This is a genomic window from Superficieibacter sp. 1612_C1 (assembly GCF_015234305.1).
In the GTDB taxonomy this organism is placed as follows: Bacteria; Pseudomonadota; Gammaproteobacteria; order Enterobacterales; family Enterobacteriaceae; genus Superficieibacter.
Genome location: NZ_JADGMI010000001.1, coordinates 919047 through 975106 on the forward strand (window position 1 = coordinate 919047; position 56060 = coordinate 975106).

A 56060-nucleotide genomic window follows, 5' to 3' on the forward strand; every position below is an offset into this window, starting at 1 on the left:
GCGGCGATTCATTACGCATCATGGTGCCGTCGGCCAGCCAGTTTACGCCGATGGGACGCATTCCCAGCCAACGCCTGTTTACGGTGATTGGCACCTTTGCCGCCAACAGCGAAGTCGACGGCTATCAGATGCTGGTCAATATTCAGGATGCGTCGCGCCTGATGCGTTACCCGTCCGGGAATATCACCGGCTGGCGTCTGTGGCTTAACGAACCTTTACAGGTGGATACGCTCAGTCAACAGACGCTGCCGCCGGACACCAAATGGCAGGACTGGCGCGAGCGTAAAGGCGAGCTGTTCCAGGCCGTGCGGATGGAAAAAAACATGATGGGCCTGCTGCTCAGTCTGATTGTCGCCGTCGCCGCCTTTAATATCATCACCTCGCTGGGGCTGATGGTGATGGAGAAGCAGGGCGAAGTTGCCATTCTGCAAACCCAGGGCCTGACGCCACGGCAGATCATGGCGGTGTTTATGGTACAGGGGGCCAGCGCCGGCATTATCGGCGCACTGCTCGGTGCTGCGCTGGGGGCGTTGCTCGCCAGCCAGCTCAACAATTTAATGCCGATTATCGGCGCATTTCTTGACGGCGCGGCGCTGCCGGTGGCGATTGAACCGTTGCAGGTGATCGCTATTGCACTGGTGGCGATGGCGATTGCGCTGCTGTCCACGCTTTATCCTTCATGGCGCGCTGCCGCCACTCAACCCGCTGAGGCTTTACGTTATGAATAAGATCCTGTTGCAATGCGACAACCTGTGCAAACGCTATCAGGAAGGCAGTGTGCAAACCGACGTGTTGCACGATGTCAGCTTCAGCGTGGGCGAAGGGGAGATGATGGCAATTGTCGGCAGCTCCGGCTCCGGGAAAAGTACGCTACTGCACCTGCTCGGCGGGCTGGATACGCCGACCTCCGGCGATGTGATTTTCAGCGGCCAGCCGATGAGCAAACTTTCGTCGGCGGCAAAAGCGGAACTGCGTAATCAGAACCTCGGCTTTATCTATCAGTTTCACCACCTTCTGCCTGATTTTACCGCACTTGAGAACGTCGCGATGCCGCTGCTGATCGGCAAAAAGCGTCCGGCCGAGATCAACCAGCGGGCGCGGGAGATGCTGAAAGCCGTAGGGCTTGATCATCGCGCCAGTCACCGTCCCTCTGAGTTATCCGGTGGTGAGCGTCAGCGCGTAGCGATTGCCCGTGCGCTGGTCAATAATCCGCGCCTGGTGCTGGCCGATGAGCCGACCGGTAACCTGGATGCGCGTAACGCCGACAGCATCTTCCAGCTTCTCGGTGAACTGAACCGTGCGCAGGGGACCGCGTTCCTGGTGGTGACCCACGATCTGCAACTGGCGCGGCGGATGTCCCGTCAGCTGGAGATGCGGGATGGTCGTCTGAATACTGAACTGAGCCTGATGGGAGCTGATTAATGGCCTCGCCTTTATCCCTTCTTATCGGGTTGCGTTTTAGCCGTGGCCGTCGCCGTAGCGGCATGGTGTCGCTGATTTCGATTATCTCTACCGTCGGTATTGCGCTCGGTGTCGCGGTGCTGATTATTGGACTGAGCGCAATGAACGGTTTTGAGCGCGAGCTGAACAACCGTATTTTAGCCGTGGTGCCGCACGGCCAGATCGAGCCGGTGAATCAGCCGTGGAACGGCTGGAACGACAAGCTCAGCAAAATTGAGAAAGTGCCCGGTATTGTCGCTGCCGCGCCCTATGTCGATTTCACCGGGCTGGTCGAGAGCGGCGCGAACATCCGCGCCATTCAGGTGAAGGGCGTCGATCCGCAGCAGGAAAGCCGTCTTAGCGCGCTGCCTCAGTATGTTCAGGGCAGTGCCTGGGCGAACTTTAAGGCGGGCGAACAGCAGATCATTATTGGTAAAGGCGTTGCCGACGCGCTGCACGTTAAGCAGGGCGATTCAGTGTCGATTATGATCCCCAACGCCAGTGCCGATCATAAGCTGCTCCAGCCGAAACGTATTCGACTCCACGTTACCGGTATTCTGCAACTCAGCGGTCAGCTCGATCACAGCTTTGCGATGATCCCGATGCAGGATGCACAGCAGTATCTGGAGATGGGCAGCAGCGTGACCGGCATTGCGCTGAAGGTCAACGACGTCTTTAACGCGCCGGCGCTGGTGCGCTCGGCGGGTGAAGTGACCAATGATTACGTCTATATCAAAAGCTGGGTAGGCACCTATGGCTATATGTATCGCGATATTCAGATGATCCGCGCCATTATGTACCTGGCGATGATTCTGGTGATCGGCGTGGCCTGTTTTAACATCGTCTCCACCCTGGTGATGGCGGTAAAAGACAAAAGCAGCGATATCGCGGTACTGCGCACCCTTGGCGCGAAAGACGGACTGATCCGCGCGATTTTCGTCTGGTACGGACTGCTCGCAGGACTATTTGGTAGCCTTATCGGGGTAGTTATCGGCGTGATTGGCGCGCTACAGCTGACGGCGATTATTGAGTTTATCGAAAAGCGGATCGGCCATCAGTTCCTGTCCGGCGATATTTACTTTATTGACTTCCTGCCGTCAGAATTACACTGGCTGGACGTGCTGTATGTTCTGGTGACGGCGCTGCTGCTGAGCCTGCTGGCAAGCTGGTATCCGGCGCGACGCGCGAGTAACATTGATCCTGCAAGGGTATTAAGCGGGCAATAATTTCAAAAGGAGTGGCGATGTATTACGGATTTGATATTGGTGGCAGCAAGATTGCGCTGGGGGTATTTGATACCGAGCGACATATGCAATGGGAAAAGCGCATCGCCACCCCACGAGACAGTTATGAATCCTTTTTACAGGCAGTAACCGGACTGGTTGCCGAGGCCGACGCCCGTTTCGCCTGTAAAGGCACGGTCGGTATTGGTATCCCCGGTATGCCGGAAACCGATGACGGCACGCTGTATGCCGCTAACGTCCCCGCCGCCAGCGGCAAACCGCTGCGCGCCGATCTCAGTCGTTTACTGGACCGCGATGTGCGTCTGGATAACGACGCTAACTGCTTTGCGCTTTCCGAAGCCTGGGACGAAGAGTTTATCCAGTATCCGCTGGTGATGGGTCTGATCCTCGGGACCGGCGTCGGCGGTGGTCTGGTCATCAACGGCAAGCCCATCACCGGGCGCAGCTATATCACCGGTGAGTTTGGTCATATTCGCCTCCCGGTCGATGCATTTACCCTGATGGGCTTAGACTTCCCACTACGGCGCTGCGGTTGCGGTCAGATTGGCTGCATTGAAAATTATCTTTCCGGTCGTGGCTTTGCCTGGCTTTATCAGCATTATTACCACCAGCCGCTCAGCGGCGAGGAGATTGTGCACCTCTGGCAACAGGGCGACGAGAAAGCGCGTCAGCACGTAGAGCGTTATCTCGACCTGCTGGCGGTGTGCCTTGGTAATATCCTGACGATTATCGATCCTGATTTAGTGGTGATCGGCGGTGGATTGTCTAACTTTAGTGCTATAGCTGAAGGACTCGCGGCGCGTTTACCGCGCCATCTGTTACCGGTTGCCAGCGTACCGCGCATTGAGCGCGCGCGGCACGGTGATGCAGGAGGAATGCGCGGCGCGGCGTTCCTTCACCTTACTGATACGCCCCAGAGGTAATTATGCAGTCGCGCCGCCTACATCGATTAAGTCGTTTTCGCCGTAACAAACGCCGACTGCGCGAGCGTCTGCGTCAGCGCATTTTCTTCAGAGACAGGGTGCCAGAAGAGATGGATAAACCAAGAGTCGTGGTTCTGACCGGTGCCGGAATTTCAGCCGAGTCGGGGATCCGCACCTTCCGTGCGGCGGATGGCTTATGGGAAGAGCATCGGGTCGAAGACGTGGCGACGCCGGAAGGTTTCGCCCGTGACCCGGCGCTGGTGCAGGCGTTTTACAACGCCCGGCGTCGGCAGCTCCAGCAGGCTGAAATTGTCCCTAACGCCGCGCATCATGCGCTGGCTAAGCTTGAAGAGGCGCTCGGCGATCGCTTTCTGCTGGTCACGCAGAATATCGATAATCTGCATGAGCGCGCGGGTAATAAACATATCGTGCATATGCACGGCGAACTGCTGAAAGTCCGCTGCTCGTGGAGTGGGCAGGTGCTGGAGTGGACCGGTGACGTCACGCCAGAGGATAAATGCCACTGCTGCCAGTTTCCTGCACCGCTGCGCCCGCACGTGGTATGGTTCGGTGAAATGCCGCTTGGCATGGATGAAATCTACAGCGCGCTGGCAATGGCGGATGTCTTTATCGCCATCGGCACCTCCGGGCATGTTTATCCAGCGGCAGGCTTTGTCCATGAGGCCCGCTTGCACGGCGCACATACGGTGGAGCTGAATCTCGAACCCAGCCAGGTTGGTAGTGAATTTGAAGAGAAGCATTACGGTCTGGCGAGTGAAGTGGTGCCGGAGTTTGTGGAGAAAATGCTGAAAGGTTTGTAAGGCACTTTCCAGGCGGAGCAGCCTGCTCCGCCTGTCTGCTGTTAGCGTCCCGCTTTCAGCTTCTGATAATACTGCTCATAAATCGCGCTGGCGTCGCCGACATCGTTCTGCCACTCGCCTTTGCTGATGGTCTCAGCGTCAGGATAGAGCGACTTATCGTTCGAGACTTCCGGACTCAGCAGCTTGCGTGCGGCGAGGTTAGGCGTCGGGTAACCGATAGTTTCCGCAACCTCTTTCGCCACGTCCGGGCGCAGCAGGAAGTTAATCAGCTTCAGCGCGCCTTCTTTATTTTTTGCGTTAGCCGGAATGGCGAGGCTGTCCATCCAGAAAATACCGCCTTCTTTCGGCCAGACTACCTGCAACGGCGTACCCGCCTGACGGGCGACATAGGCCGAACCATTCCAGACCATCCCCAGGTTCACTTCGCCTTCCATATACGGGTTGGCCGGGTTATCCGAGTTGAATGCCGCAACGTTCGGCATCAGCTTTTGCAGCTCTTTATAGGCCGCTTCGATCTCTTTGGGATCGGTGGTATTGCCGGAATAACCAAGCTTGCGCAGGGCGATCTGGAAGACTTCGCGCGCGTCGTCAGTCAGCAGCAGACTGCTTTTATACTGCGGTTTCCACAGGTCAGCCCAGCTGGTGACGCTTTTCGGATCGATTTCATCGCTGTTAATACCAATCGCGGTTGCGCCCCAGATGTAGGGAATGGAGTAGTCATTATTGGGATCGAAAGGCTTATTCAGCACTTCCGGATCGAGATTTTTAAAGTTGGTCAGCTGGGATTTGTCGATCTTCTGGATCATCCCTTCTTTGCGCATTTTATCGACGAAATAGGTGGACGGGACCACCAGATCGTACGCGCCGTCTTTATAGGTCTTCAGCTTGGCGTACATGGTTTCATTCGACTCGTAGGTCGAATAGATAACCTTGATCCCCGTCTCTTTGGTGAACTGCTCCAGCAGGCCCGGCGGCACATACTCAGTCCAGTTGTAGAAATAGAGCGTTTTGCCGTCGTCGGCATGGGCGGCGCTCATACCGAAGGCCAGTGCGCCCGCGGCCAGCAGGTGGCGTGACCATTTAATCATCTTAACGTCCCCTTGTTTTATCACGTGCAATAAGCTGGCTGGCAATCACCATAACCAGCGACAAAACCAGTAAAATCGTCGCCAGCGCGTTCACTTCAGGTGACACGCCAACTTTGACCATCGAATAAATTTTCAGCGGCAGAATTTCATAGGCCGGACCGGTCACAAACGACGACACCACCACGTCATCCATCGACAGGGTAAAGCTGAGCAGCCAGCCGGCCGCTACGGCGGGCATCGCCAGCGGCAGAATGATTTTACGCAAGATCGTCATCTCGCTGGCACCCAGATCTTTCGCCGCTTCCAGCATCCGCACGTCAAACCCTTTCAGGCGCGAATAGACCGTGACCACCACGAAGGGCAGACAGAAGGTGATATGCGAAAAGAGCAGCGACCAGAATCCCAGTTCGATCCCCAGCATCATAAACAGCACCAGCAGGGAAATCGCCATCACAATATCCGGCGACATCATCACGACAAACAGCATCCCGCTGACGAAGGGTTTGCCGCGAAAACGGTAGCGATAGAGCGCAACGGCGGTCAATGAGCCAATCAGCGTCGCCAGGGTTGCCGAAAATACCGCCATGGTCAGCGAATGCTGTGCCGCCTGTAACAGGCTGTCATTATTCACCAACAGGCTATACCATTTGGTGGTAAAACCCTGCCAGTTAATGCCGAAGCGCGAACTGTTAAAGGAGTTCACGATCAGAATAATGATCGGAATATATAAATAAGCATAGATGGCGGTCATAAAACCGCCGCGCAGCAGTCGGCCGATCATTCCAGTTCCACCTTTTTATTCAGCAGGCGTGAGGCACGCCAGTAAACCAGCAGCATCAGTCCCATCACCACCGTCAGGGTAATGCTGGTGGCTGAACCGAACGGCCAGTCGCGAATATTGAGGAACTGACTCTTAATGACGTTGCCAATCAGCAGGTTTTTCGCGCCGCCCATCAGGTCTGAAACGTAAAACAGCCCCATCGCTGGCAGCATCACCAGCAGACAACCAGCAATAATGCCCGGCATGGTCAGCGGCAGAATGATGCGTACGAAGGTTTGCATCTTGTTAGCGCCCAGATCTTTCGCTGCTTCCAGCAACGGTTTATCCAGCTTCTCAATACTGGAGTACAGCGGCATCACCATAAACGGCAGCAGGATGTACACCAGGCCGATGATCACCGCGCTGGGGGTAAACATAATGCGGATGGGGGTTTCAATGACGCCCAGCCACAGCAAAAATTCGTTCAGATAGCCTTTGGTGCTGAGAAAAATCTTCAGGCCATAGATGCGGATCAGCGAATTGGTCCAGAAAGGAACAATCAGCAAAAAGAGTAGTAGCGGACGCACCTTTTGCGGCAGCCTCGCCAGGAACCAGGCAAACGGATAGCCCAGCGCCAGGCAGGCAACGGTAGCGATCAGCGCCATATTCAACGAGTGCAGCAGCACCTGGAAATAGAGCGGGTCCACCAGCCGGGCATAGTTATCCAGCGTAAAGACCAGCTTGACGAAATTGGCGTCGTCGCGGGTCAGGAAGCTGGTGCCGATGATCATCAGGTTGGGCAGAAAGACAAATAACACAAGCCAACCAACGATAGTGGCGATCACCACATTCTGGAATTTACTTGTGTTCTTCATCAGCCAGTACAACCTCCCAGCTCTCTACCCAGTTAATTGCCATTTTCTGATTCAGCGAGTGATCGAAATCCGGATCGTCTTCGTTAAAGAACTCGCTGACCAGCACCATCTTGCCATTTTCCAGCTCGACCACCGACTCCAGGGTCATGCCTTTGTAGTTACGCTCGCGCACGTAACCCACCAGCCCTTCGGCCTCGCTGCCGTCATTGATCTCTTCAACGCGCAGATCTTCCGGACGCAGCAGGACGTTCAGATTCTGGCCTTTTTCGACGGCAAAGTTGACGTCAATGTTACATTCCCGGCCTTCGACGCTGGCGCGTACGCGGCGTTCGTCGAGACGCTCGATTACCGTGGCGCTGAATATATTAATTTCGCCAATGAAACTGGCGACAAACAGGTTTTTCGGTTCTTCGTAGATCTCGCGCGGCGTGCCGTCCTGCTCAATGCGCCCGTCGCGCATCACCACGATGCGGTCAGACATGGTCAGGGCTTCCTCCTGATCGTGGGTGACAAAGACAAAGGTGATGCCGAGCTTACGCTGAAGCGCTTTGAGTTCATTCTGCATCTGCTTTCGCAGCTTGTAATCCAGCGCGGAAAGCGATTCATCCAGTAACAGCAGGCGAGGTTTGTTGACCACCGCGCGAGCGATGGCGACGCGCTGCTGCTGCCCGCCGGAGAGCTGATGCGGTTTGCGCTGGGCAAATTCTTCGAGTTGCACCATATGCAGCGCTTCGGTGACGCGCGGTGTGATTTCAGCGGCAGGCGTTTTTTGCATCCGCAGGCCAAACGCCACATTTTCAAAAACGGTCATATGCGGGAAAAGCGCGTAGCTTTGAAAGACGGTATTGACGTGACGGTTTTCTGCCGGAACATCGGTAATATCCAGATCTTCCAGACGAATGCGGCCGGTATCGACATTTTCCAGCCCGGCAATCAGGCGAAGAACGGTTGTTTTACCGCAGCCAGAGGGGCCAAGCAGCGTGAGGAATTCACCGTTGTTGATGGTCAGGTTAAAATCTGCGATAACCTTCTTACCGTCAAAACTTTTATTAATTCCCGCCAGTTGCACCAGTGGTGAAAGCGAACGCGGTTGTGTATTCAATTTATGACTCTGTCCCATGTAGACGCATCGGGAAGCTGACCGATACGGGGTTTGTGATTAACCACCTTTGGGTTCTGCACATGATTAAGGGCTGGCATTCTACGGCAAACCATTGAAATCGCCAATCCTTGATACGTAATGGTACGCTACCTTTATTACAAAGGCTGGCGTAACGAAAAATATTCTCGTTTGCCAGCCTAAAAGTGACCTGACGCAATATTTGTGTTTTCGTGCTTATTGATAATGTTGTCACAAAAAGTGAGGGTGACCGCATGGAAAAATTACTTGAGCGTTTTTTACAGTACGTTTCTCTGGATACGCAATCGAAGCCTGGCGTGCGTCAGGTGCCGAGTACCGAAGGACAATGGAAGCTGTTGCATTTGCTCAAAGCCCAGCTTGAGGAGATGGGGCTGGTTAACGTTACCCTTAGCGATAAAGGCACCGTGATGGGCACGCTGCCTGCCAATGTTGATGGCAATATCCCGGCAATCGGATTTATCTCCCACGTTGACACGTCGCCAGATTTTAGCGGCAAAAATGTCAATCCGCAGATCATCGAAGGTTATCGCGGTGGAGATATCGCGTTAGGCATTGGTGACGAAGTATTGTCGCCAGTGATGTTCCCGGTGCTGCATCAGATGCTGGGCCAGACGCTGATTACTACCGACGGTAAAACGCTGCTCGGCGCGGATGACAAAGCGGGGGTGGCTGAGATCATGACCGCGCTGGCGGTGCTGAAGGGCAAAAATATTCCACACGGCGATATCCGCGTGGCCTTTACGCCGGATGAAGAGGTCGGCAAAGGCGCGAAACATTTTGACGTTGAACAGTTTGGCGCGCAGTGGGCCTATACCGTTGACGGCGGCGGCGTGGGTGAACTGGAATTCGAAAACTTCAACGCCGCGTCAGTGACCATCAAAATCGTCGGGAATAACGTGCATCCGGGGACGGCGAAAGGCGTAATGGTCAATGCGCTGTCGCTGGCTTCACGTATTCACGCAGAAGTGCCTGCCGAAGAAAGCCCTGAGCGCACCGAAGGTTACGAGGGGTTCTATCACCTCACCAGCATTAAAGGCACCGTTGATCGTGCTGAAATGCACTACATCGTGCGCGACTTTGACCGTAAGCAGTTTGAAGCCCGCAAGCGCAAGATGATGGAAATCGCCAAAAAAGTCGGCAAGGGGCTGCATCCGGATTGCTACATTGAACTGATCATTGAAGACAGTTATTACAATATGCATGAAAAGGTGGCCGAACATCCGCATATCATTGAAATCGCGAAACAGGCTATGCTTGACTGCCATATCGAACCGGACATGAAACCCATTCGCGGCGGCACCGATGGCTCCCAGCTGTCCTTTATGGGATTACCGTGCCCGAATCTGTTTACCGGCGGCTATAACTATCACGGCAAACACGAGTTTGTATCGCTCGAAGGAATGGAAAAGGCGGTACAGGTGATTGTGCGTATTGCGGAATTAACGACAAAGCACAACGCTAACGTTGCCTGACAGGTTTGTCGGCCAGTGTTGAGGCCGGTGGGTTGAATGTCTGATGGCGCTGCGCTTATCAGGCCTACGTGGGGCTGGCGTTGGGTTGAATGCCTGATGGCGCTGCGCTTATCAGGCCTACGTGGGGCTGGCGTTGGGTTAAATGCCTGATGGCGCTGTGCTTATCAGGCCTACGTCGAGGCTGGACGGTGTATGGACGTTGTAGGCCGGGCAAGCCTGCGCCGCCCGGCATGTTTAAGGAAAGAGGTTAACCTTAATCCTCGAAGAACCAGTATCCGCTATTGACCAGCGCGGCCAGCATCGCGAGGAAAGAGGGATCTTCCAGCGCGTCGCCAAAATGCTCGCCGCTCAGCACGATATGGCTGGAGAGGGCTTCGAGCGCCGGACGGTGAGGGGAGTCGATTTTCTCACCGTTGGCAAACACCTCGTCGCCAATACGCAGCACGCGCAGGCCGCCCTGGCGTACCAGTTTATCTCCCTGCTTCAGCGCATCGTAAATTTCATCCGGCTGATAAGGCGGTTCCGGCGGGGCAATATCCAGCTCGTGACGCGCCTGGGTGATAAACTCGCCAAACCACTGGCTGAAATGCTCCGTCTGATTAATCAGATCCAGCATCATGCCGCGCAGTTTATCCAGCTCTTGCGGCAGAATATCTGCCGGATGGTCGCGTGACGGGATCTCCGGATCGCTGTAGCGGAAACTGCCCAGTTCGCGTTGCAGAACATAATCGGCAAACCCGCTGATCAGCTCCCGCGCGTTTGGCGCATGGAACCCCACTGAGTAATTCATCGAGTTTTCCAGCGAGTAACCCTCATGCGGGAATCCTGGCGGAATATACAGAATATCGCCGGGCTCCAGCTCCTCATCGATAATCGCTTCGAATGGATCGACCTGAAGCAGGTCAGGATGCGGGCAGTGCTGCTTCATTGGCACTTTCTCGCCGACACGCCAGCGGCGGCGTCCGGTACCCTGAATAATAAACACATCATACTGATCGAGATGCGGACCCACGCCGCCGCCCGGCACGGAAAAGGAGATCATCAGATCGTCCACGCGCCAGTCAGGGAGGGCACGGAAAGGACGCATCAGCGCCGCAGTTGGCTCATGCCACTGATTGACGGCCTGCACCAGCAGCGACCAGTCGTTTTCGCCCAGATGATCGTAGCTTTCAAAAGGACCGTGGCTGAGCTGCCATTTGCCATCCTGATGGCTTACCAGACGGCTGTCGACTTCGTTTTCCATCGCCAGACCGGCCAGCTCGTCGGGAGAGATAGGATCCACAAAATTGGCGAAACCCCGTTTCAGCACCACCGGGCGTTTTTGCCAGTAGCGTTCAATGAAATCGGGCCAGTTTAATGCTAATTGATAGTCCATAATAGTTTCCCGCAGGCTCGTAACTGAAGCGATTATAACGGATGCCAGCCAGTTACGATGCAGGAGAAAAAAAGAAAAACGCGGCAGTTAACCGTTTTGATTACCGGGATGCTGTCGGCCAAAGATAATTTCCATTCGCGCGCCGCCGAGCAGACTCTCTTCGGTGACAATTTTACCATCGTATTGTTCGACGATTTCCCGCGCTACAGAAAGCCCCACACCCTGACCAGGACGCAGCGTATCAATGCGCTGCCCGCGATCAAACACCAGTTCGCGTTTACTTTGCGGAATGCCGGGCCCATCATCTTCAATCATAATGTGCAGGTGGTCATCCGTCTGGCGAGCGGAGATTTCCACAAACTCGAGGCAGTATTTACAGGCGTTATCCAGCACATTGCCACAGACTTCCATAAAATCGTTTTTTTCGCCGACGAAACTGATTTCCGGCGAGATATCCAGCGAAATGCTGACGCCTTTGCGTTGATAAACTTTATTCATCGCGGAAGTCAGATTATCCAGCAGCGAGGCTACCGGATGCAATTCGCGGCTCAGCATAATATTGCCACCGCGCATACTGGCACGATGCAAAAAATAGCCAATTTGCTGTGAGATGCGGCTGATTTGATCCAGCATCACCGGCTCAGCCTCGGCAACGCTGATTTTTTCGCTGCGCAAAGATCGCAGCGTACTTTGCAGTACGGCGAGCGGCGTTTTCAAACTGTGTGTGAGATCGGTGAGGGTGGTGCGATATTTTTCGTTACGCTCGCGCTCCGTCTTCAGCAAGCGGTTGAGGTTGCGCACCAGATGGGTAAGCTCGCGCGTGGTTTCAGGATTTAGCGCCTCGCGGTGGTGCTCCTCAAGTTCGCGGACCTCTTTCGCCAGCGCCTCCAGTGGGCGTAAACTCCACCATGCCGCGACCCAGAGCAGCGGGATCACCAGCAGTAAGTTGGCAATCAGCACATAGAAGAACCAGTTCCAGACCATATAAGAGCTTTTCAGCTCAATTGGGATGGTGTCGATGATGACAATGGTTAAGCGTGGCATTCTGGCGGTTGCCGGATAGATATTGACCGCCACAGAGTGCGTCATTTCATCGTCAGGATCGGCTTCGCGGCGAATTTCCTCAAGCTTATCTTTCACGTCACGACCGTCACGCAGCAGGCTGCTACTGAAATCCACGTCCGCTTCGATTTCCTGAAATCCGTTAGTTTTTAGCCACTCCGGGTGGATGCGTTGAATAAGCCAGGGAACGTCGCGCTGCGCCCAGAGCAGTTTGCCGTTATCGTCATAAATCAGCGCGATAGACGGACTTTGCTGCGCCAGGTTTTCCGGCAGGTCAATGCTTAGCGTGCCATTCTCCCACCTGGCGAGGGTATAAAATAAGTTGCTCTCCCCGCGCAGCAGGCGATAGGTAGTTTTATCAAAACTCACGCTATAGCCGACCAGCGCCACCATGCCATAGGCCAGAGACAGAATTAATACGATGGCCGCCGTGGCCAGCAGAAAGCGGATCCGCAGAGAAAGCGGCAAAAAATGCCGTAGCAGACGGTTCATGCCGGCAGTTCGAAACGGTAGCCCTGGCCGCGCACGGTGGTGATAACCTCATGCGGATAGCGGGTCTGAATTTTTTTGCGCAGTCGCCCCATCAGCACATCAATGGTATGGCTCTCACGCAGTTCCGCATCCGGATAAAGCTGGAGCATTAGCGCGTCTTTGCTGACCACTTTACCGTGGTTGCGGATCAGCGTTTCCATAATCGTGTATTCAAAAGCGGTTAGCTTGATGGTTTCGTCGCTGACGGAGAGTTCACGGCGGGAGAGATCGACCTGGAATGGTGGCAGAGAAATCACCTGCGAGGCCAGCCCGCTATTACGCCGTAACAGCGCCTGCATCCTGGCGGCCACTTCTTCGATATGAAAAGGCTTGGTGACGTAGTCATCCGCGCCCGCGCTTAAGACTTCGACCTTATCCTGCCAGCCTTCACGGGCGGTCAGCACCAGCAGCGGGAGGGAGACACCGTGGCTGCGCCAGCGGCGGATTAGCGACAGACCATCTTCATCCGGCAATCCCAAATCGACAATCGCAATGTCAGGAACATGCTCACCGAGGTAATAATCCGCCTCGCGGGCATCTTCGGCAGCATCGACCTGATGGCCCATCTCCTGAAGCTGGACTTTAAGATGATGACGCAGCAGGGGGTTATCTTCTACAACGAGTACGCGCATAACTCTTTCCTCACATAACGATCGGCAACAGTGTAGCGCAAAGAGATAAATAGTGGTTCAACCAGCTGGTAATAACGCCCTCTCTCCTGGCAGAAAGAGGGCGTGGCAGGACATTACTTCAGTTCGTCAACCATGGTGATGGCACGACCAATATAATTGGCCGGAGTCATGGCTTTCAGGCGGATTTTTTCCTCTTCCGGCAGCGCAAGACCGTCGATAAATTGTTTCATACCTTCCGCATCGACGCGTTTGCCGCGCGTCAGCTCTTTCAGTTTCTCATACGGTTTTTCAATGCCGTAACGGCGCATCACGGTCTGGATCGGCTCGGCCAGTACTTCCCAGTTGTGATCCAGTTCATCCAGCAGACGATCGCGGTTCACTTCCAGTTTGCTGACGCCTTTCAGGGTAGATTGATAAGCGATCAGCGCGTAACCCACGCCAACGCCGAGGTTGCGCAGAACGGTGGAGTCGGTCAGATCGCGCTGCCAGCGGGAGACCGGCAGTTTGCTCGCCAGATGCTGCAATACTGCGTTGGACAGGCCCAGGTTGCCTTCGGAGTTTTCGAAGTCAATCGGGTTCACTTTGTGTGGCATGGTGGAGGAGCCGATTTCACCGGCGATGGTTTTCTGCTTGAAGTGATTGAGCGCCACGTAACCCCAGACGTCACGATCAAAATCGATCAGGATAGTGTTGAAGCGCGCGATGCAGTCGAACAGTTCAGCAATATAGTCATGCGGTTCGATCTGGGTGGTATACGGGTTCCACTGAATGCCCAGCGAAGTGACAAACTCCTCGCTAAACTGGTGCCAGTCTACTTCCGGGTAGGCCGCAATATGGGCGTTATAGTTGCCCACCGCACCGTTGATTTTGCCGAGGATCTCGACCTGGCTAAGCTGGCGATATTGACGCTCCATACGGTAGGCGACGTTAGCCATCTCTTTACCCAGCGTAGACGGTGTAGCTGGCTGACCGTGGGTGCGGGAGAGCAGGGGAATATCGCGGTACTGCACGGCAAGATCTTTGACCGCGTCAATCAGTTTGCGCCAGTAAGGCAGGATCACCTCATCGCGCGCGGTTTTCAGCATCAGCGCGTGGGAGAGGTTATTGATATCTTCGGAAGTACAGGCGAAGTGAATAAACTCGGAAACCGCATGCAGCTCGGGCACGCTGGCGACTTTTTCTTTGAGGAAATACTCAACCGCTTTTACATCGTGATTCGTGGTGCGTTCAATCGTTTTGATGCGTGCTGCGTCTTCTTCAGTAAAGTCAGCCACGATTTTATCAAGGTAACCGTTTGCGTCGGCAGCAAATGAAGGAACTTCCTTAATCGCTGCGTGCGCGGCCAATTTTTGCAGCCAGCGTACCTCGACCTGAACGCGGAATTTCAGCAAACCGTATTCGCTGAAAATGCCGCGCAGCGCGCTGACTTTATCGCCATAGCGTCCATCGACGGGGGAAACGGCGGTCAGTGAGGATAATTCCATAGATCACAACTCCGGAGTTAAATGAGCAAGAATGTGTTTGGCCTGAGTTAGCAGGCGCTGACGAGAAAACATGAGTTGCAGGCGGCTACCGCCAACCTGGTGCCAGAGTACAGCTGCACGAATACCGGCCAGTAGTGAGGCGCGAACCTTGGCCTGCACCTGCGCGCTTTGCAGCACGGCAGGGGAGCCAGTGACCTGGATGCGTGGCCCGAGCGGGCTAATGACGTCGACATAAATGCCCGCCATCGCACTCAGTAAGGTCTCAGACTGAAGATCGAAATGGTCGAGCTGGCGCTGTAAACCAGAAATGCTGTTGCCAAGCGTATCCATTGCGCCTTTGGCTTTGGCGAGCTTACGCTCAAGCACCATCAGGCTAAGGGTATAACGAGTGAGTTCAGCGTTCAGGCCCTGACGGCTGCTGGCGTTCAGCACACCAAGTAGCGTTTCAAGACCGAGACGGAGATTGGCTTCGCTGCCACCGAAAACGCCCAGCGTTGAGTCCGGGTTGAGATCGATGATGCTGTTCAGCGAAACATGCAGGGCGTCGCTATCGCAGTGGCCCTGATGGGCCAGTTGTTGCACCAGACGTGCGGACTGGCAGATCCCTGCCAGCGCCAGGGTGATGTCATAATAGTTCTTCGCCACACTCACTCCTTGTTAATCCTGCGTATCCACGATCCGCAGGTAAACATAATCAAAGACGCTTTTATAGCGGCAGCGGCAGACGCTGCTCAATAATACCGCCGCCGAGGCACACTTCGCCGCTGTAGAAGACCGCAGACTGACCCGGCGTGACGGCCGCGACCGGCTCATCGAAATGAACCTCAATGCGATCGTTGTCCAACGCCGTCACCGTACAGGCAATATCACTCTGACGATAGCGGGTTTTCACCGTACAGCGCAGGGTGCCGGTGAACGGCTGACGGTCGACCCAGTGCAGTTGCTGGGCGATCAGCCCGACGGACATCAGACGCGGATGGTCATGCCCCTGCGCCACGATGAGAATATTGTTCTCAACGTCTTTATCCACCACGTACCACGGATCTTCGCTACCCTCTTTGGTCCCGCCAATCCCCAGCCCTTTACGCTGGCCGAGGGTGTGGTACATCAGCCCCTGATGCTGACCAATTTCTTCGCCATCAACGGTAAGGATTTTACCCGGCTGGGCGGGCAGATAGCGACCGAGAAACTCGCGGAATTTACGCTCACCGATAAAGCAGATACCGGTGGAGTCTTTTTTCTTCGCGGTGATCAGATCCAGCTCTTCTGCAATCTTACGCACCTGCGGTTTTTCCAGTTCGCCGACCGGGAACAGGCTCTGAGCGATCTGTTCATGGCCGAGGGTGTACAGGAAGTAGCTCTGATCTTTATTGCCGTCCAGCCCGCGCAGCAGGCGACTTTTACCGTCAACATCCGCACGACGCACGTAATGACCAGTCGCGATATAATCCGCGCCCAGATCTTCGGCGGCAAATTCAAGGAAGGCTTTAAATTTGATTTCTTTGTTGCACAGAATATCCGGGTTCGGCGTGCGGCCTGCTTTATACTCTTCGAGGAAATGCTCAAAGACGTTATCCCAGTATTCTGCGGCAAAGTTAACGGTGTGCAGCTCAATGCCGAGTTTGTCGCAGACTGCCTGCGCGTCGGCCAGATCGGCCGCAGCGGTACAATATTCCTCGCCGTCGTCTTCTTCCCAGTTCTTCATGAACAGGCCTTCTACCTTATAGCCCTGTTGCAGGAGCAAATAAGCAGAAACGGAAGAGTCGACACCGCCGGACATACCGACGATCACTTTTTTTGGGCTTTCAGACATAGGAATACTCACGACATTGAACTTCAAGGCGGCGTATTTTAGCACGCCCCCCCTGACTTGACACCCTCTGTAAACGGCCAGTTAAATTCGCCGATTAGCGCCAGCGGGTATTTCTGACCGTTTTGCCAGCAGCGAATACTCTCCGCTACCAGCGGCGAACGCAGGTTTGCTGCATTGAGGATTTCATCGGCGCTGACCCACAGGCAGCGATCGATATCGCTGTCGTGGGGCTCTGTAGGGCACATTTCGTTAAGCTCTATAGCAAACAGGAAGCGCAGAAACGGGGTTTTATCCGGGGCGATCCAGTGATGCAGGCGGATAAAATGCTGCGGTTCTGCCACGATACCCGTCTCCTCCCACAGCTCGCGCTTTGCTGCCTGCACCAGCGTTTCATCCGCTTCCAGATGGCCTGCGGGCTGGTTCCACAATACTTTGCCGTTAATGGTCTCTTCAACGACAAGAAATTTGTCCTCTGCATGCACGATGCAGGCGACGGTGACGTGCGGTTTAAACATACTCTCTCCTTATTAACTGGCGTCTCGCCATTCACCGCTGGCAAGATTATCCAGCGTATAGTCACCCATCGCGTAGCGGATCAGGCGCAGCGTGGGATAGCCGACATGGGCCGTCATCCGGCGCACCTGACGATTACGGCCTTCATAAAGCGTCACCTTTAGCCAGCTTGTGGGAATTGATTTCCGCTCGCGGATCGGCGGATTGCGCGGCCACAGCCAGTCAGGCTCCGCCACCACCTCAATGCCCGCGGGCAGGGTGGGGCCGTCATTGAGCGTGACACCGTGGCGCAACGCTGCCAGCGCCTCTTCTGAAGGTACTCCCTCAACCTGAACATAATAGATTTTACCGGTGCGTTTACCCGGCTGAGTTAATCGCGCCTGTAGTGCACCGTCGTTCGTCAGGACCAGTAGACCTTCGCTATCGCGATCCAGACGCCCGGCGGCATATACCCCGGTGACCGGGATAAAATCTTTTAAGGTGCTGCGTCCGGCCTCATCGGTGAACTGCGGCAGCACATCATAGGGTTTATTGAACACAATGACCCGCTGCGGCTGGTCTTTACGTTCATTCCTGGTGGCTCGTTGTGAGCTGAATCGCTTAAGGCGGTGATTTGTATAAGAAGTTTTACGCATAGTATTTTCAGACGTTATCAATTGCCGCATTATAGCGTAATGATGAATGCCTTTCATGGAACCAAACTATCAGGTAGTATTGATGGGCTTATTACAAATCATTAACAAAAATCAGTAACAACCAGAAGCGCTCGAAGGAGAGGTGAATGGAAAGCAAAGTAGTTGTTCCGGCGGAAGGTAGTAAAATCACCCTGCAAAACGGCAAGCTGAACGTTCCGCATAACCCGATTATCCCCTTCATTGAAGGTGATGGTATCGGTGTTGACGTCACGCCGGCGATGCTGAAAGTGGTCGATGCCGCCGTGGAAAAAGCCTATAAAGGCGAGCGTAAGATCTCCTGGATGGAGATTTATACCGGTGAAAAATCGACCCACGTTTATGGCCAGGACGTCTGGCTGCCCCCTGAAACACTTGATCTGATCCGTGAATACCGTGTGGCCATTAAAGGTCCTTTGACTACCCCGGTCGGCGGTGGTATTCGCTCTCTGAACGTGGCGCTGCGTCAGGAACTGGACCTTTATGTCTGCCTGCGCCCGGTGCGTTACTACCAGGGTACGCCAAGCCCGGTTAAACACCCTGAACTGACCGATATGGTTATCTTCCGTGAAAACTCCGAAGATATCTACGCCGGGATCGAATGGAAAGCCGACTCTGCCGACGCGGAAAAAGTCATTAAATTCCTGCGCGAAGAGATGGGCGTGAAAAAAATTCGCTTCCCGGAACATTGCGGCATTGGTATCAAACCGTGCTCTGAGGAAGGGACCAAACGTCTGGTGCGTGCGGCGATTGAATACGCTATCACTAACGATCGCGATTCCCTTACCCTGGTACACAAAGGCAACATCATGAAGTTCACCGAAGGCGCGTTCAAAGACTGGGGCTACCAGCTTGCGCGTGACGAATTCGGTGGTGAACTGATTGACGGCGGCCCATGGCTGAAAATCAAAAATCCGAAAACCGGTAAAGATATCATCGTTAAAGATGTGATTGCCGATGCATTCCTCCAGCAGATCCTGCTGCGTCCGGCAGAATATGATGTTATCGCCTGTATGAACCTCAACGGTGACTACATCTCTGACGCCCTGGCGGCACAGGTTGGCGGTATCGGTATTGCGCCGGGTGCAAACATCGGTGACGAATGCGCGCTGTTCGAAGCCACGCACGGTACGGCACCGAAATATGCCGGTCAGGACAAAGTAAACCCGGGCTCAATCATTCTGTCTGCAGAGATGATGCTCCGTCATATGGAATGGTTCGAAGCCGCTGACCTGATCGTGAAAGGCACCGAAGGCGCTATCGCGGCTAAAACCGTGACCTATGACTTTGAGCGTCTGATGGAAGGCGCTAAGCTGCTGAAATGTTCAGAGTTTGGCGACGCGATCATCGAGAATATGTAATTTCTGATGGTGTAAAACCAAAGCGGGAGCATGATTGCTCCCGTTTTTTATTATTCAATTTCGAACGGTTATCAAAAATTTATCAAAATGAGTTATCAAAACCCCTCCTTTCAGATGGACTAAATTGCAACGGTAGTCCAGTCTTTGCCGCGATCATCGTTATATCGATCTGTCTGTTGTTGAGACTTGTGGCCAAGTAATTTGCGAGTATCTATACCTTGCTCTTTATAAAGCCTTTCAGAAAGCGAACGCTGTTCATGAAATGTCGCTGGCGAACCATCACCCCAGTCAATATCCGTTTTATCTCTGGCTTTGCTGAAATTCATCGTCAATGTGTTCGCTTTTACCTGAGCGCCTCTTTCGGCCTGAGACGTGGCCCTGAAAAAGTGAATCAGGTATGGGCTAACCGCATAATCTCTACAGCGTGCGATTACTTCCCTTAAACTCCAGTTAATTGCGTTGAGACGAAGCGAAAGTGGAATAGCTATTTTACTTCCAGTTTTCTCCTGGATTACATGGATGTGATCGTCCCAGATATCGCTAAACTTCATCCTTGAAATATCCCCCAAACGCTGGCCGGTTACCAAAGCCAAGAGCATGGCATTACCTAAATACTTATGGCTCCCATCTGCTATCTCAAAAATCCGCTTCCACTCTTCAAGACTTAGGCGCTGACGTGAAATTCTCCGACGAGGCTGTTTAGTCGCCAGCGCTGGATTATGGCCCGGCGGCACTTCGCCGGCATGTTGTGCCTCTTTAAAAACGTCGATCAATACCGAACGGATCACCTGAGCCATTCTCGGCTGACCAGCACTAATGTAGTCATCCAGAATGCTTGCAATGTCCCGGACATCCACAGAGGATATCAGCTTCATTCCGACGCTTGCTCTGAGAAGAGAAACTGGTTTTGCTTTTTGTTTGTAAGTGTTTTGCTTGATGTCATCTGACTTAAGCCTTTCATCCTGTATTTTCCAGTAACGATCAAGCCAGCTGGCAGTTGTGATTGCTTTGCCCTTGCTGGTGGCTATTTTATCGCTGATGGCTAATATTTGCCGCGTTCGTTGCTCAGCCAGACGGGCATTTGCTTCTGTTGCTATTGCAACAGCTTCTGCCTCATCTGTACCCAAAGCATGAAATTTGCCTGTTAGAGGATGCTTATATCTCCAATAAACTTTGTTCACTTTCCGGCTATAAAGAGGGTATAAGTTAGGAACTGATACGTTATTTTTACGTGGTCTGGCAGCCATCGTTTAAGATCCTTTGCAGCATAGGTGAGTCAGATTTCTTGATTACTGGTACCGTAAGTTCACCAACAAGTTCTGCATCCTCTCTTACGCGCCATAAGCGTCCTTGCTTCATCGCTGGCGGTGAAAACATATTGTACTTGGCATAACGTCTAAGCGTTGAAACGCTTGGCGGATTGCTTCGGTACTTTTCTGCGGCCCATTCTTCAAGAGTTAACATCTGAATCATGCTTAGTTCTCCACTTAGCCCGGCTGCACCCGGGCGTTAATCAATAAGCTTTTTAATCGCAGACGACATCAAACGTGCCTTCTTTGATCGCCATAACAAGGCGGTGCGCAGCAGTTTTTTGTGCCGGAACGCTGGCAATAACAGTAGCCCTATCTTTTTCAGCATTCGCGCAAATACCCGCCCAGGATGAAATCAGGAAGAAGTTTTCCAGCTCCTGCATGGTGGCTTTCGCGACCAACTCCTCAATCATCAGCAGTACCGCATGTAGAGGGTGATGCTTAAGGAGTTCCTGAAGGGCAAATCCGAACGCATTGATCATCACGGCATGGAACTGGATATAATCCCGTTTATATTCGGCTTGTGATACGCCATGCCTTATCCCTTCGATAGCTGTCAGGTTGAGCCATGCCTCCCATATATCGAATACATCACCCTCCGATAAGGGTTGTGCGCCAGAGGTAGAAAATTTTGCAGTTGCATCGCTCAGGGCTTTGAAGCTGATCCATAAATCACTTTTTGCGGGTACTACGTTGTGCTCAAAATCAGTAATTTCCGAGAACACTGCATGAGATGAAAGAAAAGACACCATATTCTGGGCAACCTGGTTCCTGCCGTTATAAGCCATATTGATTGCCGCAGACGGTTTGGAGACATTGTTGTTAATGTCTGAGAAAAACTGTTGCCGTGTCTTCAATGGCAGTTGCAGAGTCATCATCAAAGGCACATGGAGGTTTGAGTCAGAGATTTTGCAAAATTGCGAGATGCCAGCGGCACGGTGCTGCCCATCGAAAAGTTTAATTTCGGCGTCCATTGGAAAGCGAACCACTCCAACGTTAGTATTGCCGAACTCCTCAAACTCAACCTGTGAAGCGCAGTTACCGACAAGTGGCGGGACAATGAATGGCTCTTTGCGTTCATCAGCAGCCACCAGATATTCATAGAATTTTTTAACACGTGATTTGTTAATTTCACGCTGAGAACGCTCAAGTGTGTGACCATAATTATCGGATGCCAGTACACGGGCAAGAGTACGGCCTGGTACACTCATCAGAAGAATTATGTTTCCACCCTGCAACCCCCTTGAGGCGGGGAACTCAAAATAATATTCCATATTTGATTTGCTCATGGCTTCACCTCGTCGCGCAGTTTTTGTACGTAATAATCTCGTAGCGCATTGGCCGCCACAGAAATCAGCGTGTCAAAATCACAGACAACTGTATCGCCGTTGTGCTGTTCTGAATTTGCTATAACCTTCAACGCGCTAATCAGCGGCGCTGCCTCATCAGACTTGATCCCCGGGAGAAAGCGCTCCGTAGCAGGTGTTAGAGGCTGACGCGTGGAGGCGTAGTCAAAGTCTACGCCGTCCTTTACGAAGCAATCTGTGTTAATGAAACTGAGCATGTTAGCGTTCTCGCTTTCAAGCTGGTGGTTCCTTTCCATCGCTTCAGAAAGCGCAACGTAGGTCACATCGAGGCGTGTTGCCACCTCGCGCAGTAAGGCTGCATCGGCATCCTTGAGAACGCGCGCAACCTCGTATGCCCGCGCTATCAGTTCTTTGACGGTCAGGCGCATGCGCGGGCCTCCTCCAGTTCATTGAAGCGGTTCATAAACAGGCCATACGCCTGTCCTGGGCGCAGCGGGATAATCTGGATCAGATCCGATTCTGGAATGCCAGCCAGCATCGGCCACTCGGTACCGTCATCAATATCCAGATCGCGGCGTTCGGTTTTTAGCATGGTCAGGTCTGCATATTTCACTACCTGGCTGATTTCCTCCGGCAGGTTGTATTTATGGCGGATCAGCCTGTCTATACGGGCTGCAATGAACCGGTAATCCGGGACCAGCACTTTCAGCGGTGTGGGCAGATCGCAGCAGTATGCTTCTTCTCCATCATGCAGAAGTGCTTCAAGTGCGAACTCTGGCGGCACGATCTGGCTGCACAGTACCGAGTGCTGCGCCACGCTGTAGAACTCCGGCAGGTGGCCGCCGAAACGGCAGGTATGCGAAAGCGCCGTAGCGATATCCTCGATCACGATATCGTCGGCGGTGGAATTGAGGTAATCAAATTTCTTTCCGGATAATGTCTGAATAAAGCCCACTGTGTTTTCTCCATATAGCTGGCGCTCTGCACCGCGCCTGATTTTGGTTGCACGAATCCCTCGCCGGGTGGCGATAATAAAAAGGATTACGCTTCCATAAATGCCCCCGCAGGGGCACTTGCAGCAGCGAAATTAAGCGTTAAACGTACCGATAAACGTTTCCACGTCGCTGCCCTTAAATTTCTCTACCAGCAGATCACGGAACTCGGCGGCCATTGCTTCCTGCTGGGTTTCCAGCTGCACAATACGCAGAACCAGTACAGGGCGATCGCCGGTAATGATGCTCAGGCGGAGTTTAAAGGGACGTTCTGTCAGTCCTTCAAATGGCACACACTTAAACTCAAACGCCACCGGCATAATGTCTTTGGTTCGCGCTTCCACGGATTCCATTAATGAGCGCTTACCACTGAAGTCATTGTCTTCGAAGTCGGCAGACTGATTAGACTCGATGGTGATTTTGCGCACCGCTGCTGAAGCTTTCTTTGCATCAATTACAGCGCCACCGGCATCAAAACCTATAAGATAATCAGCCCAGTCCTCAAGCCATTCCGCCAGGTCTTTCTGATTGTTGCGATCGCCATTAATGCCCAGCAGCGCGGCGAATGGCGCTGTTTTTTTCAGGGACAGCACAGCCGTGTTATCAGCGTGACCAGGATTATCCAGCGTGCCGAGGTTGAATAAGGCCACCGCGCGCATTTCGTCTGCGTTGATAAAGCACCGGGACCCTGCAGCAGCATAACCAGTAGCGTAGCGGGCAAAGTCTTCAATACTGAAAGTCTGCAATTTTCCACGGAAGCGGTAACGCTCAAGGGAAAAGCGTTCCAGGCTTTCCACGTTGACGTTTTCCGGGACGACCGCCACCGGACAGTCAACAGACGAGAGTTTTTCTTCCAGAAACTGAGAAAGGACCAATTCCTGCACTTTACTGATTGCGCAGGCATCAACGGTATGAGACATGGTTTTTCCTTTTAATTTTATCGGGGGTTTTACTGCTGGGTACGCAGCTTCGCGTCAGTATCGCCGGCGAGACTGAAAAGCTGACCCTGGTCTTCCTGCAGGATTGTGAGCTTACCGCCGCGATTGACATACATCGGCGTTTCGGTGGTGTCTTCTTCAGACGACTTGCCGCGCGGGGTGGGGCGGACAAATGCCAGTTTGTGTTTGATCATCACGCGTTTTTCTTCGACTGAATTACTCATGCGATCGATATCCAGAGTAATGACGACCTTTCCCTTCTGGCCGTTATTGAGGACGCCGAAGGCAACCTCGCTCAGCGCCATCGAGATCTTGTTTTCGAAGACCCCGCCATCCAGTTCACCGATAAAATCCGGCACTACTGTTGCACGTTCATTTGACATAGGTTTTACCCTTTGAAAAGGCGGCTGCCACCGCCGGTTAGTTTCTCCACACAACACAAAAGAGCACCTGTACAAATTACGACTGCAACCGGTTTGTACCCGAAGCGATTGGGTTATGAGCCGTTGCAACGGTGATGCTCTTGTGTGTTGTGTAAAAAGGGCGGTACCAGCGACTTAAAGGGTTAACTCTGGTACCGCCAAGACTACACACAGCAATCACGATCCTAACGTGATGGGTTTGTGATGGCCGGTGCTGATCTCCGGCTTTGATGGTATTTGCCGCCATACTTTCAGGCGCGTCCCAAGTCTCCAATTCCCACCCGACCTGCCATTAAGGCTGCGCATCAGCCTGCGCATTCACCACAATCAAAAAGAGCGACCCTTCCACAGTATCGGTGCGGCCACCGGGGTTGGCCGTGCAAACATCCGGGAGAAGGGATGTGGCACCGTGTCGAATACTTTTTTGAACGCCCGCGCTCTTTGATTGTGGTCCCGGTTGCCTCCGGGGCTGTTTGTTCCAACTATTCCTGCCGTTGGCCACAAGAGCAGCAGCTTCTTTCGCTCGCACAAGGATATTGTTGTGACACCGGGTCGCTAACCCACTTATTTCCCGCCGCTCTGTTTTGGTATTGGCCGCAAGTTACTACGGCTCAGTCGATTTACGGGTCTTTGCGTCGACCGGCGCTGCAATACGCTTGTATACGCCACAACGGTGAGAGCACTGCGTAACCTGGCACCGATCTGGCCGCCGGTCGGTTTGTACTGGATTCTTCCCCAGTCACTGGCCCGGACAACGAAGCTTCTATGTGCGTTCCAACCAATACTCTCGCCTGTTATGTGCCTGTCTTTTCACCACATCAGGCTCGGTGGTATCTTGGTAGCTCTCACACTGCCAAGAGGTTTTTATGCGTATTGCTAATGATAATTTCTACCATCTCATAGAAAGCAAAATTGCCGACCTACACCAGATTCCTGTTAATGGCTTCGTTCAGGAACCTGGCTATTCCCAAGTGAAAAATCGTGCTGCATTGATACTTGCTCTTGAATATGTTCTTGATGCCCATCGTAAGAAATATGCTACTTATTGGAACCCACTTACTGGCAGGGCCGCCCTTCATCATCTTTTGCTTCAAAAATACAAGTGGCCTTTAAAAGAGATTCGATCTCTTGATCTACAGGACTCAATTTTTCTTTTGCAAGAAGAACTAGCCCTTGACGCTTTGCCCGAGGAAGCAAAAGAATCAATCAATTTCTTTGCTGGAGGTACTCGCCCTAATACCCATTTCCCCGAAATTCGCGAGGAAGAATGGGATTCCACGCTTAGCAGCCGTACTCCATTGAAGCGGCGCACTCCAGATTTTTGATTCTTGCGTCAACCTCAGCCAGCGCTTCAAGCAATTCTTGCTTTTCTTGCAGCGCTGAGCGGAGGAACCGAACAGAACGCAACTTCTCTTCCATCCATTTGCATAATTCTTCATCGGTAAAACCATTAGCGATGATTTTTGGTTCGCTCTTCGTCAAAGCTCATCCCTCAGGTGGTTTAGTTAACTTGCGAATCATCCCCATCTTCATACGCCTGGGGCGGCTACTTCGTGGGCGTCCTGCCTGTTCGCTGTGAATGTATTTAATGTACCTTTAGTTACCTTTTCCGTCAAGAGTAAATGTACTTTATGTTACCTTTTCAGATAAAAAAAACCTGCAAGTGTATGCAGGTTCGGTTGCTCCGTTAAATATTTTGAGTTATTTGCACAACTCTACCGATGATTCTACAGTTGCCATCGATCTGTATAGGTTTGAATGAGGGATTCAGAGGCATCAAGTATGCGAAAGGACTGTCCCAGACTAATTTTTTGACTGTAGCCTCAGATGAACCGTCTAGAATGGCGACTACTATTTTCCCGTACAGATCATCTAATTGACCATAGTTTGGTTCTACGATAACTATTGAGCCTTCTGGAATTGAAGGTAGCCCATTGGGGTTTGTCATTGACTCCCCTCGAACCACTAAACCAAAGACCTCCTGTGAAACATCGGCTGTTGTTTGTGTCCAAGTTATCACGTCGGTCAACCTCGACGCTGCAAAGCTTTCCGTCCAATGTCCTGCCTGGACAGCGGAAATAATCGGCACAGCAGTAGGTTGCTTAATGAAGGGTGTGACTTTGGTATCATCCTGCTTTGCATCTCCTTCTCCATAAAGGAGCCATTCCGGCGTAGTGGAAAGTGCCAAAGCAAGTTGATGTAAATTTTCCCCATCTGGTTTGGTGATGCCACTTTCCCATTTTGTTACAGACACGCGGCTTACACCCAGCCTTTTGGCTAGGTTCAATTGCGTTACATCCATCTGTAATCGCCTGGCTCTAATGCGATCTTTCATCTCTGTTCTCATGTAACTAATGTTACATTGATTTCATGTAACTGTTGTTTGCTATTTGATGTACCTTTTGTTACCTTAAAGGTACGTAATCAAGGAGGCCATAATGTTAAAAAAAGTTGTAGTCGAGCATTTCGGTGGCATTTCTAAAACTGCAAATGCCCTCAATATTTCGCATCCAGCCGTTTGCCGTTGGGGCGAAATAATCCCCGAAAAGCAGGCGTTCGTTATAGAGAGGATCACAAAAGGAAAGCTTAAATACGATTCATCTCTATATGAAAAAACTAACGGAACAGCGGCATAAATATAACTACCAAAAGGAAAACATCATGGTAGAGAGCATAAACACAGCAATCCGTCTTATGTGTAAATCACACAAACAAGGTCGTTTAGGGATGGCAAGTGATCTGGGCATGACCATCGACCAGTTTCATAACCATTTGTATCAGAAATGCGGTAGTCGCTTCTTCACGCTTAAAGAACTCGAGTCTATGGAAGATCTGTCCGGCACCAGTTTCTTCACAGAATACGTTGCTGAAAGGCAGGGTAAATTCCTGGTGGATAAGCCGGTACCTGGGCTTGTGGACAACGTCGATCTCTATGACATCGAGCTGAAAGCAGCGGTAGCTGAAGGGGATTTTGCAAGAGCAAAAATTGAAGCAATGGCCGACGGCGTGATTGACAAGAAGGAACGAATGTTTCTTTCGGATTTATTCAACGCGAAATTACGCCATCAGATACATGGGTTTATGGGCTTTTTGGCTTTGTATGGCGTTGGCATTGCAGATCACGCGGTTGACGCATTCGTAATTAATGGCCGGAAGGGTGACGCCCCGAGTGTGCAGCTCGAGGCGTCTGGCGCGCCAGCTTTCTAAGTGGAGAAATTTAACGCATGAACAGTTTAAACCGATACAGGCCTGCTAAGCAATTCAGATGCAAACCGCTGGTGGGCAATGCTCCGTTCGGCTATGAGGAAATCGTACATTCTGCGGACGGCAGCCACAACTACCAGACGCCAGTCGATATGGTAGGCGCATTTTCAGAAATGAATGAAAGAGGGCGTCTTGAGTGGAACTGCTTGACAGGCGTTACATCGACAACCGTGGATTTGAAGTCCATGTCATCGGCTATGACCGGGATAAGCGCCAGGTTATCTACAGGCGCGCCGGTTATCCGCACGACTGCATGCAGCCTGTTGAACGGTTCCGGGAGAAATTCAGAAGGGTGGAAGGATGAGCACTAAGTTAACCGGCTATGTGTGGGACGCCTGCGCTTCGTCGGGTATGAAGCTGACCAGCGTGGCAATTATGGCGCGCCTGGCGGACTTCAGCAGCGACGAGGGCATTTGCTGGCCTTCCATCGACACCATTGCCCGCCAGCTGGGCGCAGGTGCCAGCACCATTCGTACAGCGATCGCTAATCTCGAAAAAGAGGGCTGGCTGGTACGTAAACAGCGCCGCCAGGGTAATCGTAATGCCTCGAACGTCTATCACCTTAACGTTGCAAAGTTACGGGCTGCGGCATTTTCTCACCTGCCAGAATCCGACGCCTCAGAATCTGACCCGTCAAAACCTGATGCGTCAGATTCTGATGCATCAAAATCCGACCCGTCGAAATCTGGCAAAAAAGGCGGTTTTGACCCGTCAGAATCTGGCGGGGATCCGTCAGTAAAATCAACACAAGATCCACAAGTAAAACCTAAACCCTTTTGTCAGGTTGCCGGGCAACCCGACCGGGATGTGATGATCACTGATCAAGCTAAACAGGTTTTAACTCACCTGAACCAGAAAACCGGATCCCGGTACCAGGTCTGTAAATCATCGCTGGAAAACATCCGTGCCCGCCTGGGCGAGGGGTTCAGCCTGGATGAGCTGGTGCTTGTTGTGGACTACAACACCGCGAAGTGGAGCGAAGACCTCAAGATGGCGGAATACCTGCGTCCGACCACGCTGTTTCAGCCGACAAAATTTCCTGCCTACCTCAAAGCCGCTACCAACTGGGATAACGCGGGGCGTCCACTGCGCCAGAACGGGGAGTGGGTGAGCAGCCCGGCGGCGCGTGCATCATTTGACAACGTTGATTATTCACTGCCAGAAAATGCGGGGTTCCGGTCATGAGATATGGATCCGTTTGCAGCGGTATTGAAGCCGCAACAGTTGCCTGGGAGCCGCTGGGTTGGAAAGCTGCATGGTTTGCTGAGATAGAAAAATTCCCGTCGGCCGTCCTGGCAGCCCGTTGGCCTGAAGTGAATAACCTTGGCGATATGACAAAAATCGCCGCCGCTGTGAGGGCCGGAGACGTCGAAGCGCCAGATGTGGTGGTCGGAGGCACACCGTGCCAGGCATTCAGTATCGCTGGTTTACGAAACGGACTCGCCGACGCGCGCGGGCAATTAACTCTTTCATATGTGGAGCTGGCAAATGCCATCGACGACAAACGCACTGAGCGGCAGGAAGAAGAAGCAATCTTCGTCTGGGAAAACGTCCCGGGTGTCCTCTCAGACAAAGATAACGCTTTCGGGCACTTCCTTGCCGGGCTGGCTGGAGAAAATGAAGCAATCGAACCTGGTGAACGACCTGCAGCAGGTAAAAGCAATGGATACTGGCGCTGGAATAAAAAAACCTGTCAGCACATTGCAGCATGGCCGCAGCGTGGTTGTATTTATGGACCACAGCGCGCGCTGGCCTGGGTTGTCAGAGATGCCCAATACTTCGGAGTGGCCCAACGACGCAAGCGTGTGTTCGTTGTCGCAAGTGCTCGAAAAGGATTCGATCCCGCAGAAGTACTTTTTGAGTTCGACGGCATGCGCCGGGATACTCCGCCGAGCCGCGAACCGCAATCGGCAGTTGCCACCAATGCTGAAGAGCGCCCTGAGAGCGGTAGCCACTGGGACAACTCGTTAAATCCACATCCAACTCTCAATCAGTCAAACAATACTGGTGGCATAGGACAAAGCAACCAGGAGATTTTTGCTCAGCGTGGTGCAGGCATCGTCTGTAACGATCATCATTCAGCAGTTTATTCTTCTGTAGCACGCACCCTTTTGGCAAAAGAAAACGACAGTACCGCTGAGGATTTAGAAACATACGTTCTGGCTTATGGCGGGGGCAATACTGCCGGAAGTATTGACGTTGCAACCGCATGTACCGCGCATGGCGTGAGGATGGATTTTGATACGGAAACCTTCGCTGTGCATGGTACTCAGGATCCTGATTTTAATTTCGAGCTTGCGCATACGTTGGGGCGCAACGGCGGCCAGGAAAATGCATGCATTGCTTTCAGCTATAAGGATTATGGTGCTGATGCCACTGTTAATTTATCTCCAACCATCCGCGCCGGGAATCACGACACCAGCCATGCAAATAGTGGTCAACCTCCAGCTGTAGCTTTTGCTGAAAATAGCCGGAACGAGATACGGTTACAGAATGGTGATGGGCAGATTACTGGCCCACTATCAACCGGTGGCGGCAAACCAGGACAGGGTTATGCAGCTATCGCAACAAAAATGCAGGTACGTCGCCTCACACCAATAGAGTGCGAGCGCCTTCAGGGCTTCCCTGACAACCATACCCTCATTGTCTGGCGCGGCCGAGAGGTTGCTGATTGCCCGGATGGGCCGCGCTACAAAGCGATCGGCAACTCTATGGCAGTTCCGGTTATGCGCTGGATTGGCGAACGTATCGCCGCTGCGCTGCCAACGGAAGAACCAGCGCCGCGCACATGGCAGCGCCCGTTCCTGAAGTGGGCTGGTGGCAAATACTCTCTGCTGCCGGAACTGGATCGTCTTATCCCGGCAGGAAAACGCCTGATTGAACCATTTGTGGGCGGCGGTTCGGTATTCATCAACTCGAATAAACATGCCGCTTTCCTGCTGGCAGATGTTAACGCCGATTTGATTAACCTTTATCAGATGCTGGCGCTGGTGCCGGAAAAGGTGATGTGCCATGCACGGCTTTTATTCAGCAGCCTTAACACTGCGGAAGGTTACACAGCGGTTCGCGATGAGTTCAACCGGCAGCTCATCGCAGCACCGGAGCGCGCGGCTGCTTTTTTGTTCCTCAACCGCCATTGCTTTAACGGCCTGATCCGCTACAACCGCGCCGGAGAATTTAACGTCGGCTGGGGCAAATATCCGGCACCGTATTTTCCTGAAAACGAAATAAAAGTATTTGCTGACATGGCACATAACTGCGTTTTTATGAACGCTGGTTTTCGCCGCACGCTGTCGCTGGCAGGCGAGGGTGATGTTGTGTACTGCGATCCGCCTTATGAACCGATGCCGGGTACCGCAGGCTTTACCGGTTATGCCTCCGGAGGTTTCACCTTGGAGGATCAGATCGCTCTCGCAGAATGCTGCGTTGCAGCCCACCAGCGTGAGGCGCGTATCGTCATATCAAATTCTGTGGCCCCGCGCATCGTTGAACTGTACGAGCAGCATGGGTTTTCGCTGAATTACGTCACCGCACGCCGATCCATTTCAAGCAAAGGCAGCACCCGCGAGATCGCAAAAGATCTCGTCGCGGTGCTTTAAGGGGGAACAGTGGAAAAAGACAAAAAATTAACTGTCAGCCAGCAGAAGGTGCTCGACGAACTGATCGCATTCCAGCACGAGCATGGTTTTTCACCAACAGCGGCCGAGCTGGCTAAACGTCTGGGTTTTCGTTCGCCCAACGCCGCCGCAGATCATTTACGCGCACTTCATAAAAAAGGCGTTATTTCGATCTCGCCTGGCATATCGCGCGGCATCGCTATTACCAGCATGAGTAATGAGGCCAAGGCAATATCCCTCCTGCGTTCGCTGGTGGATGGTGATGAGTACGCCAGAGAGCATGCGATCGCTTTCCTGGAATCCCGCGGGGAGGCGGCATGAAGTTAATTCTGCCGTTCCCACCCAGCGTTAACACCTACTGGCGCGCACCTAATAAAGGCCCACTGAAGGGCAGGCATCTTATCAGCGCCAAAGGGCGGGAATACCAGAGCGCAGCGTGTGCGGCGATCATTAAGCAATTGCGCAGACTGCCTAAGCCCACTACCGCAGACGTGGCGGTAGAGATCATCTTCTACCCGCCCGACGCCCGCCGCCGGGATCTGGATAACTACAACAAAGCGCTTTTCGATGCGCTGACACACGCTGGCGTATGGAAAGACGACAGCCAGGTAAAACGCATGCTGGTGGAGTGGGGACCAGTGGTACCGAAAGGGAAGGTTGAAATCACCATCAGTAAGTATGAGCCAGCGGTTTCAACGGCGTGAACCAGTGGATATGCATACAGTTAAGGTTGAAAGATATGCAAATCAGCAGTAAGGTCAATATGTGCAAACGAAGCGGGAGTGCAGTCCCGTTAGTAACAAAAAAAGTGGAGAAACCTATGAGTCAATTACTCGTGATTGACGGCGTTTCCGTACGCCGTGATATTTTTGGTCGTTACTGCCTTAACGATCTCCATCGCGCTGCCGGTGCTCATGATAAGCACAAGCCAGCGTTCTGGCTCCGGAACGAGCAAACCGAACAATTAATAAGCGAGTTGCAAATTAGCAACTCGGAAGCGCCGGAACCCGTAAGTGTTATTCGGGGCGGTAAAGAGCAGGGCAGTTACGTCTGCAAAGAACTGGTCTACTCCTACGCTATGTGGATCAGCCCACAGTTCAGCCTGAGGGTAATTCGGACGTTTGATGCAGCCGTAAGCCTGCCAGCAACCTCTAACAGCCTGGCGGCAGATAAAATGCAGGCTGGCGTTATCCTGCTCGATTTTATGCAGCGATCCCTTAATCTATCAAATTCCTCCGTACTGGGCGCGTGCCAGAAGCTTCAGGAGGCCGTTGGCCTACCGAACCTTGCTCCTCACTACGCCATTGACGCGCCTGCTGGCGCACCGGATGGCTCCAGCCGCCCCACGCAGTCTCTGAGCGCTCTGCTTAAAGCCAGTGGCATCCGCATTACTGCATCGCTGGCATACCAGCAGCTGGCTAAACTGGGGATCGTCGAGCAGAAGGAGCGCCGCAGTCGTTCAGGTGCAAACGGCGTGAAGCGCTTCTGGTCTGTGACCGCCAGGGGCTGCATGTACGGGAAGAACATCACCAGCCCTGCCAACCCACGCGAAACTCAGCCACATTTTTTCGAGTCGAAATTTCCAGAGCTACTGCGCCTGCTTGAAACAGTACATTGAGGTGATAAGTGAGAGCACTGCTTAAACCCGATATTGCCCGCCACCTGGGTATCGTGCTGCTGAGGCCCGGAAGTGAGCTGATGACAATCTTCAGTTCCGGACGGGTGCTGGTGGAGCCGCAGCCGGAAAATATGATGCATCTCCCTACCGGGCGTGTTGCTGATGCCCGGCAGCCACTGGCAGAAGATGAGAGGCTATATTCGTTCTTCTGCGATGAGCGGGTGATCCATGCCGCTGGCGGTATCGGCGCGCTGGAATCCTGGCTCGAGCGGTATGGCGGGGGAAAATGCCAGTGGCCGCACTCGGACTATCACCACTGCGAGCTGGTCACCCAGCGACACGAACCCGGCGCGCTGCTGCTGTGCTGGCACTGCGATAACAATCTGCGCGAACAGACCACCGACACGATGGCGGCCCTGGCCCGCCAGAACGTTGCCAGATGGATAGTGGATGTGGCGCGCTTGTCATCCGGCTATGACGCATCGCGGGAGCTGTCATTGTCCGAGCTATGCTGGTGGACGGTTTATGCCGGTGTGGCTGACGCTATCCCGGAAGATATGGCGCGCCGCGCGCTGAGTCTACCTGGAGAACCGCATCAGTCTGTTTATCGCGGTCACGATCTCGGCCCGTCTGTCGGTGGTAAAGAGGTGCTGGGCAAGCGGCTGAAGAAATATAAGCCAGCCGCGCGCCAGTCAGCCGAGCCACCAGCAGCTAAACCAGTGGTAAATATTCAGGTTGATCCGGAATCGCCCGAAAGCCTGATGCTTCGCCCGAAGCGTCGGCGCTGGGTGAATGAAAAATATACCCGGTGGGCTAAAACGCAGGTATGCATCTGCTGCGGCAAGCCAGCAGATGATCCGCACCATCTTATTGGTTACGGGCAGGGTGGCATGGGAACCAAAGCGCATGATCTCTTTGTGATCCCGCTGTGCAGGGCGCATCACGATGAGTTACATGCTGATCCAGCGGCGTTTGAAGCGAAATATGGCAGCCAGCCAGAGCTGGTGATGAAGACAATAGACCGTGCGCTGGCCTTCGGCGTGCTGGCGTAAAGGAGTGGAGAAATAATGAACCTTGATGGCGTAGTGAAATTCTTTGCACCAAAAGGGATGTACATCTCTGACAGTATCCGCGCAACGGCCAGCGAACAGCTTACCGTCACCGATGTGATGACTGCACTGGGAATGACTCAGGCTGATGCAGGGATAGGTCTGGCAATGTACTTGGGTAAGGCAGGCATTAGCCAGCAGGACCGGGAGGCTGCAATAAGCTGGCTGGCAGCTTATGCAAAAGAAAAGGCTCCTTTCGCGGTTCGCCGTCTGGCAGGGAAAAAATTTCCTCTGTGTATGCGCATTCTGGCGAAGTTTGCCTACAACGATTATGCATCTTCTGCGGCAGATACGGTCGATTGCCCGAAATGTCATGGTAAAGGGATCATTGAAAAAGCTGTCACGATGGAAAAGAGCCATTACACAATGCGCCTTCCTCAGTTTGCCAAAGACCTTGGGCAGTCTCCCTCAGACTTTGAAGTAAAGCGCATCATTGAAGATACAGAGCATTGCCTTTGTAGTAGGTGTGGTGGGAAAGGGAAGATAAGTAAGCGCTGCCAGTGTGGCGGCACAGGTAAGACGCTCGATCGCAAAGCAACCGACTTTCAGGGGATACCAGTTTATAAAGACTGTAAACGCTGCGAGGGGCGGGGTTTTACCAGACCAAAGTCGTCAGTCGCTTACCGGGGCATTTTCTCATTGCTGCCCAGTCTGCCAGATCGCACATGGAGATATTCGTGGAAGCCTTTTTATGAAAGCCTGGTAACGAAATGCTTTGAAGAAGAAAGCTATACCGACAGACAATTAAAAAGAGTAACTGGCTCGCAAAGTTTGAATGATTTCTCATAATTTAGCGACACGATACTTGCAATCTTGCCGTTTTTGTGTAAATTTGACATTAACGATGGGCATTGTATGTTCAGAGTTAACAACCCGCCTACGAGCGGGTTTTTTTGTTTCTGGATGCCGCCGCCAATATGACAAAGAGCGGGAGTGATGCGAAGCCTACATGTCCCAGCCGATCGCAAAGCTCAACAAGGCAGGGCCACAATATGAATCTGCGGCAGTTGCGGCTGGTCGCTCCGTACCAGTAAGCGGAAATTTGACGCCATCGACATTGACGAAATTCGTTTCTCGGCTGTTAATTAGTGAGTGGTGAATCCCCCTGTGCGGAGGGGCTACCAGCAAGGTCTTTGATTATTCAACATCGCGGGTCTGCTGACTGGGGCAGATCCACCGGGAGGCACCCGGCACCACATATACCTACTTCACCGACAGTCATATTTGCTTTGCTACTTCTGGCCTGCTTGTCCGAGCAGGCTTTTTTTTAACCATCATTAACACATTGTGCGATAGGGTGCTGTTTTCAGCGTCATAAACAGGCGAATACAGCGAAACGGTATAAGATTTTTTTGTGGTGAATCCCCCTGAGCGGAGGGGCGTAATCAGCACCCGGTTAACAGCAAGACAACCTAACACGCAAGTTTCAGTCGCTGGCTCGAACTTACCGGGAGGCACCCGGCACCACAACTCAAAAAAATATCTCACAAGCCTGCGATGCAGGCTTTTTTTTATCCTTTTTCCCTTAACCACTTCCCCTCAGCGGAGGTGAGAGACATGTCCCATATGAGCAAACTCGTAACCGGTGTCGCGCTCGGCACTTCCGGCGGCACCATCCTGAACGGTGTTCTGACAAAACTGAGCCCTGATGAATGGAGTGCCGTCGGTGTGCTGGCTGGTATCGCGGGCATTGTCATCACCGGGCTTATTAACTGGTACTTCAAACGAAAGGTCGCCAATGCCCAGGTAAGGGCGCTGGAGAAATACGGCCCGACGGTAAAAGTTGGAGATGACTGATATGCCGATGACCAGCAGTCTGCGTAATAAACTCATCGCTGCTGCGGGCGGCGGCGCGATGCTCATCGCCACTATTTTTCTTGGTGGTCATGACGGTGTGGAAGGGCGAAGGTATGTAGCCTACAAAGATGTGGCGGGTGTCTGGAGTGTGTGCGACGGTCACACCGGACGCGATATCGTCCGGAACAAAACCTATACCGACCGGGAATGTGATGCTCTGCTGTGGAAAGACCTGCAACCGGCAAAGCGCACCGTTGACCAGCTGGTAAAGGTGCCGGTGGGCGAGTATCAGCGCGCCGCGCTCTACAGCTTCGTCTTTAACGTCGGCTCCGATGCGTTCTCTAAATCCACTTTGCTGCGGAAACTCAATAAGGGCGACCATGCCGGTGCGTGCGAAGAGATGCGCCGCTGGGTTTACGCTGGTGGCATGAAATGGAAAGGACTACAGAACCGGCGCGAGATGGAGCGTTCCATGTGCCTGGCGGAAGGTAAAAATGACCTTTAAAGCAAAACTTATCGGCGCGCTGCTGGTTGCTGGCCTGCTGGTGGCGCTTGGCTGGGCGGTTAATCACTACCGCGATAATGCCATCGCCTATAAAGAGCAGCGCGATAAAGCAAAAGGCGACCTGCAACTGGCGAACGATACCATCGGTGATATGAAGGTGCGCCAGCGCGATGTCGCAGCGCTCGATGCTAAATACTACGGAGAACTGGCAGATGCCAAAGCGACTATTGACCAGCTTGAACGTGATGTTGCTGCTGGCCGTAAGCGGCTGCAACTCAATGCCACCTGCAGAGCGAACGGAACGCCCGGCACCCCCAGCATGGATGATGGCACCGGCCCCCGACTTACTGACGCCGCTGAACGGGATTATTTCACCCTCAGAGAGCGAATCGAAACTGTCACCAGACAGTTGACGGGATTGCAGCAATATGTTCGATCACAGTGTAATGTATCGATAAAAAATTAATAATTTTCTCAAGTTGGCAGCGTAATAATCTGTTGAGGCAGAGCTTTTACGTAATAAAATGGTGCAACACCATATTAAAGGGCCTCAATCCATATTTGTCGTGTGTAATCCTCACAGACGCCTACACTCATCCCAGCTCTGATACTGCAAGCCAACACCAGTGTTTCAGAGTTAACTGTCAACCTAAGCGCTGGTAATTTCGGGTGGCTCCTGATTATCAGGACTAAAAGTAACGACAGTGACTTACAAAGGCCACGGAAATTTTCGTGGCCTTTTCTATTTTCGGACAGGTTGTTAAGCCAATAAAAGAAAGCCCTCAGCAAGAGGGCAAGGGTTGGAGTATTTCATATTATGCTTTGACTAACGTTGACTGTGACCACTCAGTAAATGAAGCGATACCCTGGCAGTTGGCACAGCTTCGGTTTCCCCGGGCAGAAGTCACGGAGAAAGTCTGGTTTGAAAGGCTGATATGGCAAGCGGGAAGGGATGTAATTGGGATTAGTCCTGTTACAGATGCAAAAAATTTCCCTTCCAAAGTGAAATCCAGGAACTTCAGAAGGGAGACCAAGTGGTCTTCGTTACAAAGAATGCATGTAGAATACCATTCAAATTGATGTTTAGTAGATAGATTAAAAAATATATTCAAAACGCATCTTTGAGTTAACCCACTAATACATAAAAGAAAAATACAAAATTTAAACAATTATTACGTTGAGTCAACAAAAATGAAATGCTTAAGCGATTAGATCGTCCGCCCAAGCCGCAGTCATGATGCGGCCCCGAGTCTCCGCGTAAGAGCCAGCTTTGCTTCTGGTAAGGGTTAATAAGAAAAGAAGTACTGGTTTCACCGCGTGACAGCCAATCACGCACTGGTATGAGCCAACGGGGAGCAGAGACGAACCGGGGGGACGAACTCAAGGGCATGAGCGCGGCCACTGCGAGAGTGTGGGGCATCACAAGGCGCATTTATGAGTGCGCCTGATGATGCTTATCAGTTTGTAAAATCAAAGCTGCGTTTTCAATTTTGAAGGGTCGTTGGATGGAGTGGCTTCTTCTGATGGTGTGGCGGTGAAGTCTTTAATGATTGCACATCCCCACCAGTTAATAATCAATGCCGCCACAGCGGTAAACAGCCATAGTATTTGTGAGCCTTCGAAGTATTGCTCGCTAATATAGTTACCGGTGGTAAAGCAGGTGAAGATGGTCGCACCGATAAACCATCCCTGAAAAAGATTGGTTTTCAAAGTCATGATAGTTCCCCATTCGTATGAGGTGCCAATATCTCTCTGAGGACAACGGAAAGCAATCATCTCATACCATCTGCTTATGTATTTGTTTTGAACTCAACTTGCGCATAGCGGGTCTTTTTTATGCACAGTGTACGCAAGCATCGCAAAGATACTTTAATGAGCATTCCGGGAAAAGTGGCTTGAGTGACTGTATAAACTCAGCGATACGTTAACCACATCGCAAAAAAAGACAAACTACATCTCCCGACTTTTTATAAGATAACTGAACTGGAATGATGCAATAATTTCACATATTTCATTACAATCAGAAAGATGCTCCATACAGTCGCGATTGTTGATAAAAGGGATTCGCTCAACTCAATGACCAGATTGCCAGAATTCTCACTTTCGTTCTTTCACCCCCGTTACTGGCTGTTATGGCTGGGAATACTCCTGCTTCGCTGCCTCATTCTGCTTCCATACCCTCTTTTGTGCCGTATAGGATGTGGTCTGGGTAGACTGGGTATGCGAATAATGTCACGTCGCGTAAATATTGCTCGACGAAACATTGAGCTTTGCTTCCCCGAGCTGGCGAAAGATGACCAGGAAAAAATGCTCATTGAAAATTTTGAGTCAGTCGGCATGGGTGTCATTGAAACAGGTATGGCCTGGTTCTGGTCCGATGCAAGAATACGTAAATGGTTTACGGTTACGGGCTATGAGCATATGGAAAAAGCCCGGTCGTGTCAGCGTGGAGTCCTTCTTATTGGTATGCACTTCCTGACGCTTGAGCTTGGTGCACGTATTTTCGGTATGCTTAATCCTGGAATTGGTGTTTACAGGCCAAACAATAATGCGTTGTTTGACTGGTTACAGACACGCGGTCGTCTGCGTTCTAATAAAACGATGCTGGACCGCTATGATCTGAAGGGAATGATTCGAGCCCTTAAGCAGAATGAAATCATCTGGTATGCGCCAGACCATGACTATGGTGCGCAGAACAGTGTATTTGTGCCATTTTTCCAGGTCCCTGATGCTGCAACAACCGCAGGCAGCTACATGCTTGTTAGAGGTGCTCGTCCGGCGGTAGTGCCATTTGTCCCACGTCGCCTGCCAGACCGGAAGGGTTATGAGCTGATTATTTTACCGGATATCAGTGAAGAGCTGGCTGGCAGGGAAAAGGAGTTTGTCGCCACGAGAATGAATCAGACAATTGAAGAGGCAATCATGTTAGCACCGGAGCAGTATATGTGGTTGCATCGTCGATTTAAGACCCGTCCTCCTGGAAGAGAATCTTTTTACAGTAAAAAATGAGCATGGTTTGGTCAACCCAGGCTAAACGATAGCAGCCCTGCATATGCGGGGCTTTTTTCTTGGAGATGTTATGCAGGTCACTATTGATGGTGTCCCGTATGTTCCTGCCTGCGCTTCATCTACCCGTATAGGTATTGCCATTACGACGCATAATCGTGCTGCTGTTCTCAGCAGGGCGCTGGACAAACATCTGCGGTATTTGCCCGCCGGTGCGCTGGTGGTGGTGATAGATGATGGTTCGGCCCCGGCAGCTACTGTTCCCGATGGCGTAAAACTTATCAGGCACGACACATCTTTGGGCATTGTCGCATCGAAGAATGCCAGCCTTGCCGCGCTTATGGATGCCGGATGCGAGCATCTGTTTCTATGGGATGATGATGCCTGGCCGATCGCCGATGACTGGCATTTGCCCTATATCGAATCGCCCGAACCGCACCTTGCTTATCAGTTTCTCGATTTGGCCGGGCCGCGTAAGCTGAACGATCTGGCGGTGCTCTACCGTGACGATCAGCATGTGGCCTATACCGGGCAGCGCGGCGTCATGCTGTATTACCACCGCAGCGCCATTGAGAACGTAGGGGGCTTTGATCCGGTGTACGGTCGCGGCATGTACGAGCATTCGGATCTGGCACTGCGTATCAATAACGCCGGGCTGACAACGTGGGCTTACGCTGATGTCACTGGCTCGGAAAAGCTGATTCACTCGATGGATGAGCACGAAGAGGTGACACGCTCTGTTTCCCGTCCCGATCGCGAGGCGCTGGTGGCGCGCAACGTGAAAATCCACAACGAGCGCCGGGATGCCGGTTATACCGGTTTCGCAGAATACCGCCCGCGTCGTAACGTGGTGATCACCACTCTGTTAACCAGTCAGCCGGATCCGCAGCGTGGTAGGAAGATACAACCGGACCCGGCTTTGTTGCACGCCTGGGCGACGTCAATCAGTAGTGCTGATGCGGTTGTGCTTGCCGACGAACTGACTGAAGCGCCACCCGGCGCACAGTTGGTGAGTGCTCCTCACGTGGCGATGAATGTTTATTTCCGGCGCTGGCTGCACATCTACCAGTATCTGCGCGATCACCCTGAATACCATTTCGTCTGGTGCACCGATGGTACTGACGTCGAGATGCTGCACGTGCCGTGGGATGAAATGGCGGCCGGTAAGGTCTACATCGGATCGGAACCAAAAACTTACGCTGACGCCTGGGCACGGCAGAATCACCCGGAAGAAGTTTATCAGCGCTTCATTACTGAAAATAAAAATGAAGTGATGCTTAATGCCGGGTTGCTTGGCGGCACGCGCGAAGATGTCATGGCGTTTGTCCATGCGATTGTGCGTCTGTATTACCGCATTGAGAGTAACCGCTTCTGGCAGACTGAACGTGCTGGCCCGGCGGTGGGAGACATGCTGGCGTTTGGTATTGTGGCGAAGTCTTTCGGTGACCGGGTGGTCACTGGTCCGCAAGTCCACACAGTGTTTAAAACTGATGGTATCGGTAAGGAGGTCGCATGGTTTCGCCACAAGTGAAATTTGTGGTGGTCGGCCATCACTCACGGCACAGGCAGGCCTTACGCCTGGCTAAATCTCTCGGTGCCGTTCTTTTAATTGATAGCGGGGATAACGGCGCGAACTGGAATCATCGTCGCGCGCTTAAGTGGGCCGCCAGCCAGTCCTGCCGTGTAGTGGTGCTGGAAGACGACGCACAACTGGTGAGTGGTTTCGTCAGGCATGTTACCGACTGGCTGGCCCGTTTTCCTGAGAACATGCTGAGCTTTTATCTCGGTACCGGACGCCCGCCTCAGTATCAGATGCAGATAGCGGAACAGCTGATTAAGTCCGACCGGATGCGCAGCGACTACATCACGCTGCCTCGCCTGATACACGGTGTCTGCTACAGCGTACCGCCGCAGCACATCGGCAGGGTGCTTGCACGATGGGACAGCAACAAGTCAGCAGACTTTGCCGTGGGTGATGCGTATGGCGGTTCAGTTATATACCCCTGCTGGTCGCTGGTGGACCATGCCGATGGTGAACCGGTTGAGCGTCATCCTGACGCAGCGCCTCGTACTGAGCGCCGTCGGGCATGGAGGCTGTTATGAAGTCAGAGCCACGCATCTATGGCAGTAAATGGGATAAGGAGCGCATTGCCTTTCTGCGCCTTCATCCGCTCTGCGCCATGTGCCAGGAGCAGGGCAGAGTGACGGCCGCAACGGTGGTTGATCACATCACCCCTCACAGGCTTAAAGAAGCACTGAACGCCGGGGATTCTGTCGCGATAGCAAAGGCCCAGAAGCTTTTCTGGAGCCGGAGAAACTGGCAGGGACTCTGTAAGCAGCACCATGACTCAACCAAACAGCGGATGGAGAAGCGCGGCATCATCATTGGATGTGATGAAAACGGCATCCCACTCGATCCGGCATCACACTGGCTCAAATGAGATCAGTTATCATTTGCATCATAATGGAGGAGGGCGGGTCAAAACTTCAGAACCCTGAGTCCGCATGACCGCCGCCAGTCCTTTTTACGCACAACCGCGAAATGAAAAGTTTTTTTCCGGGAGGTTCCGATGGCAGGACGACGCCCGAAACCGACCCACCTCAAAGTGGTTACCGGCAATCCGGGCAAACGAAAACTCAACGACAAAGAACCCGCGCCCGTCAGAGAAATACCCAGTCCGCCCGCTCATCTTACTGACTGGGGAAAGGTGGCGTGGGGAAAACTGACCGTGCTGCTTGATGGCATGGGCGTTCTTACCGTTGCAGACACGCTGGCGCTTGAGCGCCTTTGCGATATTTACGCTGACATTCTGCAGTTACGTCTGACCATCGCTGACGAAGGGCGGACCTATACCGTTCAGACCGATGGCGGTTTTTTGATTAAGGCCAATCCGGCAGTAGCCATGCTGGCCGATGCGGATCGCCGCTTTAAAAGTTACCTGGTTGAATTCGGCCTTACCCCTGCGGCCAGGACGAAGGTGAAAGTTGATGGTGGAGAAAAAGAAGAAGACCCGCTCAACCAGTTCTTCGGTTGACCCGGCCACGCAGTACGCGATGGACGTCACATCCGGAAAAGAAATGGCCGGTCCGGATATTCGTAATGCCTGTAAGCGTCATCTGGCCGATCTGAAATCCTGCCACGCGCGCGGACTGCGCTGGGACACGGAGGCTGCGCAGCGGGCGATCGACTTTTTTGCAAAAGTCCTGAAGCTCAACGGCGGGGACTATGAAGGGAAACCGTTTAACCTGCTGCCATGGCAATGTTTTATCGTTGGCTCAATATTCGGCTGGAAAAACAGTGAAAGCTACCGCCGGTTCAGGATGGTCTATGTGGAATCGGGAAAAGGGTCTGGCAAGTCGCCGCTGGCGGGCGGCGTCGGACTTTACTGTCTGGTGGCTGATAAAGAACCCCGTGCCGAAGTGTATGCAGCGGCGACAAAAAAAGACCAGGCCATGATCCTGTTTCGTGATGCGGTGGCCATGGTTGATCAGTCTCCGGCACTGGCGCAGCGGATCAATAAATCCGGTGGTGCTGGTAAGGAGTGGAATCTTGCCTTTTTGCAGACAGGCTCCTTTTTTCGCCCCATCAGTTCAGACGATGGCCAGTCAGGTCCGCGCCCGCACTGCGCGCTGATCGATGAGATTCACGAACATAAAAATAACCAGGTTGTTGAAATGATGCGCGCCGGTACCAAGGGGCGACGTCAGGCACTGATTTTTATGATCACCAACAGCGGGCATGATAAAACCAGCGTCTGCTATGACTATCACGAATATGGTCGTAAGGTTGCAGAAGGGTCAGTTGAGGATGACAGCTTCTTTTCCTTTATCTGCTCGCTTGATGAGGGTGAAGATCCCCTCAGAGATGAATCCTGCTGGAAAAAAGCCAATCCGTCGCTGGGACACACCTTTACGGAGCGCTATCTGCGCGAGCAGGTTACCCAGGCACGCGGTATGCCGGCGAAAGAGAGCATCGTCAGGCGGCTTAATTTCTGTCAGTGGGTGGATGCTGATAATCCCTGGATGAGCAGCGATGTCTGGATGGGCTGTGAAGAGGATTTCGATCCTGCCGAACTACAGGGAGAAGAATGTTATGGCGGTCTCGATCTGTCCGGCAGCCGCGACCTTACCGCACTGGCGCTGTTCTTTCCGAAACAGCGAAAGCTGCTGGTGGAATTCTGGACGCCAAAAGACACGCTTACCGACCGCGCCAAAACCGACCGTGTTCCCTACGATGCCTGGGAACGAAACGGCTTTATTCATACCACCCCGGGCAAGGCGGTGAAGTACGGTTTCGTTGCTGAGCGCATCGCTGACCTGTCCCAGCAGTTTTTTATAAAGGCCATCGCGTTTGACCAGTACCGGATCAAATATCTGGAGCCGGAGCTGGAACAGGCCGCCGTTGCGGTCCCGCTTATCCCGCACGGACAGGGATATTACAAGGCGCAGGAGTCAGGGCTGTGGATGCCGCATTCAATAGAGCTTTTTGAAGGTATGCTCGACGAGTCATCTGTTGCGATAAAGACCAACCCCTGCCTGCGCTGGAATGCCGCTTCAGCGGTGACAGAGGCAGATCAGAAAGAAAACCGTATCTTTGCCAAAAAGAAAAGCACCGGCCGTATCGACGGCGTGGTGTCGTCAGCCATGGCTATCGGTGCCGCCGAAAGTTATGAAGATGACTCCGGCGATATCGATGACTTCTTCAGTAATCCCATCATAGTGTGAGTCACCATGAATAAAGAGAAAAAGCCGGGCCGGATGAAAAGTGCGCTCCGCCGGTGGCTTGGCATACCTGTTTCCCTGACCGACAGTGAATTCTGGTCGGCGTATGCCGGAGGAGAAACCGCCTCCGGGAAATCCGTTACCGTGGATAAAGCGCTCCAGCTGTCAGCGGTCTGGTCCTGTGTGCGCCTGCTTTCCGAAACCATTGCCACGCTGCCGGTAGGCTTTTATGAGAAAACCAATGACGGGCGGGAAGCGGCCAGTTCTCACCCTCTCTATGAATTGCTGCATAACCAGCCCAATGCCGATATGACTGCCGTGGAATTCTGGGAAGTGGTTATGGCCAGCCTGCTGCTCTGGGGAAATGCCTACGCAGAGATTGACCGCACCGGCAAGCGGATCACTGCGCTGGTGCCTCTGCGACCGGAAAGAATGAAAGTTGAACTCAGCAACAGCGGCGCGCCTGTTTATACCTACCGGGACTGGCCTGGCGGGAAAATACGGAACATTAACGAGCGGGATGTGATGCATATCCGCGCCTTCAGTACAAACGGCATCATGGGTCTGTCGCCGGTGAGCTACGCCCGGCAGACGCTGGGGCTGGCAATGGCGACCGACGAGGCCAGTGCGAAGGTATTCAAAAACGGCATGCGGCCCAGCGGGGTGCTGTCGATGGAGCAGATCCTGAAAAAAGAACAGCGCGCTGAGGTCCGTGACAGCCTCGCTGAGCAGTTCGGCGGCTCGATGAATACCGGGAAAATGATGGTGCTTGAGGCTGGCATGAAATTTCAGCCTGTGACCATGAACCCCGAAGATGCGCAGATGCTCCAGACGCGGGCCTTTAATATCGAGGAGATATGCCGGTGGTTCAGGGTATGGCCGGGACTGATTGGTCACAATGCGCAGGGACAGACCATGTGGGGCAGTGGGGTGGAGCAGATGTTGATCGGTTTTCTGACATTTTCCCTGCGCCCCTGGCTGACCCGCATTGAACAGGCCATTCGCAGAAACCTGCTGGCACCCGGCGAGCGGAACCGCTATTTCGCGGAGTTCTCCATTGAAGGACTTCTGCGGGCAGACAGCGCGGCGCGGGCGGCTTTCTACTCGACAATGACGCAGAACGGGATCATGACACGCAATGAAGCCAGGAAGAAAGAAAATCTGGCTCCCCACACCGGGGGTGATCAGCTTACGGTGCAGTCCAACCTGATGCCGCTTAACCAGCTCGGTGTCGGTGTGGAGAGTGAGTCTGCAAAAAATGCCTTACGAGAGTGGCTGGGAATTAAATCAGAGGAGACGCCGGAATGTACCGGAAAAGCACAGCAATGAAAGTAAAAGCTTTCGATTTCGACATAAAGGCCGTCAGTGATGACGGCCTTTTTTCCGGGTACGGCTCCGTATTCGATGTGGTGGACAGCTACAACGAGGTGGTGGCACCCGGCGCATTTCTTGAAAGTATCGAAGAAACGCGGAGCAAGGGCCGTACCTTTCCGGTGCTGTGGCAACACCGGACCGGTGAGCCGATTGGTAACTGGGATATCAGCACCTTAAAAGAAGACGATCATGGCCTGTTTGGTGAGGGTGCGCTCTGGCTTGATGACGCTGCTTACGCTAAAACTGCCTGGCGGGGAATGAAGACCCGGGCCATTACCGGCCTCTCTATCGGCTATTACGTCCGCGAGTCTAATTACGACGAGAAGACACGCATCAGAACCCTGACGAAACTCGATCTTGTCGAAATCTCGATCGTTACCGTGCCTGCGAATGATGATGCCCGGGTGGATATTATCAAGTCGAAGTTATCACACGGCGATCTTCCTTCATTACCTGAATTTGAGAAGTTCCTGCGCGAGGCAGGTTTCTCGAAAACACAGTCTGCGGCGATCGCCTGCCGTGGTCTGACACATCTGCGTGGCCGGAGCGAGTCCGGGGACGAAGACGGCGAAACCAAATTGGCTATTGCGGCAATGAGCCAGCAACTCAGCCAGTTCTCTCTCCCCAAAATCCAGTAAGGAATCAATATGTACCAGAAAAAATCCGCCGACGATCAGCCCCAGAGCATCAGTGAAGTCTCGGCCAGGCTCTCCGAGGTCATGAATCAGGTCAAAACCTTCGGCGAAGACGTTCAGAAGAAAATGCAGTCAGGTGAAAATGTCACGCTTGAACTTAAACAAATGACGGATCAAAGCCTGACCGAAATGAACGAGCTCAAGGAGCGTCTGACCGAGCTGGAGCAGAAAGGTGCACGCCGGCCGGGTGACGAACCGGCGCAGCGAAAATCGCTGGGTAGCCTGGTTATTGAAAGCGACGCGTATAAAGGAATGGACAGTTCCGCACGCAAGAGTATTCGCGTCCGGCTTGAGCGCAAGGACATTATGAACGTGCCTGCCACCACCGGTACCGGGGCCAGCGCGACAAACAGTCTGGTTATTGCGGATCGCATTCAGGGGATTGTTGCACCCCCTGAGCGCACCATGACCATCCGCGATCTGCTTATCCCGGGCAATACTGCCTCGAACGGCGTTGAATTCGTTCAGGAGACGGGATTCACCAACAATGCCGCGACGGTGCCGGAGGGCGGACTGAAACCCAAATCCGATATTCAGTTTGAACTGAAAAACGCGCCGGTGCGCACCATCGCCCATCACTTCAAGGCATCGCGCCAGATCCTCGATGATGCGCCGGGGCTGGCCAGCTATATTGACGGCCGCGCCCAGTACGGGCTGCGCTTTAAGGAAGAGCAGCAGTTGCTTAACGGTGACGGCACAGGGGCGAATATCCTGGGCATTCTTCCGCAGGCGGCAGAGTTTGCGCCCGCCATCAGCGTGGCAGGTGCCACTCCGATTGACCGTCTTCGCCTGGCGGTTCTTCAGGCAGTGCTGGCTGAATATCCGTCCTCGGGCTTTGTCCTCAACCCCATCGACTGGGCGGGCATTGAGCTGACCAAAGATAACGAAGGCCGTTACATCATCGCGCAGCCGGTCAATGGGGGTGTGCCGCGCATCTGGGGGCTTCCGGTTGTCGAAACCCAGGCGATTGCGCAGAACAACTTCCTTACCGGTGCGTTTAACATGGCGGCACAAATCTTTGACCGTACCGAAATTGAAGTGCTTCTGTCGACGGAGAACGAAGACGATTTCATCCGCAACATGGTTACTATTCTCGCAGAAGAGCGGCTGGCCATGGCTGTTTACCGTCCTGAAGCGTTCGTCACTGGCGCTGTTATGGCGGCTGGTTCCTGAGGCAGGGGGCCGCTGTGGCGGCCCTTTTTTAGATAAGGAGTGAGTAATGAGAACGAGTAAAAAAACCGATGCCGGCAGGGCTGCTGACGATCAGAGTCACCTGAATGAAAAAGCAGTTAAGCCAGGGTTTGTTTCCGTTCAGCCTTTACGCCGTTTTATGGACGGCACCACTTTTCGCTCACCTGCGGATGATGCGTTTACAGTAACGCGGCAACGCGCGGCAGAGCTTGCGGCAAACGGGCTGGTGGTCATAGTGACAGACGTTACGGAAAACAAAATGAACCCTCAGCCGGATTCAAAGGGGTAAGTGCCATGACTGTTGTCCGGATTGAAACCGCGCTGGAGCATCTCAGACTGGATGAGGACACAGATAAGGCCATGGTTGAAATCTATCTTTGTGCAGCTGAAGATGCAGCGATGCAGTTTCTCAACCGACAGTTTTATGCGGATGAAACAACGCTGGCCAGTGCAGTGTTGTCCGGAAAAGCGGGTGAAAAGCCCATGATCATCATGCCGTCTGTTGAGAGTGCCGTGCTTCTTATTCTGGGCTGGCTGTATGAAAGCCGCGGTGATGATCCTGGCGGCGACTTTCCCAAATCTGCGCGCTGGCTGCTGAACCCCTGGCGTGTTGATATGGGAGTCTGAAAGGAGACGGGTATGAAAATTGGCCCAATGCGACACCGTGTTACCGTCATTAATTTTACCACCACGAGATCGCCTTCAGGTCAGCCTGTAGAAAACTGGACTGACGGTGCGACCGTATGGGCTGATGTGAAGGGGATCAGCGGACGCGAAATCATGACCGCCGGTGCAGAACATGCTGAAGCCACTGTCCGCGTCTGGAGCCGTTACCGCCGGGATATCAGTGCCTCATCACGCCTTAAGGTTCGGACCGGGCCGTTTAAGGGAGCGGTGCTGATGGTGACAGGTCCTCCGCTGCCCGACAGCAAAGGAACGCGGCTTGAAATACTCTGCAAACTCGGGAGCGAAAAATGATTGATGTGAATCTCGACTTCTCCGGGCTGGAGGATATTGCCCGCGACCTTGAAACCCTGAGCCGGGCCGAAAATAACAAGGTGCTACGCGATGCCACGCGCGCGGGTGCTGACGTGCTGAAAACTGAAGTCATTAACCGGGCGCCGGTCCGCACCGGGAAAATGAAAAAAAACGTGGTGGTGGTCACGCAGCGATCGCGCCGGCGGGGTGAAATTTCGTCCGGCGTACATATTCGTGGTGTTAACCCCCGGACCGGCAACAGTGATAACACCATGAAAGCCAGTAATCCGCGTAATGCGTTCTACTGGCGCTTCGTTGAACTGGGTACGGTGAATATGCCTGCTCATCCGTTTGTGCGACCTGCGTTTGATACCCGGCAGGAAGAGGCCGCCGAAGCCGCTATTGCCAGGATGAACAGCGCCATCGATAAGGTGCTGAGCAAATGACGGAAGCCGATCTTTACCCGTTGTTATCGCACCTGGCTGACGGGCAGGTTTATCCCTATGTCGCACCGTTAAGCGACGATGGCCAGCCGTCCATTTCTCCTCCGTGGGTGATCTTCTCCCTGGTCTCTGATATTTCGACCGATGTGCTGTGCGGTCAGGCGGAATCCCGCGCATCAGTGCAGATCGATGTTTACTCACTGACCATTGAGGAAGCCAGATCCATTCGTGATCAGGCGCTGGAAGCGGTTAAGCCCCTGACCCCGACTGAAATAACGAATATCCCTGGCTATGAACCAGATTTTCGGCTTTATCGCGCCACGCTCGAATTTCGGGCCACATCCTGAAACGTTAATCAACCCTGAACAACCCGCTCCGGCGGGTTTTTGCTTTTATGGAGACAGCCATGTCCTCTTTGTATGAAAAATCGCAAAACACCAAAATCCTGATCACAGAAGTTCCCGCAACCAGAGACACGCTGAAAACCGCCAAATTCCTCGATCTGAGCTGCACGCTTAAAGAGGTGCAGTTTACCGGCGGTCAGAAACAGGATATCGACCTCACCACTTTCTGTTCAGAAGAGCAGGAAAATGCCAATGGCCTGCCAGCCCCGTCTGAAATTTCCATGTCGGGAAACTTCTACCGTAACCCGGCACAGGATGCGCTGCGAACGGCCTATGACAATGACACGACCTATGGTTTTCAGGTCGTCTTCCCGTCCGGCAAAGGGTACAAGTTCCTGGCCGAAGTACGCCAGCATACCTGGTCGGCCGGTACTAATGGCGTGGTGGCCGCCACGTTCTCCCTGCGTCTGAAAGGCAAACCTGAAAACATCGAGTCCGGCTCGTAAGGAAAAACATGACATCGCTTAAAGAACGCGCCCTGGCTAAAGACTCGGGCTTTCGCTTTAAAGAAACCACCGTGCCTGAGTGGGATAACGCCAAAGTCGTGCTGCGTGAGCCCTCCGGCGAAGGCTGGTTACGCTGGCAGGAAATCTCCCGTGCTGGTGGTGATGACGAGAATATTTCAGTGTCTGAACGGGCGCACCGCAGCCTTTGTGCTGATGCTGCATTATTTATTGACGTACTGTGCGATATAGATCGTCAACCCGTATTTTCTGCCGGGGAACAGGATCAGGTACAGAAAATTTATGGCCCGGTCCATTCCCGTTTGCTCCGGCAGGCACTTGATCTCATCACCTCGGCGGATGATGCGCGGGAAAAGTCGCAACCCCCGGCGTAAAATTCCTGATGTCGCTGGCGCTCCGTCTGGGGCGCACGCTGGCTGAACTGCGTCAGAGCATGACGGCCAGCGAACTGATGATGTGGATCGAGTATGACCGACACAATCCGATTGGTGATGTTCGCGGCGACATACAGGCGGCACAGATAACATCTGCTGTTTATGGCGCACAGGGGGTGAAAGTGCCTCTGAACGATGCAATTCTGCAATGGTCCAGAGATGAGCAGGCAGAGGAAGACGATCCGTTTGCAGGTCTTGAGGCAGCTTTAGAAGCAGCAATACAGTGACTTTCTTTCATGATGTGTTTAGGATTAATCCGTGAATAATGGAGGGCATCATGAGCGATATGGTTGAGAATTACCTTGCATTAGCGAGAAACGCTTCGATCGCAGGCAACTACGGGGAGGCATTGAATTATTATAATAAAGTTTTAGAACTTGAACCTACCAATTATATAGCGTGGTATGGGAAAGGAGAGGCTGTTGGCTGGATGTCTACTGTACAAACACTTAGACTGAATGAATTATTTGTTTGTTTTGAGAATGCTATAAGATTTTCAAGTAATAATCCAAGCCTAATTAAGAATTGTGCGTTAAAAATAAATGAAATCGCAACAGCATGTTATAGTATTTGTAGAAATCATATGCAAGAGTTTATTGCTTTAAATAATGCTTGGGTGGATTATTTAAGCCAGTGCTCTCAAATAATTTCCGCTTATGAAATAGCGCATGTTTACGATTCTAATGATAGTAATATATTAAAAAATATTATAACTTTATGTGAAGACAATATTAAAGGCATGGCTTATAAAGATGAGTTTGATAATAATGCCAGTAAAGCAGTTTCTTTGTCTCCAGAATACGAACAGGAAATGAGAGATAAAATCGCTTTGTACGGGGAAAAGTTAAAAATTATCGAACCTGATTACCAGATCCCTAATCCTGTAGTTGCAAAGCCTGAATCAGCATGTTTTGTAGTCGCTGCCACAATGGGAAATGAAGATAACTTTATAATTAACGATTTAAGAAATTTCCGTGACTCTTGGCTTCGTAATTCAAGTTACGGACGCAAGTTTATAGACTGGTATTATAGAAATGGTCCTGTACTAGCTAATTTTATAAGAGGTTATTGTTTTTTTAGGATGTTGAGCTTTGCTTTCATAGTTTTTCCTTGCTGGGCCTTATCATCTGTCTTATTGAAATTTTCTAAAAAATAATTAGCCAATTTTCTACTAAACCCCGCTAAGCGGGGTTTTTTTATGAGGTTAATATGGCGACACTACGTGAACTTATCATTAAAATATCTGCAAACTCTCAGTCCTTTCAGTCTGAGATTTCACGCGCAGGTCGTATGGGGCAGGATTACTACCGAACCATGCAAAATGGAGGGCGGCAGGCAGCAACGGCGCAGCGAGAAACCCAACGCGCCCTTTCTGCGGTTACCGCGCAACTAAACACTACACGCCTTGCAGCATTGAGCATGACAGGTGCTTTTGCGGGGGCATTTGCGACAGCTAACCTAATTCGCCTTGCGGATTCATATAACTCTCTTTCAGCAAGGGTAAAACTGGCGACTACTGATGCCAGTGATTTTTCCACCGCACAGAAAGGTCTGATGGAAATCAGTCAGCGCACCGGCTCAGCGTTTGCTGATAATGCTGCGCTGTTCAGCCGTGCTTCCACATCATTACGCGAATGGGGGTTTGGAACTCAAGACATACTCAAACTGACCGATGCCCTGGCTAACGGGCTTCAGGTTTCGGGCGCGTCCGCCGAAGAGACATCTTCTCTTATTGTTCAGTTGTCGCAGGCATTAGGCCGCGGCGTGCTACGCGGGCAGGATTTTAACTCCGTGGCACAGTCCGGGCAGCGAATTATGAAAGCGCTGGCTGATGGTATGGGTGTTGCCCAGAAAGACCTGAAGGGCATGGCTGACGCCGGACAGTTAACGACAGACAAAATCGTACCGGCGCTAATCAGTCAGCTTGACAAACTAAAATCTGAATTTGCCTCAATGCCGAACAGCGTCAGCGCCGCATCCACACGTATTCAGAACGCCTTCATGGACTGGGTTGGAGGGGCCAATAATGCGAGCGGGGCAACAGCGACGATCTCCGGGGTAATGGATGACGTGTCGAAAAACATCGATACGGTGGCCACAGCCGCTGGGGCACTCGTTGCGGTTGGAGTATCCCGCTATTTTGGCAACTGGACAACTGCACTTGCCGGAAACACTGCTGAACTAATTAGAAATTATCGATCTCAGGTTAACGCTGCATCAGCCCAATTAAATGCAGCACAAATAACACAACGGAAAGCAGTGGCAAATGCTGATGCTGCAAGTTCTGCCTATAACTTAGCGAGAGTAGAGGCAAATATTGCAAAAGGCACCAATGCCGCTGTCATTGCTAACCAAAATTTAATCCAAAAAAGAAAAGAATTGATTGCAGCCAACACAGCTCTTGTCCAGTCTAACCGGGCTGTTGCAGCATCCCAGACAGCCCTGAACAGGATAACGTCGGTCTGGTCATTAATGGGAAGAGGGGTATCTGGATTAATTTCTCTGCTTGGTGGGATTCCCGGTGCTCTAATGCTGGGTGCTGGCGTATGGTATGCCGTTTATCAAAGTCAGGAACAGGCCAGGCAATCTGCAAGAGCTTATGCAGATCAGATTGATGAAATAAGGGAAAAGACGTCAAAAATGACCCTTCCCGAGGTGGACAGCAACCGCAAACAGACCGTAGAGGCGATGCAGGAGCAAAAACGCCTGATTGCAGAGCAGGAAAAAAATATTGCCAGGCTGAAATCCGATCTCGATAAAATTAATAATACACGCGGAAATTCAGCTTTAAACCAGAACAATGAAGTAGATATTTTAAAGTCAATAGCGATTTTAACAGAGCAAATTTCAGTTGAAGAAGAAAAACTAAGGCAGTTGCGAGAAAAATCAGGCGACATATCAAGAACAATTGAAGCGGAAGACAGAAGGCGAAATGATTTAATTAAAGAGCAGGCATGGCGTCAGAACGATGTTTACCAGAACCTTGTCATGATGACCGGTGAATATTCCAGAGTTAACCGGCTGCTTGGGCTGGGAAACCAGTTGCTGATGGAGAGGCAGGGGCTGGTGAATGTGCCGCTGAGAATGCCCCAGGTTACCCTGGATCAAAAGCAAACTGATGCTTTAGAAAAGAGCCGGCAGGAGCTAGAGCAATCCAAACTAAAAGGCGAGGCAAGAGAAAGATACCGGCTCAACCTGGAAGCAGATACGATTTTCCCTAAAGGTGATGCCCGTTATCAGACCAGCCGGGGGGAATTCATCAAAAATGGTCTGGATAAGTGGCGTAATGATGAAGCCAATAAGCCAGCAAAAAAAGGCCCAAAATCTGATGCTGAAAAAGCGGTTGATACTTACGACCGCCTTATTAAACAGCAGAAAGAGCAGATCGCGCTCGAAGGACAGAACACCGAACTGGCAAAAGTAAAATACCAGGTCAGTCAGGGTGAGCTGGCAACGTTAAGCCAGGCGCAGAAAGCCGATCTGATGCGCAATGCCGCACTTATCGATCAGGTTAAATTACGCGAGCAGCTCCGCAACTACGAAGCGAATCTTGCCGACAGTAACGCCAGCGCGCGCGCCGCGAATGAGGCCCAGCTTACCGGCTACGGGCAGGGAACCCGGTTCCGTGAACGTATGCAGGAGCAGTTCAATATCCGTAAGGAATTTGAGCAGAAGAATACCGATTTGCTCCGGCAGCGGCAGGCAGGCGACATTAGCGAGAGATTTTATCAGCAGGGGCTGGCGCTCAATAAACGCTACCTGGATGAACGCCTGCGCGACCAGCAGGGCTTTTACAGCGCCTCAGATGCACAGCGTGACGACTGGTTCAGCGGACTGAGCGAAGGTTATGCCAACTGGGCAGATGAAGCGACTAACTATTCCGCTCTGGCGGCCGATGGCATGAGGCAGGCGATGGATGGTGCCGTTTCCAGCGTAACCGATATGCTCAACGGCAATGTGTCGGGCTGGAAAGACTGGGGCGTCAGCGTGCTGAAGATTGTCCAGAACGTGCTGGTAAACATGGCGATGGCGAATGCCGCCAGCTCCATCGGGTCGCTGTTCAGCTTTGGCGCATCCTCTGCGGCAGGCAGCAGCGGAACCGCCATTCAGAGTGCCGCGGCTAATTTCAAATTTAACGCGAAAGGTGATGTGTACGATTCCCCGTCGCTCAGCGCCTACACCAACGGGGTGTACAGCACGCCGCAGTATTTTGCGTTTGCCAAAGGCGCGGGCGTGTTTGGCGAGGCCGGGCCTGAAGCCATTATGCCGCTTACGCGCGCGGCGGATGGTTCGCTCGGTGTGCGGGCGATGGGCGGGGTACAGACCGAACGCGCCGCGCCCTCCATCAACATCGGCGATATCCATATCAACTCACAGTCACAGCAGCCGGTCAGCCAGGGCGCGGACAGCGCGGCAGGTCGTCAGCTGACGGATGCCATCCTGCGCACGGTGAATGAAGAGGTCAGCCGGCCAGGCACGCCGCTGTGGCGGGCTATTAAAGGAGTGTAAGCGTGGCGACAGAAATATTTGAATGGTGTCCGCGCATCACGTCGCAGGTTGATATCACCCTGCGCACGCGCAAGGCGCAGTTCGGGGACGCTTACGCGCAGGTGGCCGGGGACGGCATTAATCCTAAGCTGGCGCAGTGGAGCGTGAGCTTTACCGGTGATGAAGACTATATCCTGGCGATAAAGGCATTCATCGAACGGCACGGCGGATGGAAATCTTTTCGCTGGAAACCGCCGCTCGAGCCGGAAGGGCTGTACCGCGCAGAAACCCTCCAGCTTTCGTCCCACGGCAATAACATTCATACCCTCAGCAGTACCTTCATACAGGCATATCACCCATGAGTATTTCATCTGACGTTCAGAAACTTGAGCCGGGCAGCCGCATTCAGCTGATCGAAGTGGACGGCTCCGCCTTCGGTGCGGGCATCCTGCGCTTTCATAAGGAGAACATCCCGCACACTGAAGCTGAGCTGGCGGCAGCAGGCGGCGATGAGTCGAAGCTGGAAGCAAAGTCCGTCTGGTGGCAGGGCGAGGAATACGGGGCCTGGCCGTTTGAGCTGGAAGGGATTTCCGTCAGCAGCGACGGGCAGAGCGCCCGGCCAAAGCTGACAGTCGCCAACATCAACGGCACGATCGGCGCGCTGTGCCGCCGTTTTCAGGGTATGGCGCGGGCGAAGGTGATTATTCACGACACCTTTGTGCATTATCTCGATGCGCGTAATTTCCCTGAAGGCAATGCGGATGCAAATCCGCTGGAAGAGCGTAAGCAGGTGTTTTATGTGGATCGCAAATCCGGCGGTGATGATGAAACCGTGGAGTTCGAACTTTCCAGCCCTGCCGACCTGCGCGGCCAGCAAATCCCGACGCGCCAGATCCAGCCGCTCTGCACCTGGTGTATGCGGGGATGGTACAAAACCGGGAACGGCTGCGCCTACGCCGGGCAAAATGGCTGGTTCGATAAGGACGGTAAACCCGTGGACGATCCGGCACAGGACGTCTGTTCCGGCCTGCTGTCCACGGGTTGTAAACCGCGCTTTGGCGAGAACGAACCGCTGGACTTTGGCGGCTTCCCCGGCGCTTCACTGCTCAGGAGCTGATGATGAAAGATAAAACGATCAGCGCCATCCTGGCGCATGCTGAGGCGGTTTTCCCTGATGAATGTTGCGGGCTGGTTATTCAGAAGGGCCGCGTGGAGAAGTACATTGCCTGTGAAAACCGCGCCGCGTCGCCTGATGAACAGTTTGAGATCGCCCCGGAGGATTACGCCGGTGCAGAGGATCAGGGTACCGTGGTTGCGGTGGTGCACAGCCACCCCGGCGACGGCGCAACTACTCAGCCGAGCGAGCTGGATATGCTGATGTGCGATGCCACGGAAATACCGTGGGTCATTGTTTCCTGGCCGGAAGGCGATATCAGAACGGTCATGCCGCGCGGCGATCGCCCGCTTACGGGCCGTCAGTTCGTGCTGGGTCACGCCGACTGCTGGTCGCTGTTGATGGATTATTTCCGCACTCAGCACGGCATCGCACTGCCCAACTACAGCGTGGAGCGCCACTGGTGGGAGCAGGGCGAAAACCTTTATATGGATAACTGGCATGACTGCGGCTTTCGCGAGTTCGACGGCCCGCCGCAGCCCGGCGATGTGGTGATCATGCAGGTCCAGTCACCTGTACCGAACCATTCCGGTGTCCTGCTGGAAGGCAACATGCTGTTGCACCACATGTACGGCCAGCTGAGTCAGCGGGTGCCATATGGC

The 56060-nt window shown here is 52.8% G+C and carries 64 protein-coding genes and 1 pseudogene (2 of these 65 cut by a window edge); 43 read left to right on the forward strand and 22 right to left on the reverse strand.

Features of this window, described 5'->3' with window-relative positions; translation table 11 throughout:
* The 5 genes in view from lolC to cobB are tightly spaced (at most 17 nt apart) and all read left to right on the forward strand, a layout consistent with a single transcriptional unit that may run on beyond the window.
* Positions 1-728, forward strand: partial view of a lipoprotein-releasing ABC transporter permease subunit LolC gene (gene lolC / locus INT84_RS04350; RefSeq protein WP_194205765.1) — the 3' portion only. It extends 472 nt beyond the left edge of the window; 728 of the gene's 1200 nt are visible here — the last part of the coding sequence; its start codon lies off the left edge, out of view; the stop codon is at positions 726-728.
* Positions 721-1422, forward strand: coding sequence for a lipoprotein-releasing ABC transporter ATP-binding protein LolD (lolD, locus tag INT84_RS04355; protein WP_176917235.1), 702 nt, complete (start codon positions 721-723; stop codon positions 1420-1422). Before lolC ends, lolD begins: the two co-directional genes overlap by 8 nt.
* Positions 1422-2666 (forward strand): lipoprotein-releasing ABC transporter permease subunit LolE, encoded by a 1245-nt coding sequence (gene lolE / locus INT84_RS04360; protein ID WP_194205766.1) that lies wholly within the window; start codon positions 1422-1424, stop codon positions 2664-2666. The genes lolD and lolE overlap by 1 nt, the downstream gene beginning before the upstream one ends.
* Positions 2667-2683: 17 nt before the next feature.
* A complete protein-coding gene (gene nagK / locus INT84_RS04365; protein ID WP_194205767.1) occupies positions 2684-3607 on the forward strand; it encodes an N-acetylglucosamine kinase in 924 nt (307 codons plus the stop codon).
* 2 nt (positions 3608-3609) lie between these two features.
* Positions 3610-4428 carry a Sir2 family NAD+-dependent deacetylase gene (gene cobB, locus INT84_RS04370; RefSeq protein ID WP_176917232.1) on the forward strand — a complete coding sequence of 273 codons (819 nt, stop codon included), beginning with the start codon at positions 3610-3612 and terminating at the stop codon, positions 4426-4428.
* A gap of 41 nt (positions 4429-4469) precedes the next feature.
* Here cobB and potD read toward each other — a convergent pair whose 3' ends face one another.
* The 4 genes from potD to potA are packed head-to-tail and all read right to left on the reverse strand — an operon-like array spanning position 4470 to position 8271.
* Positions 4470-5516 carry a spermidine/putrescine ABC transporter substrate-binding protein PotD gene (potD, locus tag INT84_RS04375; protein WP_194205768.1) on the reverse strand — a complete coding sequence of 349 codons (1047 nt, stop codon included), beginning with the start codon at positions 5514-5516 and terminating at the stop codon, positions 4470-4472.
* A 1-nt stretch (position 5517) separates the two neighbouring features.
* Positions 5518-6297, reverse strand: coding sequence for a spermidine/putrescine ABC transporter permease PotC (gene potC / locus INT84_RS04380; RefSeq protein ID WP_194205769.1), 780 nt, complete (start codon positions 6295-6297; stop codon positions 5518-5520).
* Positions 6294-7151, reverse strand: coding sequence for a spermidine/putrescine ABC transporter permease PotB (potB, locus tag INT84_RS04385; protein WP_194205770.1), 858 nt, complete (start codon positions 7149-7151; stop codon positions 6294-6296). Before potB ends, potC begins: the two co-directional genes overlap by 4 nt.
* Positions 7135-8271, reverse strand: coding sequence for a spermidine/putrescine ABC transporter ATP-binding protein PotA (gene potA, locus INT84_RS04390; protein WP_176918262.1), 1137 nt, complete (start codon positions 8269-8271; stop codon positions 7135-7137). The genes potB and potA overlap by 17 nt, the downstream gene beginning before the upstream one ends.
* A gap of 254 nt (positions 8272-8525) precedes the next feature.
* Here potA and pepT point away from each other — a divergent pair, with 254 nt between their 5' ends.
* The gene (gene pepT, locus INT84_RS04395; RefSeq protein ID WP_194205771.1) at positions 8526-9764 is read left to right on the forward strand and encodes a peptidase T; all 1239 of its coding nucleotides are present in this window, start codon (positions 8526-8528) and stop codon (positions 9762-9764) included.
* Positions 9765-10017: 253 nt separating this feature from the next.
* Here the strand turns inward: pepT and INT84_RS04400 are convergent, their stop codons facing one another.
* From INT84_RS04400 to rluE, 8 genes are all read right to left on the reverse strand, one after another.
* Positions 10018-11139 carry a cupin domain-containing protein gene (locus INT84_RS04400; RefSeq protein WP_194205772.1) on the reverse strand — a complete coding sequence of 374 codons (1122 nt, stop codon included), beginning with the start codon at positions 11137-11139 and terminating at the stop codon, positions 10018-10020.
* Between the two features lie 87 nt (positions 11140-11226).
* Positions 11227-12693 (reverse strand): two-component system sensor histidine kinase PhoQ, encoded by a 1467-nt coding sequence (gene phoQ, locus INT84_RS04405; protein WP_194205773.1) that lies wholly within the window; start codon positions 12691-12693, stop codon positions 11227-11229.
* Complete coding sequence (gene phoP, locus INT84_RS04410; protein ID WP_194205774.1) at positions 12690-13364, reverse strand: two-component system response regulator PhoP; 675 nt, start codon at positions 13362-13364, stop codon at positions 12690-12692. Before phoP ends, phoQ begins: the two co-directional genes overlap by 4 nt.
* A 113-nt stretch (positions 13365-13477) precedes the next feature.
* Positions 13478-14848 (reverse strand): adenylosuccinate lyase, encoded by a 1371-nt coding sequence (purB, locus tag INT84_RS04415; RefSeq protein ID WP_194205775.1) that lies wholly within the window; start codon positions 14846-14848, stop codon positions 13478-13480.
* Between the two features lie 3 nt (positions 14849-14851).
* The gene (gene hflD / locus INT84_RS04420; protein WP_176918256.1) at positions 14852-15493 is read right to left on the reverse strand and encodes a high frequency lysogenization protein HflD; all 642 of its coding nucleotides are present in this window, start codon (positions 15491-15493) and stop codon (positions 14852-14854) included.
* Positions 15494-15554: 61 nt separating this feature from the next.
* Positions 15555-16661 carry a tRNA 2-thiouridine(34) synthase MnmA gene (gene mnmA, locus INT84_RS04425; RefSeq protein WP_194205776.1) on the reverse strand — a complete coding sequence of 369 codons (1107 nt, stop codon included), beginning with the start codon at positions 16659-16661 and terminating at the stop codon, positions 15555-15557.
* A 38-nt stretch (positions 16662-16699) separates the two neighbouring features.
* A complete protein-coding gene (locus INT84_RS04430; protein WP_194205777.1) occupies positions 16700-17176 on the reverse strand; it encodes an NUDIX hydrolase in 477 nt (158 codons plus the stop codon).
* Between the two features lie 12 nt (positions 17177-17188).
* Positions 17189-17839: a 23S rRNA pseudouridine(2457) synthase RluE gene (gene rluE / locus INT84_RS04435; RefSeq protein WP_194205778.1), complete on the reverse strand. Its 651-nt coding sequence runs from the start codon at positions 17837-17839 to the stop codon at positions 17189-17191.
* A 116-nt stretch (positions 17840-17955) separates the two neighbouring features.
* Here rluE and icd point away from each other — a divergent pair, with 116 nt between their 5' ends.
* On the forward strand, positions 17956-19206 hold the full coding sequence (icd, locus tag INT84_RS04440) for an NADP-dependent isocitrate dehydrogenase (protein ID WP_194205779.1): 1251 nt from the start codon (positions 17956-17958) through the stop codon (positions 19204-19206).
* 119 nt (positions 19207-19325) lie between these two features.
* On the opposite strand, the gene INT84_RS04445 is transcribed toward icd, so the two are convergent.
* The 7 genes from INT84_RS04445 to INT84_RS04475 all read right to left on the reverse strand — a co-directional run bounded on the left by INT84_RS04445 (position 19326) and on the right by INT84_RS04475 (position 24136).
* Positions 19326-20453, reverse strand: coding sequence for a site-specific integrase (locus tag INT84_RS04445; RefSeq protein ID WP_194205780.1), 1128 nt, complete (start codon positions 20451-20453; stop codon positions 19326-19328).
* Entirely contained in the window at positions 20434-20679 is a 246-nt protein-coding gene (locus INT84_RS04450; RefSeq protein WP_194205781.1) for an excisionase, read from the reverse strand. Before INT84_RS04450 ends, INT84_RS04445 begins: the two co-directional genes overlap by 20 nt.
* Before the next feature lie 52 nt (positions 20680-20731).
* A complete protein-coding gene (locus INT84_RS04455; protein ID WP_194205782.1) occupies positions 20732-21805 on the reverse strand; it encodes a DGQHR domain-containing protein in 1074 nt (357 codons plus the stop codon).
* Positions 21802-22251, reverse strand: coding sequence for a hypothetical protein (locus INT84_RS04460; protein ID WP_194206134.1), 450 nt, complete (start codon positions 22249-22251; stop codon positions 21802-21804). Before INT84_RS04460 ends, INT84_RS04455 begins: the two co-directional genes overlap by 4 nt.
* Complete coding sequence (locus INT84_RS04465) at positions 22242-22778, reverse strand: HD family hydrolase (protein ID WP_194205783.1); 537 nt, start codon at positions 22776-22778, stop codon at positions 22242-22244. The genes INT84_RS04460 and INT84_RS04465 overlap by 10 nt, the downstream gene beginning before the upstream one ends.
* A 132-nt stretch (positions 22779-22910) precedes the next feature.
* On the reverse strand, positions 22911-23735 hold the full coding sequence (locus INT84_RS04470; protein WP_194205784.1) for a YfdQ family protein: 825 nt from the start codon (positions 23733-23735) through the stop codon (positions 22911-22913).
* Between the two features lie 29 nt (positions 23736-23764).
* A complete protein-coding gene (locus tag INT84_RS04475; protein ID WP_194205785.1) occupies positions 23765-24136 on the reverse strand; it encodes a hypothetical protein in 372 nt (123 codons plus the stop codon).
* 905 nt (positions 24137-25041) lie between these two features.
* Here INT84_RS04475 and INT84_RS04480 point away from each other — a divergent pair.
* Positions 25042-25500, forward strand: coding sequence for a hypothetical protein (locus INT84_RS04480; protein WP_194205786.1), 459 nt, complete (start codon positions 25042-25044; stop codon positions 25498-25500).
* On the opposite strand, the gene INT84_RS04485 is transcribed toward INT84_RS04480, so the two are convergent.
* A complete protein-coding gene (locus tag INT84_RS04485; protein WP_194205787.1) occupies positions 25457-25657 on the reverse strand; it encodes a hypothetical protein in 201 nt (66 codons plus the stop codon). The genes INT84_RS04480 and INT84_RS04485 overlap by 44 nt on opposite strands.
* A 205-nt stretch (positions 25658-25862) precedes the next feature.
* Complete coding sequence (locus INT84_RS04490; RefSeq protein WP_194205788.1) at positions 25863-26522, reverse strand: LexA family transcriptional regulator; 660 nt, start codon at positions 26520-26522, stop codon at positions 25863-25865.
* Between the two features lie 91 nt (positions 26523-26613).
* Between INT84_RS04490 and INT84_RS04495 the strand changes: the two genes are divergently transcribed.
* The 13 genes from INT84_RS04495 (at position 26614) to INT84_RS04555 (ending at position 36551) form a co-directional block, all read left to right on the forward strand.
* Positions 26614-26811, forward strand: a complete 198-nt coding sequence (locus INT84_RS04495) for a Cro/CI family transcriptional regulator (protein WP_194205789.1) — start codon at positions 26614-26616, stop codon at positions 26809-26811.
* A 25-nt stretch (positions 26812-26836) separates the two neighbouring features.
* The gene (locus INT84_RS04500) at positions 26837-27382 is read left to right on the forward strand and encodes a YmfL family putative regulatory protein (protein WP_194205790.1); all 546 of its coding nucleotides are present in this window, start codon (positions 26837-26839) and stop codon (positions 27380-27382) included.
* A 193-nt stretch (positions 27383-27575) separates the two neighbouring features.
* Positions 27576-27743, forward strand: a complete 168-nt coding sequence (locus INT84_RS04505) for a DUF4222 domain-containing protein (protein ID WP_194205791.1) — start codon at positions 27576-27578, stop codon at positions 27741-27743.
* The gene (locus tag INT84_RS04510) at positions 27740-28624 is read left to right on the forward strand and encodes a conserved phage C-terminal domain-containing protein (RefSeq protein ID WP_194205792.1); all 885 of its coding nucleotides are present in this window, start codon (positions 27740-27742) and stop codon (positions 28622-28624) included. The genes INT84_RS04505 and INT84_RS04510 overlap by 4 nt, the downstream gene beginning before the upstream one ends.
* A complete protein-coding gene (locus INT84_RS04515) occupies positions 28621-31038 on the forward strand; it encodes a Dam family site-specific DNA-(adenine-N6)-methyltransferase (RefSeq protein WP_194205793.1) in 2418 nt (805 codons plus the stop codon). Before INT84_RS04510 ends, INT84_RS04515 begins: the two co-directional genes overlap by 4 nt.
* Positions 31039-31047: 9 nt before the next feature.
* Entirely contained in the window at positions 31048-31377 is a 330-nt protein-coding gene (locus INT84_RS04520) for a LexA family transcriptional regulator (protein ID WP_194205794.1), read from the forward strand.
* Positions 31374-31760, forward strand: coding sequence for a RusA family crossover junction endodeoxyribonuclease (locus tag INT84_RS04525; RefSeq protein WP_194205795.1), 387 nt, complete (start codon positions 31374-31376; stop codon positions 31758-31760). The genes INT84_RS04520 and INT84_RS04525 overlap by 4 nt, the downstream gene beginning before the upstream one ends.
* 116 nt (positions 31761-31876) lie before the next feature.
* Positions 31877-32674: a KilA-N domain-containing protein gene (locus tag INT84_RS04530; RefSeq protein ID WP_194205796.1), complete on the forward strand. Its 798-nt coding sequence runs from the start codon at positions 31877-31879 to the stop codon at positions 32672-32674.
* Between the two features lie 8 nt (positions 32675-32682).
* Positions 32683-33726, forward strand: a complete 1044-nt coding sequence (locus tag INT84_RS04535; protein ID WP_176918299.1) for a DUF968 domain-containing protein — start codon at positions 32683-32685, stop codon at positions 33724-33726.
* A 15-nt stretch (positions 33727-33741) separates the two neighbouring features.
* The gene (locus INT84_RS04540) at positions 33742-34572 is read left to right on the forward strand and encodes an antitermination protein (protein WP_194205797.1); all 831 of its coding nucleotides are present in this window, start codon (positions 33742-33744) and stop codon (positions 34570-34572) included.
* Positions 34573-35349: 777 nt separating this feature from the next.
* The gene (locus INT84_RS04545) at positions 35350-35580 is read left to right on the forward strand and encodes a class II holin family protein (RefSeq protein ID WP_103678201.1); all 231 of its coding nucleotides are present in this window, start codon (positions 35350-35352) and stop codon (positions 35578-35580) included.
* A 7-nt stretch (positions 35581-35587) separates the two neighbouring features.
* Complete coding sequence (locus INT84_RS04550) at positions 35588-36085, forward strand: lysozyme (protein ID WP_176917223.1); 498 nt, start codon at positions 35588-35590, stop codon at positions 36083-36085.
* Positions 36075-36551, forward strand: a complete 477-nt coding sequence (locus INT84_RS04555) for a lysis protein (RefSeq protein WP_194205798.1) — start codon at positions 36075-36077, stop codon at positions 36549-36551. The genes INT84_RS04550 and INT84_RS04555 overlap by 11 nt, the downstream gene beginning before the upstream one ends.
* Positions 36552-37555: 1004 nt before the next feature.
* Here the strand turns inward: INT84_RS04555 and INT84_RS04560 are convergent.
* A complete protein-coding gene (locus tag INT84_RS04560) occupies positions 37556-37801 on the reverse strand; it encodes a hypothetical protein (protein ID WP_194205799.1) in 246 nt (81 codons plus the stop codon).
* Positions 37802-38161: 360 nt separating this feature from the next.
* On the opposite strand from INT84_RS04560, the gene lpxL reads away from it, so the two are divergent.
* The 22 genes and pseudogenes from lpxL to INT84_RS04670 all read left to right on the forward strand — a co-directional run.
* Entirely contained in the window at positions 38162-39094 is a 933-nt protein-coding gene (gene lpxL / locus INT84_RS04565; protein ID WP_194205800.1) for an LpxL/LpxP family Kdo(2)-lipid IV(A) lauroyl/palmitoleoyl acyltransferase, read from the forward strand.
* Between the two features lie 70 nt (positions 39095-39164).
* On the forward strand, positions 39165-40622 hold the full coding sequence (locus INT84_RS04570) for a glycosyltransferase family 2 protein (RefSeq protein ID WP_194205801.1): 1458 nt from the start codon (positions 39165-39167) through the stop codon (positions 40620-40622).
* Complete coding sequence (locus INT84_RS04575; RefSeq protein ID WP_194205802.1) at positions 40604-41194, forward strand: hypothetical protein; 591 nt, start codon at positions 40604-40606, stop codon at positions 41192-41194. Before INT84_RS04570 ends, INT84_RS04575 begins: the two co-directional genes overlap by 19 nt.
* Positions 41191-41532 carry an HNH endonuclease signature motif containing protein gene (locus tag INT84_RS04580; protein ID WP_194205803.1) on the forward strand — a complete coding sequence of 114 codons (342 nt, stop codon included), beginning with the start codon at positions 41191-41193 and terminating at the stop codon, positions 41530-41532. The genes INT84_RS04575 and INT84_RS04580 overlap by 4 nt, the downstream gene beginning before the upstream one ends.
* 129 nt (positions 41533-41661) lie before the next feature.
* Complete coding sequence (locus tag INT84_RS04585) at positions 41662-42126, forward strand: phage terminase small subunit P27 family (protein WP_194205804.1); 465 nt, start codon at positions 41662-41664, stop codon at positions 42124-42126.
* On the forward strand, positions 42080-43816 hold the full coding sequence (locus tag INT84_RS04590; protein WP_194205805.1) for a terminase large subunit: 1737 nt from the start codon (positions 42080-42082) through the stop codon (positions 43814-43816). The genes INT84_RS04585 and INT84_RS04590 overlap by 47 nt, the downstream gene beginning before the upstream one ends.
* Before the next feature lie 33 nt (positions 43817-43849).
* Positions 43850-45142 (forward strand): phage portal protein, encoded by a 1293-nt coding sequence (locus INT84_RS04595; protein ID WP_228065818.1) that lies wholly within the window; start codon positions 43850-43852, stop codon positions 45140-45142.
* Positions 45139-45825 carry an HK97 family phage prohead protease gene (locus INT84_RS04600; RefSeq protein WP_228065820.1) on the forward strand — a complete coding sequence of 229 codons (687 nt, stop codon included), beginning with the start codon at positions 45139-45141 and terminating at the stop codon, positions 45823-45825. Before INT84_RS04595 ends, INT84_RS04600 begins: the two co-directional genes overlap by 4 nt.
* Before the next feature lie 9 nt (positions 45826-45834).
* A complete protein-coding gene (locus tag INT84_RS04605) occupies positions 45835-47055 on the forward strand; it encodes a phage major capsid protein (RefSeq protein ID WP_194205808.1) in 1221 nt (406 codons plus the stop codon).
* A 46-nt stretch (positions 47056-47101) separates the two neighbouring features.
* Positions 47102-47362: a hypothetical protein gene (locus INT84_RS04610; RefSeq protein WP_194205809.1), complete on the forward strand. Its 261-nt coding sequence runs from the start codon at positions 47102-47104 to the stop codon at positions 47360-47362.
* Between the two features lie 5 nt (positions 47363-47367).
* Positions 47368-47700, forward strand: coding sequence for a head-tail connector protein (locus INT84_RS04615; RefSeq protein ID WP_194205810.1), 333 nt, complete (start codon positions 47368-47370; stop codon positions 47698-47700).
* A 12-nt stretch (positions 47701-47712) separates the two neighbouring features.
* Positions 47713-48051 (forward strand): phage head closure protein, encoded by a 339-nt coding sequence (locus tag INT84_RS04620; protein WP_194205811.1) that lies wholly within the window; start codon positions 47713-47715, stop codon positions 48049-48051.
* On the forward strand, positions 48048-48497 hold the full coding sequence (locus INT84_RS04625; RefSeq protein ID WP_103676075.1) for an HK97-gp10 family putative phage morphogenesis protein: 450 nt from the start codon (positions 48048-48050) through the stop codon (positions 48495-48497). The genes INT84_RS04620 and INT84_RS04625 overlap by 4 nt, the downstream gene beginning before the upstream one ends.
* Complete coding sequence (locus tag INT84_RS04630; RefSeq protein WP_194205812.1) at positions 48494-48841, forward strand: DUF3168 domain-containing protein; 348 nt, start codon at positions 48494-48496, stop codon at positions 48839-48841. Before INT84_RS04625 ends, INT84_RS04630 begins: the two co-directional genes overlap by 4 nt.
* Positions 48842-48900: 59 nt before the next feature.
* Positions 48901-49320 (forward strand): annotated as a pseudogene (locus tag INT84_RS04635) (hypothetical protein); the annotation flags it as partial.
* 32 nt (positions 49321-49352) lie between these two features.
* Entirely contained in the window at positions 49353-49736 is a 384-nt protein-coding gene (locus tag INT84_RS04640) for a phage tail assembly chaperone (protein ID WP_194205814.1), read from the forward strand.
* A gap of 8 nt (positions 49737-49744) precedes the next feature.
* Positions 49745-50023 (forward strand): DUF4035 domain-containing protein, encoded by a 279-nt coding sequence (locus INT84_RS04645; protein WP_194205815.1) that lies wholly within the window; start codon positions 49745-49747, stop codon positions 50021-50023.
* Between the two features lie 50 nt (positions 50024-50073).
* Positions 50074-50952 carry a M48 family metallopeptidase gene (locus tag INT84_RS04650; RefSeq protein WP_194205816.1) on the forward strand — a complete coding sequence of 293 codons (879 nt, stop codon included), beginning with the start codon at positions 50074-50076 and terminating at the stop codon, positions 50950-50952.
* Positions 50953-51005: 53 nt separating this feature from the next.
* Positions 51006-54305 carry a phage tail tape measure protein gene (locus tag INT84_RS04655; RefSeq protein WP_194205817.1) on the forward strand — a complete coding sequence of 1100 codons (3300 nt, stop codon included), beginning with the start codon at positions 51006-51008 and terminating at the stop codon, positions 54303-54305.
* A 2-nt stretch (positions 54306-54307) separates the two neighbouring features.
* On the forward strand, positions 54308-54646 hold the full coding sequence (locus INT84_RS04660) for a phage tail protein (RefSeq protein WP_194205818.1): 339 nt from the start codon (positions 54308-54310) through the stop codon (positions 54644-54646).
* Positions 54643-55401, forward strand: a complete 759-nt coding sequence (locus INT84_RS04665) for a phage minor tail protein L (RefSeq protein ID WP_194205819.1) — start codon at positions 54643-54645, stop codon at positions 55399-55401. The genes INT84_RS04660 and INT84_RS04665 overlap by 4 nt, the downstream gene beginning before the upstream one ends.
* 2 nt (positions 55402-55403) lie before the next feature.
* A protein-coding gene (locus INT84_RS04670) for a C40 family peptidase (protein WP_194206113.1) crosses the window boundary here: on the forward strand, positions 55404-56060 show its 5' portion. Its footprint extends 75 nt past the window's final position; the window shows 657 of its 732 coding nt (coding positions 1-657); the start codon lies at positions 55404-55406; its stop codon lies beyond the right edge, outside the window.

Bases quoted from the DNA above. Each gene is read 5' to 3' on its own strand.
- lolD (WP_176917235.1), top strand. From the start codon at position 721: ATGAATAAGATCCTGTTGCAATGCGACAACCTGTGCAAACGCTATCAG.
- lolE (WP_194205766.1), top strand. From the start codon at position 1,422: ATGGCCTCGCCTTTATCCCTTCTTATCGGGTTGCGTTTTAGCCGTGGC.
- nagK (WP_194205767.1), top strand. From the start codon at position 2,684: ATGTATTACGGATTTGATATTGGTGGCAGCAAGATTGCGCTGGGGGTA.
- cobB (WP_176917232.1), top strand. From the start codon at position 3,610: ATGCAGTCGCGCCGCCTACATCGATTAAGTCGTTTTCGCCGTAACAAA.
- potD (WP_194205768.1), bottom strand. From the start codon at position 5,516: ATGATTAAATGGTCACGCCACCTGCTGGCCGCGGGCGCACTGGCCTTC.
- potC (WP_194205769.1), bottom strand. From the start codon at position 6,297: ATGATCGGCCGACTGCTGCGCGGCGGTTTTATGACCGCCATCTATGCT.
- potB (WP_194205770.1), bottom strand. From the start codon at position 7,151: ATGAAGAACACAAGTAAATTCCAGAATGTGGTGATCGCCACTATCGTT.
- potA (WP_176918262.1), bottom strand. From the start codon at position 8,271: ATGGGACAGAGTCATAAATTGAATACACAACCGCGTTCGCTTTCACCA.
- pepT (WP_194205771.1), top strand. From the start codon at position 8,526: ATGGAAAAATTACTTGAGCGTTTTTTACAGTACGTTTCTCTGGATACG.
- INT84_RS04400 (WP_194205772.1), bottom strand. From the start codon at position 11,139: ATGGACTATCAATTAGCATTAAACTGGCCCGATTTCATTGAACGCTAC.
- phoQ (WP_194205773.1), bottom strand. From the start codon at position 12,693: ATGAACCGTCTGCTACGGCATTTTTTGCCGCTTTCTCTGCGGATCCGC.
- phoP (WP_194205774.1), bottom strand. From the start codon at position 13,364: ATGCGCGTACTCGTTGTAGAAGATAACCCCCTGCTGCGTCATCATCTT.
- purB (WP_194205775.1), bottom strand. From the start codon at position 14,848: ATGGAATTATCCTCACTGACCGCCGTTTCCCCCGTCGATGGACGCTAT.
- mnmA (WP_194205776.1), bottom strand. From the start codon at position 16,661: ATGTCTGAAAGCCCAAAAAAAGTGATCGTCGGTATGTCCGGCGGTGTC.
- INT84_RS04430 (WP_194205777.1), bottom strand. From the start codon at position 17,176: ATGTTTAAACCGCACGTCACCGTCGCCTGCATCGTGCATGCAGAGGAC.
- rluE (WP_194205778.1), bottom strand. From the start codon at position 17,839: ATGCGGCAATTGATAACGTCTGAAAATACTATGCGTAAAACTTCTTAT.
- icd (WP_194205779.1), top strand. From the start codon at position 17,956: ATGGAAAGCAAAGTAGTTGTTCCGGCGGAAGGTAGTAAAATCACCCTG.
- INT84_RS04445 (WP_194205780.1), bottom strand. From the start codon at position 20,453: ATGGCTGCCAGACCACGTAAAAATAACGTATCAGTTCCTAACTTATAC.
- INT84_RS04450 (WP_194205781.1), bottom strand. From the start codon at position 20,679: ATGATTCAGATGTTAACTCTTGAAGAATGGGCCGCAGAAAAGTACCGA.
- INT84_RS04455 (WP_194205782.1), bottom strand. From the start codon at position 21,805: ATGAGCAAATCAAATATGGAATATTATTTTGAGTTCCCCGCCTCAAGG.
- INT84_RS04460 (WP_194206134.1), bottom strand. From the start codon at position 22,251: ATGCGCCTGACCGTCAAAGAACTGATAGCGCGGGCATACGAGGTTGCG.
- INT84_RS04470 (WP_194205784.1), bottom strand. From the start codon at position 23,735: ATGTCTCATACCGTTGATGCCTGCGCAATCAGTAAAGTGCAGGAATTG.
- INT84_RS04475 (WP_194205785.1), bottom strand. From the start codon at position 24,136: ATGTCAAATGAACGTGCAACAGTAGTGCCGGATTTTATCGGTGAACTG.
- INT84_RS04480 (WP_194205786.1), top strand. From the start codon at position 25,042: ATGCGTATTGCTAATGATAATTTCTACCATCTCATAGAAAGCAAAATT.
- INT84_RS04490 (WP_194205788.1), bottom strand. From the start codon at position 26,522: ATGAGAACAGAGATGAAAGATCGCATTAGAGCCAGGCGATTACAGATG.
- INT84_RS04495 (WP_194205789.1), top strand. From the start codon at position 26,614: ATGTTAAAAAAAGTTGTAGTCGAGCATTTCGGTGGCATTTCTAAAACT.
- INT84_RS04500 (WP_194205790.1), top strand. From the start codon at position 26,837: ATGGTAGAGAGCATAAACACAGCAATCCGTCTTATGTGTAAATCACAC.
- INT84_RS04510 (WP_194205792.1), top strand. From the start codon at position 27,740: ATGAGCACTAAGTTAACCGGCTATGTGTGGGACGCCTGCGCTTCGTCG.
- INT84_RS04515 (WP_194205793.1), top strand. From the start codon at position 28,621: ATGAGATATGGATCCGTTTGCAGCGGTATTGAAGCCGCAACAGTTGCC.
- INT84_RS04525 (WP_194205795.1), top strand. From the start codon at position 31,374: ATGAAGTTAATTCTGCCGTTCCCACCCAGCGTTAACACCTACTGGCGC.
- INT84_RS04530 (WP_194205796.1), top strand. From the start codon at position 31,877: ATGAGTCAATTACTCGTGATTGACGGCGTTTCCGTACGCCGTGATATT.
- INT84_RS04540 (WP_194205797.1), top strand. From the start codon at position 33,742: ATGAACCTTGATGGCGTAGTGAAATTCTTTGCACCAAAAGGGATGTAC.
- INT84_RS04545 (WP_103678201.1), top strand. From the start codon at position 35,350: ATGAGCAAACTCGTAACCGGTGTCGCGCTCGGCACTTCCGGCGGCACC.
- INT84_RS04550 (WP_176917223.1), top strand. From the start codon at position 35,588: ATGACCAGCAGTCTGCGTAATAAACTCATCGCTGCTGCGGGCGGCGGC.
- INT84_RS04555 (WP_194205798.1), top strand. From the start codon at position 36,075: ATGACCTTTAAAGCAAAACTTATCGGCGCGCTGCTGGTTGCTGGCCTG.
- INT84_RS04560 (WP_194205799.1), bottom strand. From the start codon at position 37,801: ATGACTTTGAAAACCAATCTTTTTCAGGGATGGTTTATCGGTGCGACC.
- lpxL (WP_194205800.1), top strand. From the start codon at position 38,162: ATGACCAGATTGCCAGAATTCTCACTTTCGTTCTTTCACCCCCGTTAC.
- INT84_RS04570 (WP_194205801.1), top strand. From the start codon at position 39,165: ATGCAGGTCACTATTGATGGTGTCCCGTATGTTCCTGCCTGCGCTTCA.
- INT84_RS04575 (WP_194205802.1), top strand. From the start codon at position 40,604: ATGGTTTCGCCACAAGTGAAATTTGTGGTGGTCGGCCATCACTCACGG.
- INT84_RS04580 (WP_194205803.1), top strand. From the start codon at position 41,191: ATGAAGTCAGAGCCACGCATCTATGGCAGTAAATGGGATAAGGAGCGC.
- INT84_RS04585 (WP_194205804.1), top strand. From the start codon at position 41,662: ATGGCAGGACGACGCCCGAAACCGACCCACCTCAAAGTGGTTACCGGC.
- INT84_RS04590 (WP_194205805.1), top strand. From the start codon at position 42,080: ATGGTGGAGAAAAAGAAGAAGACCCGCTCAACCAGTTCTTCGGTTGAC.
- INT84_RS04595 (WP_228065818.1), top strand. From the start codon at position 43,850: ATGAAAAGTGCGCTCCGCCGGTGGCTTGGCATACCTGTTTCCCTGACC.
- INT84_RS04600 (WP_228065820.1), top strand. From the start codon at position 45,139: ATGAAAGTAAAAGCTTTCGATTTCGACATAAAGGCCGTCAGTGATGAC.
- INT84_RS04605 (WP_194205808.1), top strand. From the start codon at position 45,835: ATGTACCAGAAAAAATCCGCCGACGATCAGCCCCAGAGCATCAGTGAA.
- INT84_RS04610 (WP_194205809.1), top strand. From the start codon at position 47,102: ATGAGAACGAGTAAAAAAACCGATGCCGGCAGGGCTGCTGACGATCAG.
- INT84_RS04615 (WP_194205810.1), top strand. From the start codon at position 47,368: ATGACTGTTGTCCGGATTGAAACCGCGCTGGAGCATCTCAGACTGGAT.
- INT84_RS04620 (WP_194205811.1), top strand. From the start codon at position 47,713: ATGAAAATTGGCCCAATGCGACACCGTGTTACCGTCATTAATTTTACC.
- INT84_RS04625 (WP_103676075.1), top strand. From the start codon at position 48,048: ATGATTGATGTGAATCTCGACTTCTCCGGGCTGGAGGATATTGCCCGC.
- INT84_RS04630 (WP_194205812.1), top strand. From the start codon at position 48,494: ATGACGGAAGCCGATCTTTACCCGTTGTTATCGCACCTGGCTGACGGG.
- INT84_RS04640 (WP_194205814.1), top strand. From the start codon at position 49,353: ATGACATCGCTTAAAGAACGCGCCCTGGCTAAAGACTCGGGCTTTCGC.
- INT84_RS04645 (WP_194205815.1), top strand. From the start codon at position 49,745: ATGTCGCTGGCGCTCCGTCTGGGGCGCACGCTGGCTGAACTGCGTCAG.
- INT84_RS04650 (WP_194205816.1), top strand. From the start codon at position 50,074: ATGAGCGATATGGTTGAGAATTACCTTGCATTAGCGAGAAACGCTTCG.
- INT84_RS04655 (WP_194205817.1), top strand. From the start codon at position 51,006: ATGGCGACACTACGTGAACTTATCATTAAAATATCTGCAAACTCTCAG.
- INT84_RS04665 (WP_194205819.1), top strand. From the start codon at position 54,643: ATGAGTATTTCATCTGACGTTCAGAAACTTGAGCCGGGCAGCCGCATT.